At 69.1% G+C, this 57,013-nt stretch carries 54 protein-coding genes (2 of these 54 only partly in view); 24 read left to right on the forward strand and 30 right to left on the reverse strand.

Annotated elements, in window-relative coordinates; translation table 11 throughout:
• The 7 genes from K329_RS32110 to K329_RS0115600 all read right to left on the reverse strand — a co-directional run.
• Positions 1-349, reverse strand: the start of a protein-coding gene (locus tag K329_RS32110; RefSeq protein WP_169721604.1) for a recombinase family protein. It extends 1,409 nt beyond the left edge of the window; the window shows 349 of its 1,758 coding nt (coding positions 1-349); it begins with the start codon at positions 347-349; the stop codon falls past the left edge of the window.
• Positions 350-431: 82 nt separating this feature from the next.
• Positions 432-734, reverse strand: a complete 303-nt coding sequence (locus tag K329_RS31305) for a hypothetical protein (RefSeq protein ID WP_052336973.1) — start codon at positions 732-734, stop codon at positions 432-434.
• A 495-nt stretch (positions 735-1,229) separates the two neighbouring features.
• Positions 1,230-1,889: a LuxR C-terminal-related transcriptional regulator gene (locus tag K329_RS0115570; RefSeq protein ID WP_245596577.1), complete on the reverse strand. Its 660-nt coding sequence runs from the start codon at positions 1,887-1,889 to the stop codon at positions 1,230-1,232.
• A 1,195-nt stretch (positions 1,890-3,084) separates the two neighbouring features.
• Positions 3,085-3,978 (reverse strand): hypothetical protein, encoded by an 894-nt coding sequence (locus K329_RS0115585; RefSeq protein ID WP_157571769.1) that lies wholly within the window; start codon positions 3,976-3,978, stop codon positions 3,085-3,087.
• Positions 3,975-4,514 (reverse strand): SigE family RNA polymerase sigma factor, encoded by a 540-nt coding sequence (locus tag K329_RS0115590; RefSeq protein WP_028473779.1) that lies wholly within the window; start codon positions 4,512-4,514, stop codon positions 3,975-3,977. Before K329_RS0115590 ends, K329_RS0115585 begins: the two co-directional genes overlap by 4 nt.
• Positions 4,515-4,901: 387 nt before the next feature.
• Entirely contained in the window at positions 4,902-5,441 is a 540-nt protein-coding gene (locus K329_RS0115595; protein WP_157571770.1) for a hypothetical protein, read from the reverse strand.
• Between the two features lie 112 nt (positions 5,442-5,553).
• Positions 5,554-5,880 (reverse strand): hypothetical protein, encoded by a 327-nt coding sequence (locus K329_RS0115600; protein WP_157571771.1) that lies wholly within the window; start codon positions 5,878-5,880, stop codon positions 5,554-5,556.
• A gap of 47 nt (positions 5,881-5,927) precedes the next feature.
• Between K329_RS0115600 and K329_RS0115605 the strand changes: the two genes are divergently transcribed.
• Entirely contained in the window at positions 5,928-6,146 is a 219-nt protein-coding gene (locus K329_RS0115605) for a hypothetical protein (RefSeq protein ID WP_157571772.1), read from the forward strand.
• A 35-nt stretch (positions 6,147-6,181) separates the two neighbouring features.
• Positions 6,182-6,469: a hypothetical protein gene (locus K329_RS0115610; protein WP_028473783.1), complete on the forward strand. Its 288-nt coding sequence runs from the start codon at positions 6,182-6,184 to the stop codon at positions 6,467-6,469.
• A gap of 461 nt (positions 6,470-6,930) precedes the next feature.
• Here K329_RS0115610 and K329_RS31500 read toward each other — a convergent pair whose 3' ends face one another.
• The 15 genes from K329_RS31500 to K329_RS0115690 all read right to left on the reverse strand — a co-directional run bounded on the left by K329_RS31500 (position 6,931) and on the right by K329_RS0115690 (position 25,822).
• A complete protein-coding gene (locus K329_RS31500; protein WP_028473784.1) occupies positions 6,931-8,043 on the reverse strand; it encodes a hypothetical protein in 1,113 nt (370 codons plus the stop codon).
• Between the two features lie 475 nt (positions 8,044-8,518).
• A complete protein-coding gene (locus tag K329_RS0115620) occupies positions 8,519-8,758 on the reverse strand; it encodes a hypothetical protein (protein ID WP_028473785.1) in 240 nt (79 codons plus the stop codon).
• Between the two features lie 133 nt (positions 8,759-8,891).
• Positions 8,892-9,332 (reverse strand): single-stranded DNA-binding protein, encoded by a 441-nt coding sequence (ssb, locus tag K329_RS27220; RefSeq protein WP_052336975.1) that lies wholly within the window; start codon positions 9,330-9,332, stop codon positions 8,892-8,894.
• Positions 9,333-9,965: 633 nt separating this feature from the next.
• Complete coding sequence (locus tag K329_RS0115635; RefSeq protein ID WP_028473787.1) at positions 9,966-11,162, reverse strand: DUF4192 domain-containing protein; 1,197 nt, start codon at positions 11,160-11,162, stop codon at positions 9,966-9,968.
• Positions 11,163-11,519: 357 nt separating this feature from the next.
• Positions 11,520-11,948 carry a hypothetical protein gene (locus K329_RS0115640; protein ID WP_028473788.1) on the reverse strand — a complete coding sequence of 143 codons (429 nt, stop codon included), beginning with the start codon at positions 11,946-11,948 and terminating at the stop codon, positions 11,520-11,522.
• A 356-nt stretch (positions 11,949-12,304) separates the two neighbouring features.
• Complete coding sequence (locus K329_RS0115645; protein WP_028473789.1) at positions 12,305-12,643, reverse strand: histone-like nucleoid-structuring protein Lsr2; 339 nt, start codon at positions 12,641-12,643, stop codon at positions 12,305-12,307.
• Positions 12,644-13,100: 457 nt separating this feature from the next.
• A complete protein-coding gene (locus tag K329_RS0115650; RefSeq protein WP_028473790.1) occupies positions 13,101-13,835 on the reverse strand; it encodes a hypothetical protein in 735 nt (244 codons plus the stop codon).
• On the reverse strand, positions 13,832-14,746 hold the full coding sequence (locus tag K329_RS0115655; RefSeq protein WP_052336976.1) for a ParA family protein: 915 nt from the start codon (positions 14,744-14,746) through the stop codon (positions 13,832-13,834). Before K329_RS0115655 ends, K329_RS0115650 begins: the two co-directional genes overlap by 4 nt.
• A gap of 937 nt (positions 14,747-15,683) precedes the next feature.
• Positions 15,684-17,627, reverse strand: coding sequence for a ParB/RepB/Spo0J family partition protein (locus tag K329_RS27225; protein ID WP_052336977.1), 1,944 nt, complete (start codon positions 17,625-17,627; stop codon positions 15,684-15,686).
• A 404-nt stretch (positions 17,628-18,031) separates the two neighbouring features.
• The gene (locus K329_RS0115665) at positions 18,032-20,623 is read right to left on the reverse strand and encodes a hypothetical protein (protein WP_028473792.1); all 2,592 of its coding nucleotides are present in this window, start codon (positions 20,621-20,623) and stop codon (positions 18,032-18,034) included.
• 693 nt (positions 20,624-21,316) lie between these two features.
• Positions 21,317-21,559 (reverse strand): hypothetical protein, encoded by a 243-nt coding sequence (locus tag K329_RS0115670; RefSeq protein ID WP_028473793.1) that lies wholly within the window; start codon positions 21,557-21,559, stop codon positions 21,317-21,319.
• Positions 21,560-22,234: 675 nt separating this feature from the next.
• Positions 22,235-22,492, reverse strand: coding sequence for a hypothetical protein (locus K329_RS0115675; RefSeq protein ID WP_157571773.1), 258 nt, complete (start codon positions 22,490-22,492; stop codon positions 22,235-22,237).
• Positions 22,493-23,179: 687 nt separating this feature from the next.
• The gene (locus K329_RS0115680; protein WP_211225880.1) at positions 23,180-24,553 is read right to left on the reverse strand and encodes an LLM class flavin-dependent oxidoreductase; all 1,374 of its coding nucleotides are present in this window, start codon (positions 24,551-24,553) and stop codon (positions 23,180-23,182) included.
• A gap of 194 nt (positions 24,554-24,747) precedes the next feature.
• Positions 24,748-25,263: a flavin reductase family protein gene (locus tag K329_RS27230; RefSeq protein WP_211225881.1), complete on the reverse strand. Its 516-nt coding sequence runs from the start codon at positions 25,261-25,263 to the stop codon at positions 24,748-24,750.
• A 25-nt stretch (positions 25,264-25,288) separates the two neighbouring features.
• Positions 25,289-25,822: an NADPH-dependent FMN reductase gene (locus K329_RS0115690; RefSeq protein ID WP_281169821.1), complete on the reverse strand. Its 534-nt coding sequence runs from the start codon at positions 25,820-25,822 to the stop codon at positions 25,289-25,291.
• Between the two features lie 353 nt (positions 25,823-26,175).
• Here K329_RS0115690 and K329_RS0115695 point away from each other — a divergent pair, with 353 nt between their 5' ends.
• Positions 26,176-27,054, forward strand: coding sequence for an NADP-dependent oxidoreductase (locus tag K329_RS0115695; RefSeq protein ID WP_211225883.1), 879 nt, complete (start codon positions 26,176-26,178; stop codon positions 27,052-27,054).
• A gap of 13 nt (positions 27,055-27,067) precedes the next feature.
• Here the strand turns inward: K329_RS0115695 and K329_RS0115700 are convergent, their stop codons facing one another.
• From K329_RS0115700 to K329_RS0115725, 6 genes are all read right to left on the reverse strand, one after another.
• Positions 27,068-29,275 (reverse strand): molybdopterin-containing oxidoreductase family protein, encoded by a 2,208-nt coding sequence (locus tag K329_RS0115700; RefSeq protein ID WP_084541356.1) that lies wholly within the window; start codon positions 29,273-29,275, stop codon positions 27,068-27,070.
• The gene (locus K329_RS27235; protein ID WP_052336979.1) at positions 29,272-30,630 is read right to left on the reverse strand and encodes an MmgE/PrpD family protein; all 1,359 of its coding nucleotides are present in this window, start codon (positions 30,628-30,630) and stop codon (positions 29,272-29,274) included. The genes K329_RS0115700 and K329_RS27235 overlap by 4 nt, the downstream gene beginning before the upstream one ends.
• 61 nt (positions 30,631-30,691) lie before the next feature.
• Positions 30,692-31,174 (reverse strand): MaoC family dehydratase, encoded by a 483-nt coding sequence (locus K329_RS0115710; protein WP_043643906.1) that lies wholly within the window; start codon positions 31,172-31,174, stop codon positions 30,692-30,694.
• Between the two features lie 2 nt (positions 31,175-31,176).
• Positions 31,177-32,418 (reverse strand): CaiB/BaiF CoA transferase family protein, encoded by a 1,242-nt coding sequence (locus K329_RS0115715; RefSeq protein ID WP_028473800.1) that lies wholly within the window; start codon positions 32,416-32,418, stop codon positions 31,177-31,179.
• Positions 32,415-33,338, reverse strand: coding sequence for an HpcH/HpaI aldolase/citrate lyase family protein (locus K329_RS0115720; RefSeq protein ID WP_028473801.1), 924 nt, complete (start codon positions 33,336-33,338; stop codon positions 32,415-32,417). Before K329_RS0115720 ends, K329_RS0115715 begins: the two co-directional genes overlap by 4 nt.
• A 23-nt stretch (positions 33,339-33,361) precedes the next feature.
• Positions 33,362-33,934 carry a MaoC family dehydratase gene (locus K329_RS0115725; protein WP_169721605.1) on the reverse strand — a complete coding sequence of 191 codons (573 nt, stop codon included), beginning with the start codon at positions 33,932-33,934 and terminating at the stop codon, positions 33,362-33,364.
• Positions 33,935-34,181: 247 nt separating this feature from the next.
• On the opposite strand from K329_RS0115725, the gene K329_RS0115730 reads away from it, so the two are divergent.
• The 4 genes from K329_RS0115730 to K329_RS0115745 are packed head-to-tail and all read left to right on the forward strand — an operon-like array spanning position 34,182 to position 38,722.
• Positions 34,182-35,309: an ABC transporter substrate-binding protein gene (locus K329_RS0115730; RefSeq protein WP_028473803.1), complete on the forward strand. Its 1,128-nt coding sequence runs from the start codon at positions 34,182-34,184 to the stop codon at positions 35,307-35,309.
• Between the two features lie 4 nt (positions 35,310-35,313).
• Positions 35,314-36,180 (forward strand): branched-chain amino acid ABC transporter permease, encoded by an 867-nt coding sequence (locus K329_RS0115735; protein WP_028473804.1) that lies wholly within the window; start codon positions 35,314-35,316, stop codon positions 36,178-36,180.
• The gene (locus K329_RS0115740; RefSeq protein WP_028473805.1) at positions 36,177-37,994 is read left to right on the forward strand and encodes a branched-chain amino acid ABC transporter ATP-binding protein/permease; all 1,818 of its coding nucleotides are present in this window, start codon (positions 36,177-36,179) and stop codon (positions 37,992-37,994) included. The genes K329_RS0115735 and K329_RS0115740 overlap by 4 nt, the downstream gene beginning before the upstream one ends.
• Positions 37,994-38,722, forward strand: a complete 729-nt coding sequence (locus K329_RS0115745) for an ABC transporter ATP-binding protein (RefSeq protein WP_028473806.1) — start codon at positions 37,994-37,996, stop codon at positions 38,720-38,722. Before K329_RS0115740 ends, K329_RS0115745 begins: the two co-directional genes overlap by 1 nt.
• Before the next feature lie 80 nt (positions 38,723-38,802).
• Here the strand turns inward: K329_RS0115745 and K329_RS27240 are convergent, their stop codons facing one another.
• Positions 38,803-39,822 (reverse strand): acyl-CoA dehydrogenase family protein, encoded by a 1,020-nt coding sequence (locus K329_RS27240; protein WP_052336980.1) that lies wholly within the window; start codon positions 39,820-39,822, stop codon positions 38,803-38,805.
• A 4-nt stretch (positions 39,823-39,826) separates the two neighbouring features.
• On the reverse strand, positions 39,827-41,056 hold the full coding sequence (locus K329_RS0115755; protein WP_028473807.1) for an acyl-CoA dehydrogenase family protein: 1,230 nt from the start codon (positions 41,054-41,056) through the stop codon (positions 39,827-39,829).
• A gap of 238 nt (positions 41,057-41,294) precedes the next feature.
• Here K329_RS0115755 and K329_RS0115760 point away from each other — a divergent pair, with 238 nt between their 5' ends.
• The 17 genes from K329_RS0115760 to K329_RS0115840 all read left to right on the forward strand — a co-directional run.
• A complete protein-coding gene (locus K329_RS0115760; protein WP_028473808.1) occupies positions 41,295-42,698 on the forward strand; it encodes an aldehyde dehydrogenase family protein in 1,404 nt (467 codons plus the stop codon).
• Positions 42,695-43,849 carry an acyl-CoA dehydrogenase family protein gene (locus K329_RS0115765; RefSeq protein ID WP_211225885.1) on the forward strand — a complete coding sequence of 385 codons (1,155 nt, stop codon included), beginning with the start codon at positions 42,695-42,697 and terminating at the stop codon, positions 43,847-43,849. The genes K329_RS0115760 and K329_RS0115765 overlap by 4 nt, the downstream gene beginning before the upstream one ends.
• Positions 43,846-44,649 (forward strand): amidohydrolase family protein, encoded by an 804-nt coding sequence (locus K329_RS0115770; protein ID WP_028473810.1) that lies wholly within the window; start codon positions 43,846-43,848, stop codon positions 44,647-44,649. Before K329_RS0115765 ends, K329_RS0115770 begins: the two co-directional genes overlap by 4 nt.
• A 46-nt stretch (positions 44,650-44,695) precedes the next feature.
• Positions 44,696-45,478, forward strand: a complete 783-nt coding sequence (locus K329_RS0115775) for a crotonase/enoyl-CoA hydratase family protein (RefSeq protein ID WP_028473811.1) — start codon at positions 44,696-44,698, stop codon at positions 45,476-45,478.
• Positions 45,479-45,503: 25 nt separating this feature from the next.
• Complete coding sequence (locus tag K329_RS0115780) at positions 45,504-46,259, forward strand: SDR family NAD(P)-dependent oxidoreductase (protein ID WP_028473812.1); 756 nt, start codon at positions 45,504-45,506, stop codon at positions 46,257-46,259.
• A gap of 103 nt (positions 46,260-46,362) precedes the next feature.
• Complete coding sequence (locus K329_RS0115785; RefSeq protein ID WP_028473813.1) at positions 46,363-47,493, forward strand: thiolase family protein; 1,131 nt, start codon at positions 46,363-46,365, stop codon at positions 47,491-47,493.
• Between the two features lie 118 nt (positions 47,494-47,611).
• A complete protein-coding gene (locus K329_RS0115790) occupies positions 47,612-48,376 on the forward strand; it encodes an SDR family NAD(P)-dependent oxidoreductase (RefSeq protein ID WP_028473814.1) in 765 nt (254 codons plus the stop codon).
• 5 nt (positions 48,377-48,381) lie between these two features.
• Positions 48,382-49,164: an enoyl-CoA hydratase/isomerase family protein gene (locus K329_RS0115795; protein WP_028473815.1), complete on the forward strand. Its 783-nt coding sequence runs from the start codon at positions 48,382-48,384 to the stop codon at positions 49,162-49,164.
• Positions 49,165-49,173: 9 nt separating this feature from the next.
• Positions 49,174-49,965 (forward strand): enoyl-CoA hydratase/isomerase family protein, encoded by a 792-nt coding sequence (locus K329_RS0115800; protein ID WP_028473816.1) that lies wholly within the window; start codon positions 49,174-49,176, stop codon positions 49,963-49,965.
• Entirely contained in the window at positions 49,962-51,143 is a 1,182-nt protein-coding gene (locus K329_RS0115805) for an acyl-CoA dehydrogenase family protein (protein ID WP_052336981.1), read from the forward strand. The genes K329_RS0115800 and K329_RS0115805 overlap by 4 nt, the downstream gene beginning before the upstream one ends.
• Positions 51,140-52,204 carry an acyl-CoA dehydrogenase family protein gene (locus tag K329_RS27245; RefSeq protein WP_052336982.1) on the forward strand — a complete coding sequence of 355 codons (1,065 nt, stop codon included), beginning with the start codon at positions 51,140-51,142 and terminating at the stop codon, positions 52,202-52,204. Before K329_RS0115805 ends, K329_RS27245 begins: the two co-directional genes overlap by 4 nt.
• A gap of 47 nt (positions 52,205-52,251) precedes the next feature.
• Positions 52,252-52,779: a nuclear transport factor 2 family protein gene (locus tag K329_RS27250; RefSeq protein ID WP_052336983.1), complete on the forward strand. Its 528-nt coding sequence runs from the start codon at positions 52,252-52,254 to the stop codon at positions 52,777-52,779.
• Positions 52,780-52,935: 156 nt separating this feature from the next.
• The gene (locus tag K329_RS0115820) at positions 52,936-54,168 is read left to right on the forward strand and encodes a cytochrome P450 (protein WP_169721606.1); all 1,233 of its coding nucleotides are present in this window, start codon (positions 52,936-52,938) and stop codon (positions 54,166-54,168) included.
• A gap of 14 nt (positions 54,169-54,182) precedes the next feature.
• Positions 54,183-54,485 carry a 2Fe-2S iron-sulfur cluster-binding protein gene (locus K329_RS0115825; RefSeq protein WP_028473819.1) on the forward strand — a complete coding sequence of 101 codons (303 nt, stop codon included), beginning with the start codon at positions 54,183-54,185 and terminating at the stop codon, positions 54,483-54,485.
• The gene (locus K329_RS27255; RefSeq protein WP_052336984.1) at positions 54,482-55,744 is read left to right on the forward strand and encodes an NAD(P)/FAD-dependent oxidoreductase; all 1,263 of its coding nucleotides are present in this window, start codon (positions 54,482-54,484) and stop codon (positions 55,742-55,744) included. The genes K329_RS0115825 and K329_RS27255 overlap by 4 nt, the downstream gene beginning before the upstream one ends.
• Positions 55,741-56,244 carry an HtaA domain-containing protein gene (locus K329_RS0115835; RefSeq protein ID WP_028473820.1) on the forward strand — a complete coding sequence of 168 codons (504 nt, stop codon included), beginning with the start codon at positions 55,741-55,743 and terminating at the stop codon, positions 56,242-56,244. The genes K329_RS27255 and K329_RS0115835 overlap by 4 nt, the downstream gene beginning before the upstream one ends.
• 35 nt (positions 56,245-56,279) lie before the next feature.
• A protein-coding gene (locus K329_RS0115840; RefSeq protein ID WP_211225886.1) for an NADP-dependent oxidoreductase crosses the window boundary here: on the forward strand, positions 56,280-57,013 show its 5' portion. The gene runs 145 nt beyond the window's last position; 734 of the gene's 879 nt are visible here — the first part of the coding sequence; the start codon lies at positions 56,280-56,282; the stop codon falls past the right edge of the window.

Raw genomic sequence — 57,013 nt, forward strand, 5'->3', positions numbered from 1 at the left:
CCGCGAGCTCAATCGTCTTCATCGGCACGCCGGCGTTACGCCAGGTGCCCTCAACCAGGATCGAGTAGCGGTTCTCCAGCGCGTGGTCGACCGCAAGACGCAGCCACTCCCCCACGGCCTGCGCGGTCACGTCCGGCATCACCAACGGCTCGCGGTCAAGCACGACGCGGTAGTCGGGGTGGAAACGCCGGTAGTCGTCGCCGATCAAGCGCGTCACGGGCCCGTAGCCGCCGTGCTTGACGAGCTGATCGCCGGCCTTCGTCTTGCCCGCGCCGGGCTGGCCGCCGAGGAGGATCAGCTTCGGCCCGTCGGCTGCCTCTACCGCGTCGTGGAAGACCCGTGGTTGCACCAGATCGTCCCAGCGCTTTCGGAGGTACTCGACAGGCAGCTGGGTGCGCCACCGCTCAGCTACCTCGTCGTGCGGGCGCCCCTCAGGGGCGTGGGAGAAAGGGCCCCAGAGCGGCCATCTCCTCCTGCCAGGACGGGATCGCCTCCACCTGGGCGCCACGGTCGTTGGAGTCGATCGCCGCGCGCTCACGCTGCAGCGCGAGATCTCGACGCAACCAGTAGCGAGTCCCCGCAGCGTCGCCGGCCTCGACGGCCTGGTCATACAGCGCGACGAGCGTGCCGCCGAGCTGGGTGCCGGTCTCGTGCATGACGTCGTAGAGCACGACGTCGGAGTAGTCGTCGAAGGCGGCCGCGGCCGCGTCGACGACCAGCTGCTCCTGGACCATCGCTCTCTCCTCGCGCTCGGGGCCGGTACTCGTCCCTCGATTCTACGCCGGGCGGATCAGAAACGATAGATGCGCGTTACGTGATCCGTAGATTCTGGCCATGAGTTCTGACCCGCACTTCCGGGGTGCTGAGCGGCCCGCCGGCAGGAGGGTCAAAAACCAACGATTCCGACCCTCCCGCTTTCTGGCCGCGGTTCGGGGGTGTCCGACCGCGTCACGCGTAAGGGACGTGTCAACAGCTCAACCAGGTGGCCAGATGGGTCAAGAACGTAGAGCGCTCGTTCACCGTCTTCATGGCGAATCTCGTTGTCCTCCGAGCGTCGAGGATCACCCCAGTAGTCGATTCGAGACTCGATCAGGGATGCCAGAGCGCGACTCGACGGGCCCCTCCCCGGTCGCGAACGGCCGCGGCAGCTCCACCTCTGGCCAGTGACGCAGGGTTCATGCGAGCTCGGGGCGCTCGGCGTGACGGTGCGCTAGGCGAACGCGCGTGAGCTAGCGCCGGCCGCGAGGTGACTCGGGGGTCCATCCGGCCGACCGGGCGGTGCTCACCGCGGTCAGCTGGGAGGTGACCTCCAGCTTCGACAGGATGGTCTTGACCTGGGTCCGCACGGTTGATTCCGACACCACCCGGAGAGCGGCGATCTCGCGCACCTGACGGCCAGCGATCAGGTGGCCGAGGATCTCGCGCTCACGCGGCGTGAGCCGATCCAGCCGCTCGCGTTGGCCCTGACTGACGGCCCGTTCGAGGTGCCAGCTCTTGAGAAGACTCTCGCGCTCGACGACGTCCATCACCGCCAGCCCCTGGGTCAGCCGACGCGTCACCGACAAGATCTCACTGAGGGGCTGGGACTTGTTCAGCACCTTCCTCGCGCCGTACCTGATGCACTCGCCCCACCGGGCTCGCTCGTGGGACGCGGTGACGACCACGACGGCCGCGCCGGCGTGCGCAAGGGGGCTGATGAGTCGGGCGCCGTCACCGAAAGCGCCGAGGTCGAGGTCGAGCAACACGATCTGCGGCCGGTGATGGACCACGGCCGCAACTACCCGAGCCGTGGAGACGGCCACGTCAGGGGCGGGGACCTGGCGCACGTCGTACCCCTCGAGCCGCATCGCGATCGCGAGCGCTTCGGCGAAGAGGGCGTGGTCCTCCACGATGACCGTGCGTGGCTGTAGGTGCCCCAGCCGGCTCACTGTGAAGTGTCTTGGTCTCGAGGGGAGAGCCCCTGCCATCCGGTCTCGCAGCCACGGTCCGTGCCTCGGGGTGGGCATTCCTGTGCGGCGAACTGGACTGGCAAGGTGGTTCGTTGTCGCATTCTCTGGCCTCAGACGTCGGGCCGTGCCTGGACGTGGTTGACACGCGGCGACACCCCGTAGTCGTCGTCGGACGAGGCGGCACGGTCGACGTGGCGCGAGGCCATGGGCGTTCTCGCTCGAGCGGGGCGCGAACCCCGCTCAGATGTCAGTGCACCACGGCCCGGCTCCCCCGCACAGGGCCGCCGAGCTCTCGGACTGACGAGCAAGTTCCGTCAATACCCGAGACTGGGGATGGCAGCACACCCAGGAGGATGTAGGCGCCCCACTGCACCGCCTCGACTGCTCCGGTCCTGAGGGACGTCTCCGCGGACGTTCTCCGGGGCCGGGCCAGCCGACCTTGCTTCCTGGCGTGGTCAGCGTTGGGTGCCTACTCCAGCAGCGCGTATCGCACGATGTCCGAGACGGAGTCTCTCGGTGTCCCACGGCTGGGACACCCGAGGCCAGGCATCCCCCGACATCGCCTTTGTGTCGACCGTCCCCTAGGAGGTCCTCCCGCGCCCTCTCAGAGACACAGGTGCGGCAGGCACTCAACGTCAACGATCGAGACGCCGGCAGGATTGGTCGAACGCGATTCCTGATCAGGGCAGCACGACGTGCAAACAGTCACGCACATGCAGGCCACCCGCAGGAGGGTGAGCGTTCCATGAGCTGCTCGCTACGCAATCGCCAGGCAATACCCACATAGGTCGCCCGCTCTTCTAGCGAAGTTCAGCACCGGCTCATAAACGACCGTTTTCGACCCGTATAGCCCCCGTTTGCTGGGACGCGTTCCGGACGGGTCATACGGGACGGTCGGTGGGCCTCAACCGCGCGGACGCGCGACCCAGGTCCGAACGTTCCCGGTAGGGGATCGTCTATCGGAACGTCCCTGCGGGGTCATCTCGCGGCGGTGTCACTCGTTGGGACTCAGGCGGGGCGGGCTACTGCAGGGCGGCGCGTCTGCCGTCGGGACGGTCCGGGTCGTCGTCGACCAGGGTTGAAAGAACGGAGCCCGCGGATTGGATCGATTTGGCCGCCACGCCGCGGCCGAAGATCACTCGATTGCCGAAAGCTCGTCAACCAAATTCTGGAAACTGCCCGGCGACTCATGCGTTGACGCGTTGCTGCCAGCGAGAGTGGCGGCGTTCCTGGCCCACCCAGCAACGTCTTCGACGGGGACGCGCATGGTGTCAAAACCTCCGTTCTCGGTCTCGAGAAGAGCGCCCTGCGTGCTCAGACCGATCAGCGGCTCGCCGTCGGGGAGTCCGGCGTTGACGAACTCGCCGTCGAGGGGGAAGCCAATCGCGATGATGCGGGTTCCGACGGGCGCCGCGTCCTCGAACTCCTGCACGGTGGGCGGCGCGTACTCCGGGGTCAACTCCTCGCCTACGGGCATCCACTCCATGCCGCGCTCGACCGAGAAATAGGCCACCTCGCGCTGTGAATCGTCGACGACCTTGCTCGCGTGCTCGACCTCGATGGCGAGGGTCGCATAGCGGGTCGTGACGTCGCCGTCGGAGACCACGCGGCCCTCTGACCAGCTCAGGATGCGTCCACTCACGGCGACCTGATAGCGGTCGACCTCTTCGGTCAGGGTTGGGACCGAAACATAGTCAGACAGAGAGGAGTCCTCGCTCCCCCTGAACACGGCCGCGTCAATGCTGTTGGCAGACGTCTGGTCGGCCGTCGGCCTAGCGCTCGCCTCGAGGCCTGCCTCCGAGCCCGAGTTGGAGAACTGGCTGAGCGCGATCGGGGCGGCCACGACCGCGGCTACCGTGGCTGCCACGGCCAAGACCGCCACGCGCCTGGGCGGGCGTCGGGCGGGCGCGGTCCTGCCCCGCAGGGATGGGAACGGCGCGCTGTCGTGGTGCTCGTATGCGGCGCGGACTCGCCGGTCGAGATCGTCGCCTAGCGACGGTCGCTTCGTCTGCTTTGTCGGCTGTGTCATGGCCGGGCTCCTTCGATAAGAGTGGGTCGCGTCATGGGTTGTTCGAGTGCCTGACGCAGGTTCGCGAGGCCTGCGGATGTGCTGCGCTTGACCGTGCCGGGGGTGCAGCGCAGCAACCTGGCCACATCGGCGACGGACATGTCCTCGAGGTAGCGAAGCGTTACGACCTGGCGTTGCCGTGGGGGCATCCGCGCCAATGCGCTGACCAGCACCAAACGGTCGAGCGCCACACCTTCGAGGTGCCCCAGATCCCCGCCAACCTCTCCTCTCAGGTCGTCGTGGGATGACCCGTCGCCCAGGCGCTCGCGCGAGTGCCAGGCGCGGCGCATCTCGGTGGCGTGGCAGCGCACCAGGGTCGTTCGCGCATAGGCGAAGGGAGCGTCGGGCGAACCGCGGCGCCACGCCCTCAGCAGCTTTTCGAACGTCACCTGGATCAGGTCGTCGGCCTCGGCCGCGTTGCCGGTCAAGCCGAGCGCGAGACTGCGAAGACGGCCGTGGTTCGCTCGCGCGAACTCGACGAAGTTCTCGTCGCTCATGGGAGTGACTCCTTGCTGCCGTCGATGTCTCCGATAGAGACGCGGTGGGCATCGCAATCGGTTGACTCGCACACGCGTTGATCTTCCGGAGGTCAAAGGCTCAACTCTGAGAGGGGTTCCGATAGGCGTCGGGGTCAAGTGGTGGAGGGAGCGGTTCTGCCACGATCTCAGTGACACCGACGATGAGGTCTTCTGCCGCTCACCGAACCAACGACGCCAACTGCGCCCCAGTGGATCGCAGGCACCCCCATGAGCGCACAGCTCTCGGTCCGTCGAGCGGCGGTCCCAGGGCGGCGGCCCGGAACGCGCGGGCGCTCAACACCTGCCGGACATGGTCGAGCGGAACCAGCGCGGCCCGGCCTCCTGCGAGGGCCAAGTTGGCCGCGATCAATCGAGTGGCGGCCTCAGGGCTGCGGCCCGGAAGGCCCTTGCGCTGAGGACCTGCAGCACGTGGTCGGAGCGGAACCAGCGCCGCCCGGCGTGCTCGGTCGAGGGCAGGGACTCGCGCGCGACGAGCTGATGGATCCGGCTCGTGCTCAGCCCCAGCACGTCTGCGACCGCGGCCTGGGTCCACCACTCGTGCTCGTCGTCGGGCGGGTCACCTCGACGCGGGCGCGACGCCTCCTGCTCGCGATCGAGCCTGCGCTGTTCCTCGCCGCGGCGCTCGGCCGCGACCAGCGGCCGGAGCCCCTCGAGGTCGGCTCGGCGGATCGTGGGCGCGCGCAGCACCGCGCGCTGCTCGACCATCCCGTCCGCCACCGCGCGGCGTATCCGGGTCGTCGTGCACCCCACCAGCACGGCAGCCTCGTCGACCGTGACCCATGCGGCGCGAGCGGCCACCAGTTGCTCGAGGCTGGCCTCGTCGACCTGGTAAACGCCCTTCACCAAGGCGGCGTCCAGAGTGCCGTCGTAGATCAGCTGGTGCACGCGTGCAATCCCCAGACCCAGCGCCTCGGCCGCCTGGCGTGTCCTGACCCCCACGGTCGGCATTTTCCACGCGACCCGATGACCCGTCACGCCCCGGGCGAACTCACGGGGATCAGCGAGGGTTGGTGTGCCCGCCGATCAGCCGGGCCCGGACGCCCTCGGCGCCCTCCCGGACGGCTTCAGGATCCGCGCCAGTGGCCAGGAGAGCGGCCGCGGCGTCGATCATCGCCGGGTCGCTGGTCCCCGGCGAGGCCAGGTAGGCGCCCAGCAGGAACCCCGCCGCGTTGCCGACCAGGTCACGCCGCCCGCCGCCGGCGAGGCGCCGCAGCTGCTCGACGACTTCGGCCCTGGTCTGGTGATCGCGCACCAGGCGCAGCGCGGTGGCGTGAAGCGAGATCACTGCCGCTGTGTCGGGGTCGAGTCCGCTTCGCGCGCCCATGGCCGGTAGTAGAACACGTGTTCGAAGGATGTGGGATGCTCGGATCCGTGACCACCCTGATCGGTACGACCCGCGCCGCCGGCGACGTCCCCAGCATCGTCGACGACCCCGCGACCACCATCGTCGTGGCCTGCAACAGCGAGCCCGACGGCCCCGTGGGCGACTACCAACGCGCCTACGACGCGATCATCGCCCGCGTGCCCGACGGGCGACGCCTGCTCCACGTCCGCCGCGACGACGACGCCACCCCAGACCACACCCTCTAAGGCACGCACGACCGACCGCGAGGAGGTCTTGAGGGGTGTCGGCGAACCCGCCGAAGGACGACCGGTGGAAGCCCTACGACGACGTGCGCCTGGTGCTGGTCCGCAACCCCGGCCGGCTCAAGCCGTCACGGGGGCTGATCTTGGACTGGCGCCGGTCCACGACCGTTGGCGGCGGCCGCCGCGGCTCCTGGGAGGCCCTGGTGACGTACTGCGACGACGCCGCACTGCGGCCGGTGATCAAGACCGAGTGGCTGCCACGTGAGCGACTGATCCCGATCGCGGTTGACCCGAACTGGACCGGCGTCGGCGACCACGCCGGCTGACGGCGCCCCAGCCTTCCGAGCTCACGTCGGTTCGCTGGCACGCCTTGGTCGGCCGCGCGGGAAGGGAGACGCTCGTCTCCATTCTACCGTTCGGTAACCAAGTACGACTGGCTGTGCCACCCTCAGCAAGGGGGTGAATGCCATGGGAATGGGAGACCAGGCAGCGGGGTCCGAGACACCACGGGTGGAGGGTTCACAGATCGTGCAGGTCGCCCGTCTGCGGGCGGGCGACCGAGTGGTGCTGTCGTCCCTCGAGTACTGGGGCTGGCTCGAGCTCGTCGCCATCGACGGCTCGGCGGCCACCGGGTACGCCTACCTGCTGACCCTGCGAGCGCGATGCGCTGCCACCCGACGGCTCGTAGACGTCACGACCTGGCGCCAGGGCTGGGACACTGCGGCCAGACTTTCCCCACCCGCGCGTCTGCGTCGACCGTCCCGATGGGAGGCCCTCCCGCGGTCTCTCAGAGACGTGTGTGCGGCAGTCGGCCGGTCTCGCGCTCGATCTGCGCGATCGGGTCGGTGGCGGGGTAATTCAGCGGCGCGAGCCCGGAGCCGGGCAGCGGCGTGTGCATGCGGGCGTGGTCCAGCAGCTGGGCCTCAGGGGTCGGGTGGGTCTGGAGCTCGTCACGGTTGTCGGCGGCGTAGCGGTCCAGGTCGAGGTCGACCACGACCTCGAGGCCGGGGAACCGTCGTGCTGCTTCGGCCTCGATCTCGACCTGTAGGCGATGGGCGTACTCGGTGCGCTCGCGGTCCTGCAGGTCCTCCAGGGCCTCCAGCCGCTGGACGTACGGCGCCTCGGCCACCGTGCGGCGCGCCGCCAGGTCGACCAGGGCCGCGCGGGCGGCATCGTCACGCGAGACGAACACCGCGAACATGAACGAGTTCGGGTCATCCCGCTGCGCCGCGACTGACGCGATTCCCTCGGCCGTCACGCCGAGCGCGACCAGGTCCTGGCGCCACCGCGCCTCGTCGAACGCCGGAGCGCCCTCGGTGACCGGCACCATCGTGTTCACGCCCTCGCGGGCCTCGATGCGGTACTGCCACACGAACGGACGATCGTCGAACTCGCCGTCCATGACGGTCATGGCGTCGTCGAACTCCCCAGACAGGATCTGGTGGGACTCGTCGTAGAGACCCGAGACGTCCATCAGGTCCTCCAAGATGCCGGCGGCCGGCACTCGCACCCGCACCGGCTCCCTGCGGTGCTGAAGCAGGCCCTGGGGGTCCTCCCCCACGGTCGAGCGCACCATGGCGCGCACGCTCTCGGCCTCCCACGACCCCGGACGACCAGCAAGCGCGGCCTCGACGTCACCGAGATTCGCCACCGCGCCGGTGACCGCGAGCGTCACGAACTCCGCCCAGTCGGTCTGGTCGGTCTGCTCGGTCTGGGCGGTGGTCGGGTGCGGTCGGCGCAGACGTGCGCCCGCGGTCAGGGCCGCGATCGCCGCCTCTAGGTGCTCGTAGTAGTCGCGGAGCCACGCCGTGTCCGGGTCGAGCTGGACAGGCGCATCGGCCCGGTCATCGCCCCCGTCACCCGTGGCGTTGTCGCCGGGTCCGGTCGCAAAGTCGCTCATGGTTCCTGCCAATCAGGTCCGTGCCTCCAGGGTGGGTGCCCCCTTGCCCCGGAGGCGTCTGGTTGTCATCAGTCTCGTGGAGCCGTAGCCGCGGGGCTACCGCTTCTCCACAGGCACCTACCTCGCTCATTTGGACCCATCATCCGGCGCGACACTGACAACGCACCCGCAGATTCCGAACGCCTACCCGTTGCGCCCCCCTGCTGCCAGGCGTCCGCCTGGCCAGCGGGAGCGCGACAGGGGGCTGGTGACGAGGGGGTGGGGACGTCGCGCTGCGCATCAGGCCCCACCCCGCGCTACTCGCAGTGCCTGGGCACGGTGGGAGACGGGCGCCTGCGGCGCGCTTCACCGGCACCCTGGGCGTCGCCCCTGGTTGGGCATCCGGGCTCTCGGCCCCAGGGTGCCCCGGGCAGTGGACGACTGAGGTTCCCTCACGCAGGTCCGTCGGTGAGCGCACCCCGGGCCTGCGCGGTCTTCACTGCTCGACGATCCATCCTCTCTTGCCAGCCCGCCAGGTGATGACGACGAACACAAGGGCGTTGATGGCGAGGACCACGCCCAGCACGAGCAGCGTCCAGTCGACCCAGAGCGGCAACCTTCCACTGTCCGAGCTCACGTTGCTCGAGGAAACGGCCGCGAGCATGAGGCCGACGAACGCCTGCAGCGCCCACCACGTCGCGCCCACGGCCTTCTTCGAGTCCCTCGTCTCGCCCATGCTTGGAACCTAGGCGACCCACGCCGTCGGCTGCGCGTCCTCTGCGAGAGCTTCCGCGCTACCGGCGCACAAGGGGAGGGTGCTCCGCGGGGCGCAGATCCCCGCGAAGCACCCTCCCTGCCCATCCGGGACCTCAGCGGTCGGCGCCGCTGCCGTCGTCGGTGCCGTTGGTGTCGGTGCTGGTGCGGCGCGGGTTCTTCTCCAGCTTGGCGCTGGCGTACGACAGCGAGGCGCCGATCTCGCCGTCGCGTTCGTTGACCACGACGACGTCGCGGGTGCGCTTCTCCCCGGACTCGCGGTCCGCCCAGGTCTCGGTCTCGACGTGGCCGTGGACCACGACCCGGTCGCCGCGGCGGATGGTCTCCGCGACGTTCTCGGCCGGCTGGCCCCACACGGTGACGTTGTGGGCGGTGGGCTCGGCGTCTTCCCACTCCCCCGCCCGCTCACCCGCACTGATGCGGACACGGCGGTTGACCAGGACCCGCAGGTTGGCCACGGCCTTGCCCTGCGGGGTGTAGCGCAGCTCGGGGTCGGCTACGGCGTTGCCGGCGAAGGTGATGACGGTGATGCTCATGGTGGTGTTCCTTTCCGAGAGTCCCGCCCTCGTGGTGGGCGAGATGGGGGCGCGCTGCCCACGGACGCGGGCAGTCGAACGCGCCGATTTCTTGCTGGTGCTGGGGCTGGTGGACCGGTCTGTCCCCTTGCTCCCAACAACTGCCGCGAATCGCGGCCGCGGCTGCTGGTGAAGGGCCGGCCAGGAGCGCAGCGGCGCCGGCATGTCTTGCCCTTCGCCCGCGGGTGCGGCCGTAGAACGATTGCGGCGTTGGGAGCAAGGAAGACCCCGTCTGTCACGGCTCAGTCGTTCACGCCGGTCTGCATCGGTCTGCGCTGTCTGATCCGTCTGAGCCGGATCGGGCTGTCTCCCGGACCCGCGGTGGGGTCCGGGTGTCGCAGCGGGCCGGGTGAGCTGGCGAGCCCGGTCCGCCGGCCCGGGCGGTGTGCCCGGGCTGTCTGCGGTGAGCGGGCACGTGGGTGGGTCGCGAGCTCGTGAGGGGGACAGCGGGGAGGCGTCGCCGGTCGGGGCGGGTCGATCCCGACCCGGCCGGCATCCCGCGCCGCTCGAGGCCGACCGGCCTGCTCGGCTCGCTGACGGTTAGGGACCGGCCCCGGCCCGCCGCGATGGTGCCGACGGGCCGGGGCATGGGGATCAGCCGCGATGTGGACTCTTGGCACCCGCAGCGTCGGGGCGTTTGGAGGTGCCTGCGGCCGCGGACGGGTCGTCGCAGAAGACGCTCGCGAGGTCGTCCCACGCGCTCGGCGGCATCCCGGCGGCCAGGACGTCGTGCAGGATCCCGGCGAGCCCGAACTCGTCCACACGGGCACTCGCCTCGCCGGGCGCGTGGTGGCGGACCTGGTCGCACGCGATCCACGCGAGGGCGCCGTGGCCGTAGAGCCAGGCGGTGAGCCCGGCCAGGATGAGCGGAATCGTGGCGTGCTCGGCCGGGACTCGTCGGGCGATGTCGGCCCACAGGTCGTGGTCGATGCTGGCGGTGGACCTGCTCAGGTCGCCGGTGACGACGTCGCGCAGCACACCGATCCCGACGTCGGCCGCGATCCGAGCCACGGCCTGGTCGTCGACCCGCACCCGGTCGGTGCGCCACTGCGCGACCTGGGCCCGCAGCCACCGGGCCTCCTCGCGCTGCCACTCCCCCGACCCACCCTCGCGTGTCACCTGGGTGTTCAGCCCGGAGTAGAGGCGGGCGCGGTCGGTGCGGACGGAGGCGATGAGGTCGGCCATGGCGTGGTGGCCTGCCCGGTCGCGAGCGGTGGGCTGCAGGTGCGCACCAGCGTCCTCACGGCTGGGGGCGGGGGCACGGCGACCGGCGGCGACCACCGGGGCGGTGACGCGGTCGTGGTCGGCCTGCGTGATGGGGCCGCTGGGTCGGGTGAGGATCCCGGCGGCGTGCAGGCCCCGGACCATCTGGGCATCGGTCTCGGGGTCGAGGAGGTCGCCGTGGTCGATCCACCTACCCACCTGGGTCCCGTCGTTGTTCTCACCTGGGTCGTCGGTGGTGCGGGTGATCTGCAGGACGGGTCCGATGGTGCCGGTGGTGAGCACGGCCGCAACGCCCAGCAGGGCGTCGCGGGCGTCGTTCTGGTCCTCGGTGTAGGAGACCAGCACCCACACGGTCTCAGCAGTGCCATGCCGTGCCGCGGTCTCGCCGATCACGGTCGCGACCTCGAGCACGCTGGACGCGTCGTGCGGGTGGTCGACCCGCAGGTGCGGACCACTCCCCCGCTCGCCCCCGACAGCGAGCACCACAAGGGAGTCGGTCGGCTCGAAGCCGAGCAGGACGGGCACGGTCGCCGCGACGTCGGCGGGGGTCTTGATGGTGAGCCTCATGAGCGGGCTCCTCTCTGCGCCGGGGCCGGGTGGTGGCTTGTGCGTTGCCGACCGTTTTTCGCCCTCCCCGGGCAGGTTCTGATGACGGGGGCCGGTGGAGTGCCTGCAGGCAAGGGGCCGCCCAGCGCGGCACAACGGAGCGCAGCGTCAGCGGAGTGCAGTGGAGCCGGGCGTCTCGGGGCGGGTACATCTCCCCCTTGCCGGAGGGCACGCGGCCCCCAGAATCAGTGGCCCGGGGAGGGGAAAAAGCTCCCCGGAGCGAAGCGGAGGGACGAACACCGTGCGGCCCGCAGGGGCGGCCCATTTCGAGAGCGCAGCTCGGGGCCGTGCAGCTGGCCGCGGGGATACCGACTTGCTTTAACTAGCGGAGCTCGCTGGGTCCTTCGGCGAGATGAGCCGGGCGAGGAGGAGCACGAGGAGGAGATGGCCTGCCAGGACCTCGAGCACGAGGAGCGTGGCGGAGCCCGGCGTTCCGGCGGGTAGCGGCGAGGTGTCGCTGGCGTACCCGATACCGAAGGGGAGGCCGATCAACCAGCCCTGCAGGGGCGCTGAAAGAACCGTCGTGATGATGGCGACCGTCAGGAACGCGCCCGATGAGCGACGCGAGACGAGCCAGACTGCCTGTGACACCGCGGCCAGCCCGCCGAATCCGATGACGAAGGCGATGAAGACCAGACTGCGATGCGGGTCGATAGTCGACTCGCCCGGCTCGGTTCCCCCATTCACGATTGCCGGCACTAGTAGCGCGGTGACGACGATGGCCAGGACGCTGCCGTGCAGGAGCACCGCGGCCAGGAGACGGCTCCACGGGAAAGGCGAGGCACGAGGCGTCGTTTCCATGTCGACACACTCGCCGCGGCGAGACCACCGGCGCACGAGCCCGGGTGCTCAGACACCCCACCACCCGCGCCTACCTCCCGCCTCGCCGCCCGGAAGGGACGGGGCACGACAGGGGCCCGTGGCGGGCGCCCTGGGACGCGCAGAACGTCGCGGGCGCCCGCCACAACAGCTTGCTTCCGCACGTGGGTCGGATCATCCCGGCCAAGCCGTGAACCGATGTCGCCCGTCGCGTGGCGGCGCCTAAGGGACGGGACTCGTCTCGCGGGAGCCACGAGCGGGGCACCGGCGCTACGCAGGGCGGCCTAGTGAGCGGTGTCGTAGGCCTCGCGGACCTCGGCCGAAACGCGACCGCGGTCGGGGACGTCCCAGCCGTTCTCGCGTGCCCAGTCGCGGATCTCCTTGGCACTGGGTCCCGTGGCGGCCGGCGCGGGCGTGCTGGCGTTGCGGCGGCCCCCGCGGCGGCTGCCGCCGGCCTTCCGGCCGGCGTTCACGTACGGCTCGAGCGCGGTGCGCAGCTCTTGCGCGTGCTCGTCGGTGAGGTCGATCTCGTAGGTGGCCCCATCGAGTCCGAAGGTGACGGTCTCGTTCGCCTCGCTGCCGTCAATGTCGTCGACAAGAATGATGTTGACCTTCTGCGCCACGGGGGATTTCCTTCCGAGAACAACTGAGTGGTGGGTGAGCGTTCACCCAAGCATCCCAGTCGTCATTTCCCAGACGCAAGTGCATAGCACTGTGAGCGATTAGGGCCGGCCCCCAGACGCGCCTTCGACCTCAGAGCGGGAGTTCAAAAAATTGCGCGTCGATGAGCACTTCTTGGGATTTCTTCGACGCCCGGGAAGGTCGTCGCGCTCCAGGGTTCGTGGGGTGACCCTGGACGCTGTAATCCACTCCCCCGTTGGGTCGGTAGACGCAATAGCCGATAGGAGCGGATCTACGGTCCAGAGTGCTTTCTTCGACCGTTCTGTGTCCGCCGAACGCCCGAAGGCCCCAGCACCCAATCTGATGACGCCTCCCGATCACCGCCGCTCGCGCCAACGCCCGTCAGGGGCAGCATTGCCGGAAAATGAGTGACGGCGCCCCCACGTCTGGCCGGCGTGCCTACTGCGTGCGCAGGAACAGGCTGGCGTTGATGAGCTCGGTGCGGTCGTTGGCGCCGAGCTCGAGCACCAGCTGGTCGAGGACTTCCAGGTCACGCTGTCGGAGCCGGATCTCGATTGCGACCTTGGGCTCGGCCGCCGAGCGCGGGGGCTCGGCGGTGAAGAGCCCGGTCCGCTGGGGGACCTCAGCCCTGCGCAGCTCGGCGATCCGGTCGGCGAGGCTCCCGTCGGTGTAGCCGGCCTCGACGGCCTCGAGCAGCACCGCGGCGTGTGTGAGGCCGGCCTCACGAGCGTGGCCGGTCAGGTAGCGGTGCGCGCTCTCAGGCATCCGGACCCCGACGCGCACCCTTGTCGCGATGGTGGCGTCGATCCTGACCGGGGCGACGGGATGCGCAGCGCGGGCCGCCGAGTCACTTGGAGCGACCTCTGAGGTCGTCTGGCTCGTGCCGGCGACGCCCACCGACGCGCCGGCAGGGGCGACCTGGTCGGACGCCGCGCTCAGCGCCGCGTCGGAAGCGTCGTCGACCACGCCGGCGGAGGGACCGGCGGAGGGACCGGCGGAGGGACCGGTGGAGGGACCGGTCTCGACCCGGTCGGCCGGGGGCTGCTCGCTCGGGTCCCCCGGCTTGGCCGGGGCTGGGTCGGCGGGCGCCTCCGGGGCAACGGAGGCGAGTCGACGCCGTGGCGGGGAGTCGAGGATGCCGCGGAGGCTCCCGATGCGGTTGTCGGCGCTCATGCCACTCCGATCGTGTCGTGCTCGAGTTCGTCGATGCGCAGCAGAAGCTGCTCGGTGACGCGTACGTAGTCGTCGGCCAGCGCCGGTGCGCTGCCGGGCAGTCGTTGCGGCGCCACCGACGGGTCGCGCAGCGACTTCCAGAACGGCTCGGCGCCTTCGACCTTCTCGGCGAGCTCGTGGACGAGGATGCCCTGATTGCGGGTCTCGCGGGCGACGGCGGCGCTGTCGCGGATGCCGTGGTCGAACAGCGGGGCGACGTCGCCGAGCAGCCGCGTGATGTCGTCCGCAGCGGAGGCGCGCACTCGGGTGGCGGCGGTGGGGACACCGATGAGGACCACACCGAGGATGTCGAGGGCGTGGGCCTCGGAGCGTGCTTCGGCGACGCGGGCGGCGATGCGCTGGATGGCGCGGATCGAGCTGGTGTCGGCCTTGGTGGGGATCAGCAGCCACCGCGAGGCGCTCAGTGCGAGCAGCTGCAGGGTGTCGTCGGTGGGTGGGGTGTCGATGAACACCAGGTCGTACTCCCCCGCCAGCGGCGCCAGACATTCGGCGAGCAGGTCGAAGGTGGCGCGGCCCCGTGCCTGTCGGGCCAGCAGGGCTCCGCCGACGTCGGAGAGGTGTTCGCCACCGGGGATGACGTCGAGGTTGGGTCGGACGTCGGTGAGCACGGCCTGCAGCGGGCCGCCCCCGAGCATGGCGTTCGCGAGGTGGCGTCCGTCGTCGAGCCCGGGATGGTTGAAGTAGCCGAGGTCGTCCGACAGGTCGCCCTGGGGGTCGAGGTCGATGAGGAGCGTTCGATGGCCGGCTGCGGCCGCGAGGCCGGCCGCGTTGGCGGTGAGAGACGTCTTGGACACTCCGCCCTTGCCGGTGGCGACGCACACGACGCGTGCGAGCCGCGTGTAGTCGGTCATGGGCACTCCCCCGCTGGCTCGGTCATCTGGAACGACACCCCTCACCCACGGCGGTCACCAACCGGAAGGCACGTGCGGCGTCGTCATTCATAGGACCACGCCGACAGCCATCACAGGTGGAGCGACACGCCGCAACCGCTGGCCGTGCACCTCCGACGCCCTGCACCTGCCGTACGACACCGCGGCCCAAGGCGGTGCGTCTGACCACCGGGTGCGCCCGATGCCATCAATGATTGGGGTCCATCACTGACTACAACCATTGTTGCGCCCAACCGCAACAAACATCGACGCTTATCGTTGTGCCGTCCAGCCGCCATTGCCAATGCTGTTGCCAGTTGGCCACCCGTCAGGGATCTACCGTAGTCGCGCCGGTCGAGGCTCCCATTGGTGTAGTCGTACGACACTGCATACGCGGCGTCATACATTCCGCCGGACATTCCGCCGGACGGCGAGCCAGACGGTGCGTCATACGCCAACTCGTACGCGAGACCGGCCACATGGTCATACGTTCTGTCATACGCTTTGACCTGCAACGATGTATGTCCAACCCGGTGCGCCATGCAGTCTGAGCTGCTGAGCAATGAACCACACCGGGTGTATGCGTCATCGAGGTCGGACTGCACATCGAGCAGACTAGCCGTGTCCGTGGGGGAGGGGTCGAGAGTTTCTGCCCAGCATTGTCCGCACCGATTCACAACGCGACATCCCGCTTGCTCCCGTCAACGGATGGGCGGGGCTCGATGCCCCCAGGCCCATCCGCATGCCGGGCCGATCCGCCGGGGATACCGACGGCAAGAAATCTCCGGGCGTCAAGCGATCTATATGTCGACATGTAGCCTTCCCGCCGCCCCGTCGGGAGCAGTGGACGTCCTCGGTTGTCCACGACGGGATGGCCCGCCCGGGTGGGCGGACCATCCTCTGCGGGGAGCGGCGTGGTTCAGGCGGTACGGCTGGTGATGGTGAACTCCTCGACGTCGGAGAGGGTGTAGCCCCAGTCCTTGAGCGCTCGCAGGTAGCGGCCTGCGGTGTTGTTCTCGCCATCCTGGCGCCAGGTGTGGCGCCCGGTGCTGGCCTCGATGAGCGCGAGGACCTGGACGAGCGCGATCACGATGCCACGGTTCTCGCTCGCGTCGGCGACGAGCCGGACAGGGGTGGTGTCGACGCCGTAGGTGGGGGAGTCGTCGGTGCTGGCTCCGAGCCAGGCGGCGGCGAGGTGGTTGCCTTCGATGTCACCGAACAGGTGGCGGTCGAGGCAGATGGCGGAGGCAACGAAGGCGGCGGCGCCCTTGGGTGGGGTCTTGCGGGCGGCCAGGTGGGTGGCGATCCAGTCGCGTCGCACGGTCTGGGCGGCGTACCACGCCTTGTTGTTCTCGATGACCAGGCGGCGCTGGGCGCGCTTGGTCTCGGCCTCGGCTTCAGCGGCCTCGGCGCGCTTACGGGCTGCGCCGGCCGCGTCTTCCTCGGTGGGGGAGAGGCCCGACCCCGACGGGTCGCTGCTCCCGGTGTCGTCGGGGTCGGTGACGCGGTCCCAGAGACGCACGTGGCCGTTGATGTGCCAGTCGGTGCAGCCGTAGGTCACGTCCCACCGCGCGACCTGCTCCGCGTCGTCCCACGCGGCGACGTGGGCGGCGATCTTGGCGGGCTCCTCGGTGCCGTCGTCCTCGATCTCGGGGGCTTCCTCGTCCAGCTCGTTGCCGGCGGCGTCGACCCAGACGTAGGTCTCCTCGGCCCAGGCGACGTGGCCGGGGCACGAGCCGTGCACGCCTGCGTATTCGGCCGGGTCGGTGAGCGTCCCTGGCTCGGTGTGGGGGTCGAGCCGTAGCCCGCTGAGCGCCTTGGTGATGTTGTCGTGCCAAACGGGCGCGTCGATGACGGTGACGCCCGCCTCGGCGATGGGGGTGAGGACCGCCTCGCGGGCGGCCTCGCGGGCGCGGTCGTCGCGCAACCGCTGGGCGACGTGCTCGAACCTCCCTGTCCGGACGGCGCCGCGCAACGCGGTGACGGCATCGGTGTCGTCCTCGAACTCCGCGACGACAGCCAGCTGGTCGAGGTTCATGTCGTCCCACCGGGCGGCGGCACCGCTGGCGAGCGCCGACTTGCTGACGGTGAGGGCGGCATCGACGTCGCCGCGCTTGATCCGCGCGCGCTTGGCGATCTGGTTCGCGGACAACCCGAACGCGGCCAGTTGCCCGACGGCGGCGAGGTCGTCGGCGACGCTGAGCCCGGCGCGGTGGGTGTTCTCGTCGCGCTGCTCGATGACTCGGCTGATGCCGTCGGCGGCTTCCTCGTCGCCGGTGACGTTGTCGGTGGTTCCAACCAGGTACACCGGAACGGTGTCGCGCCCGGCCTCGACGGCCGCGAGGGTGCGGCGGTGCCCGAAGCGCACCACGAGGGCCTCGCCACCGGCGCCGTCCGAGCCGTCCGAGCCGTCCGAGCCGTCCGAGCCGTCCGAGCCGTCCGAGGCTTCGCCGGTGCCGTCGACGGTGCCGTCGGTGAGGGTCTGCTCGATCTTCGCGCCCACGTAGACGAGAGCAGTGATCGGCTCAAGGACACCGAGGTCGCGGATGGAGTCGATGAGGCCCTGGTCGGGCTGTGCATCGCGCACGTTGCGAACCAGGTGCAGGAGATGCGGGTCGACGTGCACGATGGTCCCGACCTGCTCGGCCCATTCACCGGTGCCGGTGGCGATGGGGGAGTGGTGCTCACCGCCGTCGGTTCCGTGGCCTCCATGGATGGTGTCGTCGCGGTGACGCGTGTCCGGCTCGCCGTCGATGGACCCCGCGACGTTCACCTCGTGGATGGGCTCGTGGATGGGCTCGTGGGTGAGCTCGTCGTCCGTGACGGTGTTCCGGGTGCTGGTGTTCCTGCTGCTGGTGGGCATCGCTGGCCTCTTCCTGCGCGGGGTGTGGGTGGCGGCTTCTGCGTTGCCGACCGTTCTTCGCCCTCCCCGGGCATGGGAGATCACGGGCCGGTGGAGCCGGCCGGAGGCAGGGAGCGGCCCAGCTGGCGGAGCTCGCGGAGCCGGCGTCTCGGGGCGGGTGCTACTTCCCCTTGCCGGAGGTCGGCGCCGGCCCACGATCGGGTGACCGGGGAGGGGCTTGAACTCCCCCGTAGCGCCAGCGGAGGGACGACACCGTCCGGGCGCGAGCCCGTGCCTGATCGCCTGCTCGCCGGCCGGCCCGGTCGGCCAGCTCGTTCGACGGGGAGTCACCGCATCGATCCTTGAGTCGGCCGCGGGCTGACCTGCCTGAGCCTCGATTGCGCCTCGACCACCCATCAACGGGGTCAGCCCGCGAGGTTCTCCATTCCGGGGAGGGCCTCGGCGCTGTGCTGCCCGTGGTGAGTGCGCTGTCGGGTCGCTGCGTTCGACACAGCGTCGACGGGGTGCCGGGCCGTGGTCGAGCGGCCAGGGTCGGGCCACCCCTGGGGCACGTTCCATCGCGTGCGGTGGTCGCTCCATGCCATAACTGCGGCTGCTTTCTCGGGTCCTGAGAGGGCAGCGAACGCCGCGGCGCGCTCGGCGCTGCGTTGGGCGTAGTCGCGGCGGCCGAGCTCGAGGCACCAGGTGTCGTGTCGGGTGCGTTCGTCGATGCCGAGGTGGTGTCGGTGCTGGGCCCAGCGTTCCTTGAGGCGTCGCTGGTCGTCGATGGAGTGGCCGGCGTACGCAGCGGCGTGGTGCTGGGAGCGTTCGCGTCGCTGTTCGGGGGTGTGGTGCGCGCACCAGCGTTCGTAGCGGTCGCGGGCTCGCGCGCGTTCTCGTGCGACCGCGGCGGTATGGGCTCGTCGCCAGCTGGTGCCGGATCCGGTGCGGTATGCGGCGCGTTCGATCGCGACGCGTTCTTCTGCGCGCGCTCGCTTCTCAGCGGCCACGGCTCTCAGCGCCCCAGTGTCGGTGGACGTGTCGGTGAGGGCCTGGGCGTCGAGTCGTCGGTAGGTCCCGTCGGGGAGGACCTGGGCGAGGCCTGCGGTGATGAGGGAGGCCGCGTGGGTGCGAACGGTGCGTTCTTGCCGGGGCGTGAGCCGGGTAGAGCGATCTGACGTGAGGCCGGCGTGGTGGGCGGCCTCTTGGAGGTCAGCGCTGGCGTCGGTGGGGGAGGGCAGTGCCCGCCAGAGGCTGTGGGCAGCTGGGGGTAGGTGGTGCCAGAGGCCGGAGCGGTGGGGGGTGTGAGAACCAGGTGGTAAAGGAACGGACACCCCGGGCTTGTCCTGAAGGTCGTTTCTCGAAAGTCCGGGCTGTCGGTAGCGGGGCGCGAGGGCGAACTCGTGGGACGAGGTGTCGCGGCGGGTGGGGTCGAAGGTGGTGAGGAGGGCACCGAGGCGCGCCGGTCCTGGGTCGTGCTGGGCGGCGGGTCCGAGCCGAGGCGTGGCCCCGTGGCCCGCACGATCGGCTCGGTGATCGCCGTCGTCGCGATCGGTGGGGCCGGCGGGGTCGGTGCGGTGGCCGAGGAGGGCGAGGGCCGCGGCGATGGTGGGTCGCGAGAGACCCGTGTCGAGGTGCAGGTCGCGCTGGGGGCAGGGGACCTGGAGCTGGCCGGTGCGGGCCATGCGGTCGAGGAGGGTGTGGGCGACGAGCAGGGTGCTGTGCCGCTGTCGGGGTCCCCATGCCCACTGCAGGTCGATGAGGCTGCGGCGTGCGGCCTCGACGGCGTGCAGCACCTGAGGGCTGGGCTCGGCGACCCGCCCGACGTGGCTGGGCTGGCTGGCCTCCCTGGCCTGGCTGGGCTGGCTGGCGCCTGCACGCGCGGTGGTCTGGTGCTGGCGCTCCGCCTCGCGCCCGCCGGTGGCCGCGTCAGTGCCCGCACCGTTGGTCGCGCTGGGGTCCTCGGTCTGCTTGCGCCAGGTGGTGTCGGTGGCGGCGGCGGCGTTCCAGTGGAACTTGATCCACCATGCGCGGCCGCGGCGCCGGGCGTGGGTCATGGCGTCGGGGTGGGCGGCCTCGATGGTGTCCCAGGCGTCGTCGAGGCCGTAGCCGGCGCGCAGGAGCTCGGCGGTGGCGACGAGGTCGACGGCGGAGGCGGACTGGTCGCCGCCGCCGATGCGGGGGCGGACGCCATGGGCGAGGTAGGCACGCCAGATGGGTGGCAGGTCGCGGCGGCGGCGTTCGAGGGGCATGAGCGCGGTGACCGATGCGCGCCGGGTGCGGCGCCTGGGGGTCGCCGTCGGCTCGGACGCGACTCCGTCGGCGCGGCTCTCGCCAGCGCCGGCACCGGGACTGCTCTTACGGGTCGTCGCGTCGCGCCCCGCGGCCGGCACGGTCAGGCGGACGGCGATCTGCTGGAGGTGGCGTAGCCGCTGGACGAGGGGGCCTTCGGGCTTGGTGGTGCGGCCGTTGCGGTGGGGGGCGGTGAGGGGACGGATCGCGGTGCGGGCCTCCAGGGCCTTGGCGGGGAGCCCGTGCTCGGTGCGCAGGTCCTCGATGAACGCGGGGAGCTCGTCGACGAGGTGGTCGAGCTGGTCGGGCGCGGCGTGCAGGTAGAGGTGGCTGCGGCCGGTGGCGCCGCCGGAGGGGCGGGTGAGGTGCCAGATGCCGCGGGCGGTGGCCCAGCCGGTGAGCTGGTCGAGCAGGAGGTAGCCGTGGGCTCCGGGAACGTCGATGTCGACGGCGCGGGCGGCGTCGACGAGTCGGCCGACGACGGTGGCGGGCCGGTGGCCGCTGTCGCGGGCGGCGTCGACGATGTCGAGGCCGTTCTCGAGGGTGGTGACGACGATGCCGGGAACGGCGCGGTTGGTGGCGTCGATGACGAACCAGCCACCGGGTCGGAAGAGGATCTCGTCGATGGCGAGGGTGGCGGCGGCCCACGTGGGCCGGCGGAGCGCGGCCGCGCCATTCTCGGCGTCGGCGACGTCGGCGTGGTCGCTTCCGGTGGTGGTGGACATCAGACCTCCACCTCGCGCGACGTCTGGTGGGCCGGTCGCCGCAGCCCGACGGCACCATCGCCGGCACCGACACCCGCACCCGCACCGACACCTGCATCGGGACCGGCGGGGGTGTCAGACGACCTGTCATACGCGGTGTCAGGCGTCCTGCCAGGCGCAGTGTCAAACGTGCTGCCAAGCGCACTGCCGGGCGTGCTGTCAGACGGAGCGGAACCAGCGCGGGCGGTGCGAGCGACGCGCTGGGGCGGGCGCGCGGGGGAGAAGACGACGCCGGCGCAGACGCCGGTGAGTCCCCAGGGGTCGTCGCCGCGGCGGTAGGCAGCGTCGATGCGCAGCGCGTCGAGGAGGCAGGCGGTGGCGAGAGGGCAGCGTTCGCAGACCTCGGCTGCCTGGGCAGCGAGGTTGAGATCGGTGAACTTCTCGGGTGTCGCTCGACAGGGTCGGGCGACACGCGACACGCGCGGCGGGTCGGTCAATACCGTTTCCGCGCGCGAGCATGCTGCTAGCATCGCGCTTGCCTCACTCAGTGGTTGGTCCCGTTGATCTGAAGGCGTAACTGAGCCCCTCCTTGGCGGGAGAGCTCATACATCACCGTCTAGGCGGTGGCGGTCAGGAAGAGTTGGCGCTCTTGCCTAGCCGAATAACTAAGACTTCCGAGGTCACCGTGTTGGCGCACGGTGGCCTCGAGTCATTTCAGGATGCGCTCTGCAGCGGCAGCTCCTCGTCGTCGTTGGGGCGAGCCGGTCCGTCGAACCACGTGGGGCGACCGTTGGCGTCGATCGCGGTGTGTTCGAGGATCAGTTCCAGGGCGTGAGCCTGGCTCACGCCGAGGTAGTCGGCGATCGAGTCCACCTTCTTCTTCAGCGGTGAGTCGACCTTGGCGAAGAGGTTCACCTTGTCTTGCACGGTGCCGCGCTGGCGGTACGGACGAGCCATGCTGTTCTCACCCCTAGAGTCCCGTGGACTTTCGATTGCGAAATTGGTTCCGGGGTAACTCTGTCGGCGCGCACCGGTGTTGTCGCGCTCATCGGTGGCGTGTCGCGCCGATTCGATTGCGAAATCGGATCCCCGGGCGCCGGCACCCGTGTCACCCCAGACGGCGTGCGACGACTCAGCTACTCGAGCTGGCGCCGAGCATCGAAGACGGGCGACGCGGCGCGTGGTCGCACCGCCTTCACGGGTCCCTGCCGCGTCGGGACCGGGCCGCCTCGAGCGGTGGGCCTCACTGACCCGGGGCAGAGCGCCGGCCCCGGATCGAGGACGTGCGCCCTCGATGCCGGCCGCCTCGCAGATCTTCCCGCCATCCCGCCTGCCGGAGAGCAGCACCACGGCACGCGCGCTCAGTCGTGTGGGCAGGTCGCGCGGCCCGGTCGGCACCGAGGTGCGGACGGACGGGGCGACACGCCGACAACTGTTTTCAGGCGCGGTCGGGAAAAGGCGCGGTGCTAACATCAACTCGTCCTTGTGCTAGGGGACGCGAAAAGCCCGGCAAGGCTTTCCGGAGGAGTGAGATCACCGTCGAGGCGGTGGCGGTCAGGCGAGCTACGAACTCGAACTGCCGAACTAAGAGTGACTACGAGGCCCGCCCGGCAAGGCGGGCCTCAAGTCATTTCAGGAGGCGCTTGCCAGCGGCAGCTCCCTCTGGGCCGTGTCGCTACTGGTGGCCGGCAGGGGCGTCTCGACGCCGACCGCGTTGCTCACCAGGTACGCGATGTAGTCGCTGTAGCTGAGACCGAGACGGTGCGCGTCATCTCGGACTTTGTCCGCCGCCTGACGCGGGATCCGCGTCATGAAGGCGTGTCGGTCACCCTTGCTCGGTCGTCCAGCCATGCGTCCATCAAAGACGGCTATTTCTGAAATGCGCTGCATTTATCGCCTGGGCGGCGTGTCGGGCCCAGGGCCCCAGGAGCGGGACTCCCCGGCCCGCTTGGTGGCGTTCGCATGAACCTGCTCAGCCCCGGAGACGGCATGCTCCAGGGTCGATCCTCGTCACTGCCGTGTCCGTCCGACCCGGCGACCCCGCAAACGCCCGCGAGCCGTGAGGACTTGTCGTCTCATGGGTGCCCTCGCCGCAAGCGGAATCACGAGACGCCGCACGCTCAGCGCGCGGCGTCGACAAACCCGTAGGACTGGCCCGCCAGGAGGGCACTGATCCGAGCACGGCGATCGAGCTGGGGATCCTGGGCTGATGAGCAGACCCACCTTCGAGGTGCCGTGCTGCGTCCGTTCCCTACGGGTCGGCTCGGGTCGCGCGAGGGGGGCAGCGCACTTCTCCCTCGGCTGTGCGCCTCCTCGGGGGCCCGCACGCCGGTGATCCAAACCGGTCATCGCCACGCTGGCACCCAGGGGCCAACTGGCAGGCGGCGGGCTGAACGTCCTTGCATGCAATCGACACCCCGCGAACGAGAAAGGTCGCACCCGTCCCCATCGCGACCTCGAGGACTCACAGCCCCCTGTTTAAGACGTACGAATATTCTTCCGGTCTGCGAGGAGCAGCCAGCCGGTCGAGACGTCTCGACCGGCCGACTCCCACGTGTGCAGCCCGCAGCGGAGACGTCACACGCCGACGTACTCGTCGTTCTCTCGATAGCCACTTGCCGGGTGAGTCTCTCCGAGGAGCGGACCGGCTCCGGGGAACAGCTTCTCGCGAAGAGTGCCGTCGCGGTACTCGCGCTGCATGAGCCCGCGCTCCTTCAGGACGGGGGTGACGTGCTCCGCGAAGTCGGTGAACGAACCAGGCACGGTGATTGACATGACGTTGAAACCGGTGACCCCGGCACTGGCATAGCGCTCGATCTGATCGGCGATCGTCTCCGGGGTGCCAGTGATCCGCCACTGGCGGACCTGGTCGCGACCGAAGTCGGCAAGGGTCGGGGTGGTGCCCGCGGGAGCGTTCTCGATCGCCATCTTGATGAATCCGGCGCGGATCCCCTGAATCTGTTCGGCGACGTTGACGAGCGGCTCGTCGGGCGCGAACTTCGTCAGGTCCACACCGGCCGCCCCGCTGGCCACAGCCATCTGGGCAGTCACGTCGGTCCACTCGTCCAGCTCATCGGCCTTGCGCTGCGCCTCCTCCTCGGTGGACCCGACCACGAAGGTGAGCCCCTCCATGAAGTGGATGCGCTCAGCGTCACGACCGTACGAGGTGGCGAGCGCCTTGACCTTCGAGACCTGCGAGGCGGAGGCCTCCGGACTGCCGGAGATCAAGAAGAGGCCCTCGGCGTTGCGTGCGGCGAAGTCCATACCGGCCGGGGATGCGCCCGCCTGGAACAGCACCGGGGTGCGCTGAGGCGACGGCTCAGCAAGGTGTGGACCCTCGACCCGATACCTGGCGCCGACGTGATTGATGCGGCGGACCTGGCGCGGGTTGCTGTAGATGCCTGCTTCCTTGTCCTTCAGGACGGCGCCGTCGGCCCAGGAGCCCTCCCACAGCTTGTAGACGACCTCGGCGTACTCAGCGAGCCACCGGTAGCGCTCGTCGTGATCGACGAGCCCGTCCAGGCCCATGCTGCGGAAGCCGTTCTCGGAGAAGCTGGAGACCATGTTCCACCCGATCCGTCCCTTCGTCAGATGGTCGAGTGTCGACATCTGACGAGCAAACGGGAACGGGTGCTGCTGGAGGACCGAGCTGGTGTACACGAAACCCAGGTTCCGTGTCGCCGCCGCCATCGCGGAGAGGAGCATGGAGGGCTCGCTGTTCGGGATCTGCAGCGCCTTCTCGAGGAAGACGTCAGTCGAGCCGTTGATGGGGGAGTACATCCCGAAGTTGTCGGCGATGAAGATCGAGTCGAAGTGGTGCCGCTCGGCCAGCTGCGCCAGCTCGATCCAGAATTCGAGGTCGTTGTACTCAACGGCCCGCGACTCCGGGTGCCGCCACATCCCGTGCGAGATGTGCGACGGAGTGTCCATGATGAAGAAGTTGTAGGCCAAGGGTCGGGAGTGAGCGGGCATGTGATCGGGCCTTTCGACGGCTCCTGCGACTGGGCAGGTTGTGGAGGATGATGGAACTGCTCGACGGCGGACCGTCGACCGCAAGTCCCGACACGGCGGATTGCGGATTGGTCCCGGACGCTTGGCCGACGCGCTCGACGGCACGACCCGGGCCGAGTCCGGCACTCAGGCGCTCAGGCGCTCTGATCAAGCTCCCGCAGGCTGCGGTACCGACCTTCGAAGTAGAGCAGTGGTTCACCGGATCGCCAGTCAGACGGGCACAGCTCAACCACTTCGCCGATGACGATCGAGTGGTCGCCGGCGTCGTACTCGGTCCAGATCGCGCAGTCGACCCACATCAGGGAGCCGGCGATGACCGGGTTGCCGGACTCGGCAGGATGCCACTGGATGCTGGACCACTTGTCCGTGCCGCGCCGAGCGAACTGCGCCGACACCTCGGCTTGCTCCGACGCCAGCACGTTGACCGCGAACCGGCCTGCCTTGCGGATGCGCGGGTAGGTAGTCGACGTCTTCATGACACTGAAGGAGACGAGCATCGGGTCGGCGGACACGCTGGAGAACGACTGGCAGGTGAAACCGATCGGTCCGGTCTCGTCGACGCCGCTGATGATGGTGATCCCCGAAGCGAACTTGCTCATTACGTCGCGGAAGGCGCGAGCGTCGCCATCACGGAGGGGGGCAGTGGTCACGGGGCAACTCCTTGATTCGGAAAGTTCATGCTCGGGGGAGCGCGGTCGCGGCGGCAACGCGCGCGAGTCGGTCGAGGTTGCGGGAGTACTCGGCAGCAGCTGCCTCGACGACCTCTTCCAGCTTGTCGAGCTGGCTCAGCGCGATGTAGAGGCCCCGTCCGGGGATGACGGCGCCGAGCTCGCTCAGCAGCGGCGCCAGTGTGAATGTCGGACCCATCTGGTGCCCGAGGTCTGCGCCGGTGTGCAGCGGTATGGCGGTCACACCGGCGAGGCCGTTGGCGGGGTACCGGTCGAGGAACGCCTTGAGGAGGCCGGTGTAGGTGGCCTTGTACGTGGGGGAGGCCACCACGACGAGATCCGACTCGGCCACCGACTGGTTGATCGCCTGAAGCTTCTCGGATGGCCACACCAGCACCTCGTCCGCGTAGTCAGCCAGGTCGACGACGTCGACGGTGTAAGCGCCTGGCGCCAGGAGCTTGCTAACCAGCAGTTCGGCGAAGCGAAGTGTGCGGGACTGGGGCTTGGGATTGCCCACGACGATCGAAACTCTCAGAGACACGTTGCTGCTCTCATCCTTGCCGATGAACGGGGATAGGAGAGCAGTCGGACCGCATGCACGCCACGCGTCGCGGGGAGATGCGGAGCTACTGCTCCTCCATACTCCACCGGGATCTTGTGGCTCGGTGGGCCTGCGACGTCTTACGTCGCAGGCCCATTATGTCGAATGTGACCGGGAGCACAAGTGGTTCGACCTGATGGAGCCACTTCTGGTGGGCCCGTGGGTGAGAGCGCGCCAGCCGGAGGAGAAAGGCGGTTGTTGGTTGACTAACATGTCACACTCTTGCCATGAGGCTGTCAAGATTTGTGCGCGCTGCGGGCCTCGAGCAGTTCGGAGGGCCGGAGGTGCTCACCATGGTCGAGGTGCCCGCGCAGCTGCTAGGCCCGGGTGACGTGCGATTGCGCGTCCGCGCCGCCACCGTCAACCCCACGGACACCATGCTGCGCGCAGGCGATTACCTGCAGTACTACCCCGATGACCCACTGCCTTGGGTCCCTGGCATGGACGTTGCGGGGGAGGTGACCGAGGTGGGCGAGCGCGTCAGCCACCTCCGGGTCGGAGAGCTCGCCATGGGAGTGGTCGCGCCCCACGGCGCCTACCGCGAGGACATCGTGTTGCCCGGCGACTCCGTGGTACCCGCACCGCAAGGCGTCGGTGCCGCGGCCGCAGCGACGGTGCCGATGAACGGGATGACGGCGTGGGCTGCTCTGCGCGCCTTGGCGCTGCAGCCGGGACAAGTGCTCGGAGTGACGGGGGCCGCGGGATGCTTCGGTGGATACGTGGTGCAGCTGGCCAAGGCGGCTGGGCTGACCGTGGTGGCCGATGCCTCGCCCAGCGACGAGGAGCTGGTCCGCGGGCTGGGGGCTGACATCGTCGTGCAGCGTGGCGATGACGTCGCCCGCCGGATGCGCGAGCAGGTCCCTGACGGCGTCGACGGGCTAGCCGATGGTGCTGTGCAAGGCCAGCTGACACTGGGCGCGGTCAAGGACGGAGGCGGGATCGCCACGGTTCGCAACTACGTCGGTCCCGACGAGCGAGGTCTGCGCTACTTCCCGATTCTCGTGGGAGATGTCGCTGAGGAACGCGAGGCGTTGGACGGGTTGCGCCGCCAGGTGGAGGCCGGGGTCCTCACTCCGCGGGTGGCACGGACCTTCCCTGCCGAGGAGGCCGCGCAGGCGCACCGCATGTTGGAGGGTGGGGGCGTCCGCGGAAGGATCGTGCTGAGGTTCTGACCCAGTCGATCGGCTACGAATCAGCCGCCCTCTCCATACGGATCGGCACACCGTTGAGGATCGACATGCCGGCGACGGCCTCGACGTCGCAGGGGTCGACGAGGTCGTTCGTGTTCACTCCGCCGATGGCGTTGGCACGCTGCCACGAACCGCCCCGATGACCCCACCCATTGGGCACGCTCACCACGCCCGGACGGATGTCTTCCGTGATGGCTGCGGGCACCACGACTGACCCAACGCGGGACGTCAGCCGCACCTCCTCGCCGTCCGACACCCCGCACGCCACCGCGTCGTCAGGATGGATCAGGGCGGCGAATTGATAGTCGTCGGGGTAGATGCGGCTCGCATTGTGCATCCAGGTGTTTTGCGAACCCTTCTCCCGTCGGCCGATGAGTCGTAGCGGCCACTCGGCGTCCGGCTCGGCGTGAGCGAAGAGCCGTCCGACCTCGGATCGAAGCTGTTCTGAGTACAGCTGGACGCAACCGTCGGGCGTCGGGAGGTCGTGCGTCAGGCGACCCGGGGGGAGCGTTGCTCGCAGTGCCACGCCGTTCGGGTGCCGATCGACGAGGTCGGCGAAGGTCAGGTCATCCACCGGTCCCTGAGCGAGCAGTCGGTCGATGAGCTCGACGGGGGTCGGCCTTGCTCCTCGAGCCGCGGCGGTAGCCGCGAGCTCAGGATCCGGGCACGATCCGCCGAGGCCCATCCGCCGCGAGATCTCGTCGAAGATCCACCAGCTGTCGCGCGCCTCCCCCCGCGGCTCGATCACCGCCGCCGTCGCGTACGCCGACGGGCGGAGCTGGGTGTCGGCAGTCGTCAGCGGATAGTCGCTGCGCTCGAACATCGTGGTCACGGGAAGCAGCACGTGGGCGAAGCGATTGGTCTCGTTGACGTACAGGTCCATGCCCACCGCGAAGTCGACGCGGGACAGGGCCTCCTCCAAGCGCTCTCCGCCCCCTCCGCTGGAGAGCACCGAGTTGTTGCCGTAGATGACGAGGCCACGCACACGATCGTCGCCGGGCTCGAGGATGTCGGCAGCGAGACCAGCGCTTGGCAGGCTGCCTCCGACTTCAGGCCGGCCCTCGGCTCGGGTGCGGCGGGTCCCGGAGGGGGCTGCGGCGCGTCCCCCGGTGAGGTCGATTGCTGCCCAGCCGGCGAGCATCCCGCCAACTCGGTCGATGTTGCCAGTCAGCGCCAGGACAGTGTCGAGCAGGATGTTCGTGAGGGTGCCGAAGCGTTGGGCGCAGGTCCCGGTCCCGCCGTAGGTGACAGCCGAAGAGGCTGTCAGGAACGCTCGGCCGACGTCGACGAGGGTGGCGGGATCGACGCCGCACCCAGCCGCACACTCGACCAGGTCGAGGCCGGCGACGAGGTGCGCGAACTCCGACCAGCCGGCGAGCGGAGTCCCGTGGTCGGGCGCGCCCGAGAGCTCCGCGCAAATGACGTGGCAGACGCCGAGAAGAAACCACGGATCGGTCCCCGGACGAAGGCTGATGTGTTCGTACCGCTCGGCGGTGACGGTGCGGCGCGGGTCGACGACGAGGACGCGCCCGCCCCGGGCGACGATCGCGTCGAAGGCCTCTCGCGTCTGAGGTTCGCTGAGGCGGGTGCTGCGCGCGTGCAGCGGGTTCCCGCCGATGATGAGGGCCAGGTCGGTGTGCCACAGGTCGGGGCGGGGAAAACGATTGATCGCGCCGTAGAGCGCCTCGTTGGCGGTCAGTCGCGCTGCGGCGTCCTCAGCATTGACGGTGTAGGTGCGCTCGATGCCGAGCGCGGTTGCGAAGCCGCGCCCCCACAGCACGCCACCGGAATCGAAGAACGGTGGATTGCCCCGCAGGACGGCCAGCGCAGCCGGCCCTGACTCGTCACGGACGTCGGCCAACCCGGCCGCGCACCGGTCCAGCGCCTCCTCCCAGGTGACGGGTGAGAACGCCCCCGGGCCGCCGGTGCGGACCATCGGCGTGGTGATCCGGTCCGGATCGTAGGTGAGGTCGACCATTGCCTGCGGCTTGTTGCAGGCGAAGCCGCGGGAATGGGCGTGGCTCGCATTGGGACGCACGCGATGCAAGCGTCCGTTGTCGTCCAGTTCGGCGATGAGACCGCAGGCCGCCTCGCAGATGCGACAGTACGTCGAGACCGACGACGTGGCATCACGCAACAGCGGGTTCCGAGCTGGCGGCAGTGAGGACGGTCGCCACTCGCCGGATGGGCCCTCGACGCTCAACTCGCCGTCTCCTCGTTCGGGCTGGTGAGGGCGTCGAGGAGCGGTTCGACGCTGGGCGCGGTCGGCAGCTGCGACACCTCCTCGATGATGCGGCTGGCAGCACGCTGGCCCAGGACGGGCTCGACGAGCGAGCGGAACTTGCGGACGAGCGACTCCCAGCGGAGCGTGAGATCGTCAGCTGGGGTGGGTCGGTTCACGTCGACCTCCACCTGGATGGTGCCTTTGTCGCGCCGGTTGACGGTGACCACCGACGATCGGATGGTCGAGTCTCGGCGCGGCTCCACCGTCACTCGGTCACGGAGCGCCACCACCCGCGGATCAGTGAGGTGCTCCAACGCGAACGCGCTCTCGGTGAGGTCACCTTCAACCAGGGCCATGGCCGCCGTGAAGCGTAGACTGAACTTGCCCTCGAGCGGAGTGGCCGGCTCTGAGATGTTGCAGACGCTCAGGTGCCCGGGCGGAACCGCAAGCTCGATGGACTCAACGTCGTCGGGTGTCAGGCCGGATCTGCGCAGGCTCAGCATGCCCTCGATGGCCGAATGGGTCAGGTAGCAGGCGGCGTGGTGCTTGAAGAGCACCTTGGTGACGGCTGGGGCCGACCACGCCCACTCTGGAGTGACACCCAGAGCATCGGACTGGGTGGCCCTGAAACCTTGTGGTGAGGCCAGGACATCGCGATCGGCGGTCACCCCGCGTCGCGCGAGGAGCACCGCACGCATACCGCTCTCTGCGGCTGCGCCGACCTGCAACGGCTTGGACATGGTGCCGAACATCGACTTGAGACCCGACGCTCGTGACCCGACGATCCCGAAGGTGTCGAGCCAGGCCTCGTCGGAGAGGCCCAAGAGGCGGGCGCCTGCGGCGGCCGCGCCGAACGCGCCCACAGTTGCCGTCGTGTGGAAACCCGTGGCGTAGTGCGACGGCGACATCAGCCGGCCGACCAGCGCCTGGGTCTCGAACCCGGTGACGAAAGCAGCGATCAGGTCGTCGCCTGTCACGGCCTCGCCCTCGGCGAGGGCAAGCAGTGCTGGCAGGACCGGCGCCGAGGGGTGGCCCTCCATGAGGGCGCTGACGTCATCGAAGTCAAGCGCGTGGGCGGCGGTGCCGTTCACCAGTGCAGCCTGGGCTCGAGTCACCGCCTCCCCGGTGCCCCACAACGTCGCGCGTGGCGTCCCGCCTTCCTCCAGCACCTCGGCGCGCACGAGACTGGTGACGGGCTCGTGCGCGCCCGCGATCGCCACTCCCAGGGTGTCGAGCAGGCAGTGAAGTGCGCCTTGGACGACATCGTCGCTGCGGTGGTCGATGCTGCGGGCGCGGGCGATGGCCTGGCTGGTCAGAGTGGGTTCGTCGGTCACGGGGCCGCTCCTCCGCGGCATCGAGTGGCACGCAGGGCCGCCATCGAGCTCACCAGGTGGCTCACAACGGACGCCGTCGCATCAAGGTCGAACGCTCACCCTCGAACACCACGGTCCCGTCCTGGCGGCGGCCCCAGTGTCGGAAGGTCACCCGTCCGGACTGCTCGTCGCCGGACGGCTCGACCGCTACGACCTGGGTGAACGCTTCGATCGTGTCGCCGTGGTGAACGGGGGCGCGGAAGCGCAAGTACGACCACCCGAGCTCGGCCACGGCGTGCTCCGCGGTGTCCTGGGATGCCAGCCCGTAGACCAAGGACGCCGTGGCCAGACCGAAGACGAGGCGGTCATCGCCTAGCGGGGAGCCCTTCATGATGTGATCGTTGAAGTGGGCCTGGGCAGTGTTCATGACCTGCTTCGCAGGACCGCTGCCCTCCACCTCGCCGACGGTCGCTGCCCGCGCGTGGCGCATCTGCTGGCCCGGGTAGTAGTCCTCGAACCATCCCCAGGGGCCAAGGACGGAGTCGTGGCTCACGGTCGTCGTCATCTTCACCGCTCGTTGTCGTTGGAACCTGGCTGGGAACACGAGGAGGCAGTTGCCCACTCCGCCAGGATGGAGGCGGGGTTGTCCTCGCCGAGCTTGGGTCCGCGCCGAGCTACCCGGGAGGGCGTCGTGCTGAACTTGATGGGTGAGCCAGCGATGGTCACGGGTAGGTCCGAGCCTGGCTCCTCGACCTCGACGAGCATCTCTCGTACTCGGACATGGGGGTCGTCGAAGATGTCAGCCGCAGTGTTTACCGGCCCGATCGGAACCCGGCCGCCGAGTGCCGTCACCACGGAGTCGTTGGTCTGGCTCAGCAGCCACGCTCCCACGAGCTTCTGCACCTCGTCGTTGTGAGTGACACGGGCTGCGTTGTCCACGAATCGCGGATCCTCGGCGAGGTCCGGACGTCCCATCGTCTCCACGAGGATGCGCCAGTGGTTGTTGCTCGGGGCCGCCACGGCCATCCAGCCATCCGACGTCGGCATGATGTCGAAAGGCGCGAGCAGCGGGTGGCCGTTGCCCATGGGCCGGGGCACGATGTCCAGGTAGGAGTGCTGGTAGACGATTCGTTCGCACATCGCGAGGACGGCGTCGTACATGGCGACGTCGACGAACTGTCCCTCGCCCGTCCGCTCCGCGTGGCGAACCGCTGCCGCGACCCCCAGCGCGAGCAGCGTTCCCGGGAAGATGTCCCCGATGCCGGGGCCAGACTTCAGGGGAGCCCCGCCGAGCTCGCCGGTGATGCCGGCGAACCCTCCCATCGCTTGGGCGACGACGTCGAAGGCGGGCCACGCCTCGTAGGGGCTCGTCCCCGACCGGGAGTCGCCGAACCCGCGTAGAGCGGCGTAAACGATGCGCGGATTGACCTCCGCCAGCCGCTCGTAGGACAGCCCCAGGCGGTCCATCACTCCGGCAGAGAAGTTCTCGACCACGACGTCGGCAACCTCGACCAGCGCCAGGAACGCGGCTGCGCCGTCGTCGCTCTTCAGGTCGAGGACGATGCTGCGCTTCCCGCGATTGACCGATTGGAAGTAGCCGCCGAGAGCCTGGTCACGGTCGTCGCCAGCACGGTAAGGGCCGAGACCTCTCGTGCGATCTCCGGTCGCCGGCTCGACCTTCACGACGTCTGCGCCCATGTCGGACAGCAGCATGGTCGTGAAGGGGCCGGCAAGCATTGCCGTTAGGTCGAGGATCCGGACGCCTTTGAGGGGTCCGGTCGCGGAGCCGCCAGGCGCCTGGGAACTCACGAAACCCCACAGAGGCGAGCGCGGTCCAGTACCGCCTCGAAGATCCGAGCGGTCGCCGCGTCGATCATCATGCCCTGGAACGCGGCCGCGCCGAGCCCGGCAGCCTCGGCTTCCTTGACGGCCTCCACCGCTGCGGCCGCGCGTTCGATCTCGCCGGGGGTCGGGGCGAAGACCTCGTTCGCGATGGCGATCTGGCTGGGGTGGATGGCCCACTTGCCCACGGCACCGAGTGTCGCCGCCCAGTTGGCCTCACGCTCGTAGCCCTTGGGGTTCGCGATGCCACCGAACGGGCCGTCGACCGCGTCCAGGCCGTTGGCACGGGCCGCGACGGTGACGCGGTTGCGGGCGTAGTGCCACACGTCGCCAGGGTAACCGTTATCGCCTTCGGATGCGGCGCCGATGTGTCCGAGACGAATGCCCTGACTGGCTGACAGATCGCCGACGCCCAGGATGAGTGCCTCCAGCCGCGACGAGGAGGACGCGATGTCCTCGACGCACGCCAGAGCCTGCGTCTCCTCGATGAGCACCTCCAACCCGATCCGGCCGACCTCCAGGCCCAGCTGCGTCTCCAGCTGGGTGAGCAGGTCATCGACGAACCACACGTCGCGGGGCGCGAACACCTTGGGAATGATGATGACGTCGAGGTTCTCCCCCGCCGCGGTGACGATGTCGATCACGTCTCCGTGACACCACTGAGTGCTGACCGGGTTGATGCGGACCGCGCGGGTCTTCTTGCCCCAATCGAGCGTGTTCAGACCCTCGATGATGTTCGCGCGTGCCGGCACCTTCTCGTTGGCGACCACGGAGTCCTCGAGGTCGAGGAAGACGAGATCCGCCTCGCTGGCTGCGGCCTTCGCGATCATCTTGGGACTGATGCCAGGGGTCGACAGCTCGCTCCTGCGGAGGCGGTTGGTAGGCATGGGTGTTCCTTTGCTTTGAAGATTCAGGACTGATCGCCGCGCTTGGCGACGAGATTCGTGCGAACGAACTCGAGGACCAGCTCTCGACGCTGGTTGTGGGCGGCGGTGTGCCACGTGACGATGCCGACGCCGGGCCTGGAGGCGGATGTCCGCATGTCAACGACGCGTGACGAGGCAGAGATGGTGTCTCCTGCGTAGACCGGACGCAGGAACTTGCAGTCGTCGATCCCCAGGAACGGCCCGCCGCTCTCGCTCAGGTCCTCGACCGAGAGTCCGACGGCCGTGCACAGCACGAGCATCGGGTTGAGCACCTCTTCAGGGTGCCCCTGCGACCGGGCGTACTCGCCGTTCAGGTGCAGTGGCAGCCATGCGCATGTGGCCGTCGAAAAGGCGAGGTTGTCGGACTGGCCGAGCGTGCGTCCCCAGTGGTGGTCCATCGCCTGACCGACCGCGAAGTCCTCGTACTTGTTGCCCTTCCCCATGAGGGGGAACGAGTCGAGGTCCGGGATGCCGTCGGCGTCGCTACCGGGGGTGAGGGTCGCGGTGCGTGGCCCTCGATCGGCAGTGACAGACGGTCCCTGGCCAGCTGAAGTCATGGCCACCATGATGGATCAAATTTGATGTTTGTCAACGAACAAATTTTCTTCGCGCGCCGATTCGGGGAGAGCGAGAGGCTTCCTTGACAAAAGGTTAGTTGGCTGGTCACCTAATAAACATGTGGCCTCGGTCACTAAGCCGTGTGCGCCATCCTTCAGAAACGAGAGAGCGTTGAGAATGAACGGGAACCGTCGATCGAGTCGGCAACGCCGACTGGCAATCGCGTCCGGTCTGCTGGCCACTGCGATGCTGACCAGCGCATGCGCTGAGTCGGGAGACGATGCCGGTGACGACGGTGCGTTCGTCGTCTACGCCAGTGTCGGCCTCTCCGGTGGCGATTCGGGCTTTGCTCCGTCCATCGAGGCGGGCATCGAGGCTGCGATCGCGGAGATCAACGAGAACGGCGGGCTGCTCGGCCGCGAGGTGAGGCTGGAGACCGACAACAACGAGAGCGACCCGACCAAGGCCGTGTCCCTCCTCCAGGACCGCATCCGCGACAGCGCCCCGGACCTGGTCTGGGCAGGCACGGCGAGCTCGGAGAGCCTTGCTCTCCAGAGCCTCACGACGCGCGAGGAGATCATGGCGCTCAACAACGGCTCAGCGCCCGAGCTCGGTGATGCGTCGCTGTTCCCGTACGCCTTCAGTGCCGGGGTACGGCTGCAGTCCGCGGCGGAGTACCTCGCAACGACGGTCGTCGACGAGGGTTACCAGAACATCGGGATCATCGCAGGTGACGACCCTGCCGGCGAGGCAGCGATGTCGCTCTACGAGGACGCATTCGAAGATGCTGGGTTGGATGTCGCCACCGAGTCCTACGAGGCCGAGGCGGTAGAGGTCGACGGTCCGCTGGCGCGCTTGGCGGAGAGTGACCCGGATGTCGTCATCTTCAACTCGACGTACCAGGCGGAGCCGGTACTCAAGAGCCGCATCAAGGTCGGGATGGAGGACGTGCCGTTCATCGGCGATGTCTCGACCACGATCCGGTCGCTCGACGAGACCCTGAACGACGCTGAGAAGTCCGGGGTCGAGCTGATGTCCTACAACGTCAATGCCAGCACTGCTGACAGTCCCGGCGTGACGAACCTGCTGGCGTCGCTCGACGCTGCCGGTGAGACGCCCGAGACCGCCTTGTACCTCTACGCGCTCGGCTACGACCCGATCCTGGCCTACGCCAACGCCGTCGAGTCCGTGGGCTCGACGGACGTGACGGAAGTTCGCGCAGCCATGGAGGCCGGCGAGGGGGACACCTACGAGCTGTCCCTCTCCGACGATCCGGGATGGAGCGAGACCGACCACCTGGCCTCGGGGGAGGGGCGCTTCACAATCATCCCGGTAGCGCCGCTCGTGGCTGGTCAGTTCCAGATCGCGGAGTGAGGCGGTGGCAACCGCACTCCTGACGGGTCTCGTGCTCGGGTCGATCTACATCCTCGTCGGCTCAGGCATCAATCTCGTCCGGATCGCCACTGGTGCCTTCAACTTCGCACAGGCTGCCGTCGTCATGGTGGGCGCGTTCATCGCGTACGAGTTCGGTGTGGAACGCGGCCACTCCACCCTGATCGTCATCCTTGTCGCCGCCGCGGTGGGTGCGGTCATCGGCGTCGTCACCGAGTTCGTCGCGATCCGACCCGTGGCTGGCAAGGGACTGCACGGGGAGCTCGTGACAACGGTCGGTGCCTCCACGATCCTCACCGGCCTGGTCGTCGTCATCTGGGGAACCGAAGTCCGACCCGTGGCCCCGTTCGTCTCGGACGACGTGGTCTCGATCGCCGGCGGGCGAGTGACCGTCGACGGGTTGGTCATCATCGGCGTCGCGATCGCCACCTGCCTGGGCCTGTGGGCCTGGTCGCGTCTCACGATGACGGGGCTGGCCGCGTTGGCGCTGTCCGAGGACCGGGACGCCGCGACCCTCCGCGGCGTCAACGTCCGCTACTTGTCCATCCTGGCGATGGCAGCTGCTGGCGCCATCGGTGGCGCCGCCGGTCCCATCATCGGGACCCAGACGCTCGCCGTGTCCACCGTGGCTGCCGTCGTGATCCTGAAGTCGTTCCTGGTGCTGATCGTCGGCGGGATGGGCTCCTTCCCGGGCCTCCTCGTGGGTGGACTGGCCATCGGATCGATCGAGGCAGGAACCGTGCGCTACCTGGGCAGCGAGTACTCCACCTTCATGTTGTTCGCACTGCTCCTGGTCGTCCTGATGGTGCGACCACAGGGCATCTTCGGGCAGACTCACGAGAGGACGGTATGAACATCCTTCGCCGGCTGGGACTCAACGGCGAACGCCTGTGGGTCCTGCCGCTCTTCCTCGGCGTCCTCGCCATCGTCGCGCCCTGGCTCGGCGTCGGCGCGGGCGACCTCCGCCAGCTCATGCTGGTCGCGATCCTCGCCCTCACCGTCAGCGGGCTGAACCTGGCCTGGGGCTACGGCGGTGAACTGGCCATCGGGCAGCTCGCCATGTATGCCCTCGGCGCCTACGTCACCGGCTACCTGGTGATCGAGGGCCACGACCTCGCGGTGGCGCTCCTGGCCTCGGCGGTCGCGTCCGCCGCACTCGGCCTCGTGACGTCGTTGCCCGCTCTGCGCATCAGCGGCTGGGGGGTCGCGATGGCGTCGTTCTTCCTCATCATCATGATCCCGCAGGTCGTGAAGCTGTTTCCCGACCAGACCGGCGGAGGCATCGGCCTCATCGGCATTCCTGCCCCGGTCTTCCTAGGTCGCGAGCTGGACGACAACCAGTTCTACGCGCTCGTCATGGTGGTTCTCGTCCTGTGGCTGCTCGTCATGCGCAACCTGGTGACCTCGCGCCACGGATCGGCGTTGCGGGTGATGCGCGAGAGTCCCGTCCTGGCCGCCAGCCTCGGGATCGACGTCCGACGTATCAAGATCACTTCCTACGTCCTCGGAGCGGTGCCTGCTGGCATCGCCGGCAGCCTGTTTGTGTTCGTCGACCGGTTCGTCGCCCCCGACTACTTCGACTTCGCTGCCGCGATCCTGATCATCGCCGCCGCGGTGCTCGGGGGAGCGGAGACCGTGTACGGCGCGGTGGTGGGGGCAGCGATCTTGACAGTGCTCCCCGCGAGGTTCGGGGTGTTCGACGAGTACTCGGAGATCGTCTTCGGTGCCTTCCTCGTCGGCGGCGGGATCCTCCTCACCAACGACAAGCTGAAGATCCGGATGGACGGACTCAAGCTGCGCGTCCGCAACTGGGGCGCTGCCGAGCCGCAACGTGGACCGGCCGCAGCGGGCACCCCGAACGAACTCCCGGCTCTGCCCCCACGGACCGTGGTCGTGGAGGAGGTCTCCAAGTCCTTCGGCGGCAACCGGGCACTGAACGGCGTCTCGCTCGAGGCGCGGCCCGGAGAGATCACAGCTCTCATCGGAGCGAACGGATCCGGCAAGACCACCTTGCTGAACATCATCTCGGGGTTCTACGCAGCGGACTCCGGTGCTGTCAGGCTGGATGGACGGGCACTCCCGCTGGGGCATGCGGTGCGGACTGCGCGTAGAGGTGTCGCGCGGACGTTCCAGACACCCATTGTCCCCGCGTCCATGACCACCGCCGAAGCAGTCGCGGTGGGCCGGTACATCGCCGACTACGTCAGTATGCCGTCGTCCATGGTCCGTGCGCCCCGGTATCGGAAGGTGGCCGCTCGCGATGCGGAGCAAGGTGCCGTCTGGTTGCGTGCGACCGGCCTGGCGGACCAGTCGCGCTCCTTAGCGCGCGGTCTGTCCCTGGGAGACCGGCGGATGCTGGAGGTGGCGCGAGCCCTTGCCACCGGCGCATCGGTTTTGTTGCTCGACGAAGTGGCCTCCGGACTCGACCTTGAGGACCTGGAGCGCCTCGGTGCACTCCTGCGCGCGGTGCGCGACGCAGGCGGCACCGTCATCCTGGTCGAGCACAACTTCCGTCTGGTCACCGATCTTGCCGACTCGATCTACGTCCTGGAGCGCGGAGACCTCATCGCTCACGGCGACGCGGCGCACATCCGGCAAAACGAAGCGGTCGCACGCAGCTACCTGGGTGACGCCGTCGCCCCGGGCCTCGCGAAAGGACAGGCATGATGGCTGACGAGATCCTGACCGTCTCCGGCCTCAGCGTCGGCTACGGCGACATCGGGGTGCTGCAGGACGTCGGCATCCGAGCGTGGAGCGGACGGGTCACTGCGATCTTCGGTGCCAACGGTGCTGGAAAGACAACGCTGATGTCGGCGATCGCCGGGCTCATCCCGGCACGGTCGGGCAGCGTTGTCCTCGCTGGCCGCGACCTGGTCGCGGCCTCGGCGAACCGGCGATTCGTCGCCGGCATCAGCCTCGTGCAGGAAGGCAAGCGAGTCTTCCACCAGCGCACGGTCGAGGAGAATCTGCGCCTCGGCGGCTACCGGATGGGGCGACGCGAGCGCGCCGCCGGCCTGGACGGGGCGTACGACCGATTCCCCGTGCTGGCCGACCGCAGGGCGGCCAGGGCGGGATCTCTGTCGGGAGGTCAACAGCAGATGCTGGCCATTGCCCAGGCGCTGGTGTCGCAGCCCAAGGTTCTGCTGCTCGATGAACCGTCGGCGGGGCTGGCACCCATCATCGTCGCGGAGCTCCTTGGCACGATCTCGACGCTGTCGAGTGAGGGGATGGCGGTCGTCCTGGTCGAGCAACTCGTCGGCCAGGCCATGACGGTCGCTGATCACGTCATCGCGCTCCAGCAAGGCCGGGTCGTCATCGACTCCCCAGCCGCTGGGGTCGATGGAGACCAGCTGCACGCGGCCTACCTCGGCGAGCAGGACCACACGGTGGTCTGACACGCCGACGAGTCTCGACAAGAGAGCCGCCGACCCGGGAGTCCCGGGTCGGCGGCTCTTCACTCATGCGTGACGATGCGTCAGATCGGCTGCAGCTCACCTGTCGCTGCGGCGTCGGCGGCATGCAAGGTGCACGTCGCCACCGCTGCGAGGTGCTCGCTCTCGTCGCCCAGCAGAAGTCGGTCGACCTTGGCGCGACGCCAGTAGAGATGGGCGTCGTGCTCCCAGGTGAACCCGATGCCACCCAGCACGTGGATCAGTGTCTCGCACGCGGTCTCGAAGGTGCCCGCACAGTAGGCCTTCGCGGCCGATGCCGCGATCGGGAGCTGATCGGGGGCGTGGTCTGCCGCCCACGCGGCCCACCACACGAGCGAACGGAGCTGGTTGACGGCCACCCAGTCGTCGACCAGCCGGTGCTTGACCGCCTGGTAGGCGCCGATCTGACGACCGAACGTCTCGCGGGTCTTCGCGTACTCCAGGCCGATCTCGACCGCACGGTCCGCAGCGCCGAGACCCTCGGCCGCCAGGATCACGCATGCGACCTGACGAGCCCGGGCCCACCGTGCCTGCGCGTCCTGGGCTACGACCTCGGACGAGGTCAGCTCGACATATCCGAGGCCGCGTGTGGCGTCGATGGGCTCCCCCAGCGTCACGCGGCCCTCCCCGATGACCAGGTCATCACCGTCGAGCGCGAGGAAGTGCGTCGCTCCGACGACGTCCATCGACGGCCGCGATCCGCTCGGCGGGCCGTCGAGCACAGCCAGCGACAGCCGACCCTCGCTGAATGCCGCCAACCGGTCGGCGTCGTCCGCCAGCAGCACGGCAACCCGTGCTGCAGTGGTCAGCGACGGACCCGCGAGCTGCCGCCCCGCCTGCTCGGCAACGAGCGCCATGTTCAGCAGCTCGGCTCCCACTCCGCCGAAATCCTCTGGGATCGTCAGCGACGAGAATCCGAGCTCGGCAAGGACCCGTCGGCCCGGTGCGGCTTCCCCAGGCGCTGCCAGGAGGGTGCGAGCGTGCTCTGGTCCTGCCTGCTCGGAGAAGAAGTCCCGTGCATGCTGAGCGAAGTTCCGCTGCTCGTCATCGATGTCGAAGTCCATGCTCTTACCTGCTCTCGGCGATCGGGGTGGCGGTTGCTGCAGCCGGCGTTCGCGGACGATCCGGCGGCAGACCGAGGACTCGTTCGCCGACGATGTTGCGCAAGATCTCGTCCGTCCCGCCGGCCAAGGCGATGCCCGGGGTGGACGCCGCGGCGGAAGCCCACCGCCAGTCGCCGTCGCGTGAGCGCGCCAGCACCGCATCCTCGCCCAGCAGGCGTAGGCCGAGGTCGGCCGTGGCATGCGCCACGCGAACGGCCGTCAGCTTGCCGGCGCTGGACTCCGGGCCGGGATGCTCGCCCTTCTCAAGGGTCGTCTGGAGGCGGTAACCGGAGTAACGCGCCGCCAGGGACTCGACCAGGACGCGTCCCAGCGCCTCGACGGCCAGCACTCGGCGCTCCTCGCTGAGGCGAGGCAGCAAGCGGTTGGCGTGCGACACCAGGACATCGCTGCGCACCCCGAGTTCACCGCCACCGCCGCCCACAGCCATCCGCTCGTTCATCAGGGTGGTCAGGGCAACTCTCCAGCCGTCGTCCACGTCGCCGAGGCGCTCGGAGTCCGCGATGACGACATCGTCGAGGAACACCTCGTTGAAGCTGTGGTGACCGTTCATCTGGCGCAGCGGTCGTACGGTGACGCCGGGGGCTTCCATGTCGATGACGAACATCGTGAGCCCACGGTGGCGTGCTGCCTCGGGGTTGGTGCGCGCAAGGAGGATCCCGAATCGGCAATGCTGGGCCAGCGTCGTCCAGACCTTCTGACCCTGGACGTGCCAGCCGTCGTCGTGACGGGTGGCTTTGGTCCGCAGCGCGGCCAGGTCGCTGCCGCCACCGGGTTCGCTGAACAGCTGGCACCACATGTCGTCGGCACGCAGGAGGCGCCGGATGTAGCGCTGCTTCTGGTCTTCGCTGCCGTGACGCAGAATCGTGGGGCCGCACATTCCGAGACCGACGTGACCGACCGGTCCGGCGACCCGCGCGCGGTGCAGCTCCTCGTTGATCACCGCCTGCTGGGCGTTGGTGCCACCACCGCCGCCGTACTCCTCGGGCCAGGTGAGACCCATGTAACCCGCATCGAAGAGCACGGCCTGGGTGCGACGCAGCTCGTCGACCCGTTCGTGCCCCGGCTCCTCGAGGTAGGCGCCATCGCCGTGAGCCAGCTCGTCATGGTGCGCCGCCAGGAACTGGCGCACCTCGGCGCGCAGCCGAGCCTGCTCGGGGGTGTCGTCGAAGTTCACAAACTCATCCTCTGCTGATCGTTCGCGAGCTGACGGCGCGCCTGCACCGAAGGGGGGTCGCCGTCAGCACCCGCACTCGTCGGACGGTGACGGCGTCGACGACGGGGTGAGGGACCAGTCTTACGGAGGGCGCGATGAGATGGAAGAGGAAACTTGTTGGTTGACAAAAGAAATATGTACGGCATGCTGGCGGCATGTATCGGACATGTGACGTGACGTCGATGGGCAGGAGCGCACAGTGAAGAGCTACGGCCACTGGATCGACGGCGCCGAGGTGTCCACGACGGCGGTCGAGCAGATCGCCTCGACCTCCCCGTGGACAGGGGAAACCGTGGCGCAGATCGCTTCCGGAACCCGTGAGGACACCGACTCCGCCGTCGCCGCCGCCGCTGCGGCATTCCGGGGCTGGCGCGAGCGCAAGCCGGGCGCGCGTGGCCGGCTGCTGACCGCGATCGCCGACGCCCTCCGCGCTGAGAAGCACATGCTCGCCGAGCTCGAGGGAGCCGAGGCCGGCAAGCCCGGGCCCCAGTCACTACGCGAGATCGAGGCCGCCGCCAACTACTTCGACTTCTACGCCGGTCTGGCCAACCTGCCGGCCGGCGAGGTCATCGACCTCGGTCCCGGCCTGCACGGTTACACGACCTACGAGCCCTACGGGGTCATCGGCGTCATCACGCCGTGGAACGCGCCGCTCAACCAAGCGGCGCGCGCGATCGCCCCAGCGCTCCTCGCCGGGAACACGGTCGTGGTCAAGCCGTCGGAGTTCACCTCGACGACCACCCTCGAGCTGGCGCGCATCGCCTCGAGCGCCGGTCTGCCTTCCGGCGTCCTCAACGTCGTCACCGGAACCGGCTTGGCCGTCGGGCAACCGCTCGTCGAGCATCCCGATGTGCGCAAGCTCGCCTTCACCGGCTCGCTGCGCGCCGGACGCGAGATCGGCAAGGTCGCGGCCGAACGGGTGCTGCCCCTGACGCTCGAGCTCGGCGGCAAGTCCGCCAACATCGTCTTTGCCGACGCCGATCTCGAGGCAGCGGCCGCCGGTGCGGTGCGCGCCTTCACCGCGAATGCCGGTCAGGTGTGCAGCGCGGGTACTCGACTGCTCGTCGCGAACGAGATCCACGAGGAGTTCGTCGCCCTGCTGCTCGATCAGGTCGGTCGGGTCCGCCCTGGTGAGTCCTACGGGCAGATGACCACTGAGGACCAGTTCACGAAGGTGCAGTCTTATTTCGAGGTCGCCCGCAACGACGGCGCCACTCTCGCTGCGGGCGGCGCGTCCGTGGGGGACGGCTGGCTCATCGAGCCCACGGTCTACACCGATGTCGTCAACACGATGTCGATCGCCCGTGAAGAGGTCTTCGGACCAGTGTTGGCGGTGCTGCGCTTCGACACCGAGGACGAGGCGGTGGCCATCGCCAACGACTCCGAGTTCGGCCTGGCCGCCGGCATCTGGACCGGCGACGTCGCTCGCGCGCACCGCGTGGCGGCGCAGCTGGAGGCAGGGCAGGTCTACGTCAACGACTGGCTCACCGGCCTGGTGGAAGGTCCGTTCGGGGGCGTCAAGAACAGCGGCTACGGCCGCGAGAAGGGCATGGAGGCCTTGAAGCACTACACCCAGACCAAGTTCGTGGCGGTGCGCCTGTGAGGCCGCGGTTCCCGGCGCTGAGCGACGCGCACCTCGACCTGCAGGAGCGAGCCCGCAAGCTGGCCGACCTGTGCGATCCCCTCGCGGATCGTGCCGACGAGAGCGACACCACCGATCCTGACGTCCGTCGCCTGCTGCAGGCGAGTGGCCTGGCTACCGTCCAGGTCCCGGCGGAGTACGGCGGACTGCTCCCCGCTCCGGATTCCCTGGCGGTGACCGTCATCCGCGAGCAGCTGGCGGCGTCGTCCAGCCACCTCGACTCCATGTTCGCGATGCAGGGCATCGGCAGCTACGCCATCTCGGTGGGTGGCACCGAAGAGCTGAAGCAGCGATGGCTCCCGCAGGTCGCCTCGGTCGAGGCGATCGCTGCCTTGGCGCTGACCGAGCCCGACGTCGGCTCGGACCTCAAGGCGCTGGCCACCACGGTCGTGACCGACGGCGACGAAGTCGTCGTCAACGGCGTGAAGAGCTTCATCACGAACGGTGGTGACGCCAGCTTCTACTGCGTGCTGGGCAAGGAGCAGGACGGCGGCTCCGAGGGCTACTCCCTCGTGCTCGTGCCCGCTGAGACCCCCGGCGTGACCACGACCCGCCCGTACCAGATCATCGCGCCGCACGTGCTTGGCGACATCACCTTCGATGAGGTCCGAGTCCCCGCGTCCCACCGGATCGGGGTCCCTGGCAAGGGCTTCTCACTGGTCCTGGCCACGCTGGCAACATTCCGAGTCTCGGTGGCCGGCGCGGCCCTCGGCACGGCGCAGGCCGCCCTCGACGACGCGATCAGGCACGCGGACGGCCGTGAGCTGTTCGGCACGACACTGTCGCGGCTGGGCCCCGTGCCGCAGCAGCTGGCGCTGTCGTGGACCGAGATCGAGATGGCCCGCAGCTTCACCTACCAAGTCGCTGAGGCGGCCTCCAAGGATCCGCTGGGAAGCCTGCACCTGTCGTCGATGGCCAAGCTCGCGGCGACCGAGATGGCCGGGCGCGTGGTCGATCGCAGCGTGCAGGTCATGGGTCGTTTCGGGTTGGTCCGCGGCTCGCGTATCGAGCGCCTCTACCGCGCCGCCCGACCTATGCGTGTCTACGAGGGCGCCACCGAGGTTCTTCTCGACTCGCTCTCGAAGCAGCTGTTGAAGGAGTACCGCGCGTGATCGTCGACGCCCACTGCCACGTCTGGCCTGACGCCATCGCCCGGCAGGTGCTCGCCCAGAGACCCGTCGGACTCGACTCCGTCCACGACGGCACTCTCGACGGCCTCCGGCGCACCATGGACGCCGCTGGCATCGACATGGCCCTGACGCTCGCGGTCGCCAACACCGGCAAGACCGTCGCCCGCACGAACGAGTTCATCGGGCGCGTCGACCGGTCCCGCTTCGTGCCGTTCGGCACCGTGCACCCCGACCTGACCGTCGACCAGAACCTGGCCGCGCTGCACGAGAACGGAGTGGTGGGGGTCAAGCTCCACACGCTGTTCCAGTCCGTCGCCTTCGCCGACGAGCGCACCCGCGAGATCCTCACCGCGCTTGCCGAGCACGACATTCCCGTGCTCGCCCACGTCGGTTCCGGCGGCGAGGCGCAACAGAACGAACGGGGCGCGCCCCGAAGCCTCAACGCGATGATGCACGCCATCCCTGACCTGCGCCTGATCGCCGCCCACTATGGCGGCTACGAGGTGCTCGACGAGGCCGAGAAGTGGTCGGTCGGCATCAACGTCCACCTCGAGACCTCCTGGCCGCCGAGCATGGGCGTCCTCGAACCCGACCGCGTTCGGAGCATCATCCGCCGACACGGAGCCGACCGCGTCGTGTACGGCTCGGACTGGCCGATGACGGACCCGGCCAGCGAGATCGCTGCCATTCGCGCCCTCGGTCTCGAGCCCGACGAGGAAGCCGGAATCCTCGGCGACAACTTGGTGCGCCTCCTCCGGCTCGACATGCCGACCGGTTCGTGACCCGGTTCGGCTCCTGTCCACGACACTTCCACGATCAGGAACAACGATGAACTCCACGGACTCCACGGACACCCCGCTGCTCATCTCAGATGAGGATGGGATCCGCACGATGACCCTCAACCGCCCCGCCGCACGCAACGCCGTGAACCTGGCGCTCGCCACGGCCATCGACGCTGCGGTGACCGAGCTCGACGAGCGCGACGACCTGGTGGTCGGCATCATTGCGGCGAACGGCCCCACGTTCAGCGCGGGCATGGACCTCAAGGCCTTCCTCCGCGGCGAGCGGCCGGTCACGCCCGGGCGCGGCTTCGCGGGCCTCGTCGAGGCTCCTCCGCGCACGCCCCTCATCGCCGCGGTCGATGGCCCGGCTGTGGCGGGCGGCTTCGAGATCGTGCTGGCGTGCGACCTGATCGTGGCTGCCGAGAACGCCTTCTTCGCGTTGCCCGAGGTCAAGCGCGGGCTCGTCGCCGCTGGCGGCGGCCTGCTGAGGCTCCCCGGTCGGCTGCCCTACCACCTGGCGATGGAGCTGGCGCTCACCGGCAAGCAGATCTCTGCAGCCGACGCTGCGAACCTGGGCCTGATCAACCAGGTGGTGGAGCCCGGCACCGCGCTCCAGGCAGCGAAGGCGCTCGCCGCCGAGATCGCCGTCTGTGGACCGCTGGCCGTGGCGACCACGAAGCAGATCCTGCAGGACAGCCCGAGCTGGACCGCCGAGGAGGCCTTCAGCCGCCAGTCCGACCTGTGCGACCCCGTGCGGTCCTCGGTCGACGCGGTCGAGGGCGCTCGGGCATTCACCGAAAAGCGATCGCCCGTCTGGACGGGCCGCTGACCACCACCAACGAAGGAGCGCGACCATGGACTTGAGCCTCGAGGGCCTCGGAGTGATCGTGACCGGGGCGAGCAAGGGCCTGGGTCGCTCCGCGGCCCGAGCCCTCGCCTCCGAGGGTGCGCACGTCCTGGCGGTGGCCCGCACCGCCAGCAGCCTGGAGGACCTGGCCGGCGAGAGCTTCGCCGGAAGCATCCAGTCGTACGTGTGCGACATGCGGGACCGCGCGGCGGTGGCCGGACTGGCCCAGGTGGCGGTCGAGCGGCTCGGCCGGCTCGATGTCGTCATCAACAACGCCGGGATCGCACCGGCCGCTGACTTCCTCGAGATGGACATGGCGGTCTTGGATGAGGCGATGGAGGTGAACGTGGCGTCGATCGCTGTTCTGTCGCAAGCCGCCGGCCGGCACTTCGTGGCGACGGGCTCGGGAGGACGGATCGTCAATGTCGTCTCGACGACGGGCATCTTGGGCAAGGCGCAGCTCGTCGCCTATTCCGCCTCGAAGGGTGCGGCGATCCAGCTCACCAAGGCGCTGGCCGCTGAGTGGGCTCGTCATGACATCCAGGTCAACGCCATCGCCCCAGGTGCGTTCGCGACCGAGGCGCAGGCCTACGTGACCGGCAACCCGGACGTCCTCGCCAAGCGTGTTCGGAAGATCCCCGCCCGTCGGATGGCGGAGGCGGACGAGATCGGACCGCTGGTCTGCTACCTCTCCTCGCCTGCGTCCCGGTTCGTCACCGGTGCGGTCTACGTGATCGACGGCGGCGAGACCGCCAAGCAGTAGGTCCCGACCAGACCCACGCCTACGGCCCTTGCGCCGGACGTGCGATCGTGGTCTCATCAGGACTTGTTAGCCAACAAACAACAATGTGTGGCAGGAGATGTTCATGAGAGACGCAGTCATCGTCGATGCGGTTCGCACCCCCATCGGCAAGCGCAATGGCGCCTACGCCGACGTCCACCCGGCTGTGCTCTCGGCCGCCGTCCTGGAAGCCCTCCAGGAGCGGACCGGCTTCGACCCCGTCGGCATCGACGACGTGGTGTGGGGGTGCGTCAGCCAGGTCTCGGAGCAGGCCGGGAACATCGGCCGGAACGCCGTGCTCGCCGCGGGCTGGCCCGAGAGCGTTCCGGCTACTTCGGTCAACCGCGCCTGCGGCTCGAGCCAGCAGGCCGTCAGCTTCGCCGCCGCAGGTGTCATCGCCGGTCACTACGACTTCGCCGTCGCCGGTGGGGTCGAGTCGATGACCCGCGTGCCGATGGGCAGCTCGGCCCAGGGTGCCCAGCCGGTCCCCGAGTCGGTCCTCGAGCACTACGGGGTCAACGGCTTCAACCAGGGCGTCGGCGCTGAGATGATCGCGGAGCGTTGGGGTCTCTCCCGCACCCGCCTCGACGAGTACGCCCTGCGCTCGCACGAGCTGTCCGCGAAGGCCGTCGACGGTGGTGCCTTCGACTCGCAGCTCGTGCCGCTCGCCGGGCTGGACAGCGACGAGGGCATCCGTCGCGGCGGCACGCCCGAGAAGCTGGCAACGCTCCCCACCCCGTTCAAGGAGAACGGGGTCGTCTCCGCCGGCAACGCCTCCCAGATCTCCGACGGCGCCGGCGCGCTGCTGCTGACGACCTCCGACCTCGCCCGGTCGCGCGGCCTGACCCCCATCGCTCGGATCCACACCTCCGTGGTGGCCGGCGACGATCCGGTCATCATGCTGACCGCCCCGATCCGCGCCACCGAGCTGGCGCTGAAGAAGGCCGGCCTCTCCATCGACGACATCGGCGCGTTCGAGGTCAACGAGGCGTTCGCGCCGGTGCCGCTGGCGTGGCTGGAGGAGACGGGGGCCAAGGAGGACCGGCTCAACCCGCTGGGCGGCGCGATCTCGGTCGGCCACCCCTTGGGCGGCTCCGGCGCGATCCTGATGACCCGGCTGGCCAACCACATGCGCGACAACGGCATTCGTTACGGCCTGCAGACCATGTGTGAGGCCGGTGGTCTCGCCAACGCCACGATCCTCGAGCTGATCTGACCGGTTCGAGCTGAGCTGCGGGGTACTCGGCCCCGCCGAACGCGTCGGTGAACTCACCCACGCAACGACGTACTACTCCGGCGCAACGTTCGTCGGCGACCACAGACAGGAGAACAGCATGCAGGTAGAGGGATCCGTCTTCGCGGTGACGGGTGGTGCCTCGGGTCTCGGGCTGGCGACGGCGCGACGGCTCATCGACGGCGGCGCAACGGTCGCCCTGATCGACCTGCCCGGGTCGGACGGCGAGGCCGCGGCGTCCGACCTCGGCGAGCGGGCGCTCTTCACCCCCGGCGACGTCACGGACGAGGTCGGTTTCGCCGCCGCGCTGGCGACCGCGGCCACCCGTGGCCCCCTCCGGGGCGTCGTGCACTGTGCCGGTGCCGGCCGCCGGCTGCGGCTGCTGGACAAGGAGGGCAACCCCGGGTCCCTCGAGGACTTCGAGTTCGTCATCCGACTCAACCTGATCGGCAGCTTCAACGCCCTGCGGCTCGGCGCTGCTGAGATGGCGAAGCACGAGCCGGTCGCCGGCGAGCGCGGTGCGGTCGTCCTCACGGCCTCGGTCGCGGCGTACGAGGGCCAGATCGGCCAGATCCCCTACACCGCGTCCAAGGCCGGCATCGTGGGCATGACCATCACTGCCGCCCGCGACCTGGCGAGCAAGGGGATCAGGGTCTGCACCATCGCCCCCGGCATCATGGACACCCCGCTCCTCGCGCGGCTGCGCGACGACGTGCGTGAGGGTCTCGCGGCGAGCGTCCCCAACCCTCAGCGTCTCGGCACGCCGGACGAGTACGGCCAGCTGGCCGTGCACATCCTCGAGAACGCCTACCTCAACGGAGAGACGATCCGTCTCGACGGCGCGCTGCGCATGGCACCGCGCTGACGCCGATGGCTGACCTCGAATACACCGTCCAGGACGGCGTCGGCACCATCCTCCTGAACCGTCCCGACGTCAAGAACGCGTTCACGCTCCAGATGATCGATGACTGGGCGGCCGCACTTCACTCGGCGCGCACCGACCCGGATGTCCGTGTGGTCGTCCTGACCGGTGCCGGTGACGCCTTCTGCTCGGGGGTCGACCTCTCAGTTCTGCGGGAGGTCGGCGACGAACCCCTGGCCCTGAAGTCGATGCTGACCGAGCGCGTGCATCAAGTCGCGCTCGCCGTCGAAGCTCTTCACAAGCCGATCATCGCCGCGGTCAACGGCGTGGCCGTGGGTGCCGGCATGGACATGGCGCTCATGTGCGACATCCGCATACTCTCGCGGTCGGCTCGGATGTCCGAGGGTTACATCACGGTCGGCTTGGTGCCCGGCGACGGAGGCTGTTACTACCTCCCGCGTCTGGTCGGCATGGAGAAGGCCCTGGAGCTGCTCTGGACCGGTGATTTCGTCGATGCCGACGAGGCGGTGCGGATCGGTCTGGCGACCCAAGTCCACGACGACGCCGACTTCGTCGCCGCCTATCGGGCGTTCGCCGACCGGCTCGCCGGGCAACCGCCCCTCAACGTCGCCATGATCAAGCGCGCTGCGCTGCAGTCCGCCGGAACCGATCTGCGGACCTCGCTCGACCTCATTTCGTCGCACTTTGCTGTCATCCATGGCACCCGAGACTCCAAAGAGGCCCGCGCGGCCTTCGCCGAGCGTCGGCAACCGCAGTACGAGGGTCGGTGAAGGAAACCTATGAACCCGCAGGAACCCGTGGTCCTCACGTCTTCGGACGGGATCGCCACACTCACGCTCAACCGCCCGGAGCGCAAGAACGCCGTCGACGGCGCCATGTGGGGCACGTTGACCGAGCTGCTCCAGCAGCTGCGCAACGACCCGGACGCCCGCGTCCTGGTGCTCCAAGGAGCCGGCGGCGACTTCTGTGCCGGTGCTGACGTCGCGAAGAGCTCACAAGCCGAGCATCCGGTCTCACGGCTGCGTCGCATCGGCGACGTGGCCCTGGCGCTGTTCGACCTTCCTCTGCCCACCATCGCTAAGGTGGACGGCGTGGCGGCCGGAGCCGGCTGCAACATGGCGATCGCCTGCGACCTGGTCGTCGCGTCCGACCGCGCTCGCTTCTCGGAGATCTTCACCCGTCGCGGTCTCTCCATCGACTTCGGTGGATCGTGGCTGCTACCCCGGATCGTGGGCCTTCAGCAGGCCAAGCGGCTCGCTTTCCTGGCGGAGGTCATCGGCGCGGAGGAGGCGGAGCGTATCGGCTTGGTGACGTGGGTGAAGCCCGCGGCCGAGCTCGACGCGTTCGTCGACGGCCTCGCCAGCCAGCTCGCCGCTTCTCCGCCGATCGCGCTGGAGCAGACGAAGAGCCTGCTCAACCAAGGCGTCGGTCTGGACCTCGCGGCTGCGATCCGCAACGAGTCCACGGTGCAGGCGGTCAACTTCGCGACCGAGGACGCGCCCGCAGCTTTTCGTGCGTTCCTCGACAAGACCGACCCGCCCGCCTACACGGGTCGCTGGGTGCTGTCATGAGCGGCCCTTCGGCTGTGCGGGCCGCCAAGAACTTCCTCGACCTCGACCCCGTCGAGCTGCCGGCGGAGCTCGAGGAGCTGCGCCGCGAGGTGCGCGCGTTTTTGCACGACGAGATCGAGAGCGGCCGGGTGACACCGCATGTCGACCAGTGGCTGGCCGGATGGGATCCGGCATTCAGTCGCCGGCTCGGCGAGCGCGGTTGGCTCGGCATGACCTACCCCCGCCAGTACGGCGGGTCGGATGCTGGTGCGCTCGCTCGGTTCGTCGTGACCGAGGAGCTGTTGGCGGCGGGTGCGCCCGTCGCGGCGCACTGGATCGCTGATCGGCAATCCGGACAGGCGCTGCTCAACTTCGGTACGGAGGAGCAGCGTGAGGCCTTCCTGCCACGCATCGCCCGCGGCGAGGTCTTCTTCGCCATCGGCATGAGCGAGCCCGACACCGGTTCGGACCTGGCGTCCGTGCGCACCCGGGGAACTCGCGTGGACGGCGGCTGGCAGATCCGCGGAACGAAGATCTGGACGAGTGGTGCGCATCACGCCGACGCGATGATCGCTCTGATCCGCACCGAGGCCCCCACCGAGAACCGCCACGCGGGGCTCACCCAGGTCATCGTCGAGCTGCCGGACCCGACCGTCGAGGTCCGGGGCGTGCGACTGCTCACCGGAGAGCACCACTTCAACGAGGTCGTCTTCAAGGACACCTTCGTGCCCGACGCACGCGTCTTGGGCAAGCCCGGTGCGGGATGGAGCCAGGTGACCAGCGAGCTGGGCAACGAACGCAGCGGGCCGGAACGGATCTTGTCGACGCTCCCGCTGCTCGTCGAGGCCATGCGGTGGATCGCCGAGAGCGGCACCCAGGTCTCACCGGCACGCCTGGGCGAGCTGTACGCCCGGCTCTGGGCGCTGCGGCAGATGTCCCTGGCCGTCGCCGGTCGGCTCCAGCTCGGCGAGGACCCCGCAGTCAGCGCGTCGATCGTGAAGGATCTCGGGACCCAGTTCGAGGGGAGCCTGATCGATGCTGTCCGCGAGATGGTCGATGTGGAGCCCGACTACGCGTCGGCGCACGCGCTGCCTCGAATGCTCGCAGAGGCAGTCCTCCACAGCCCCGGCTTCACCCTGCGTGGTGGCACCAACGAGATCCTGCGCGGGATCGTCACGAAAGCAGTGGGTTCGGCATGAACGAGATCATCGAGGCCCTGACGAAGGCGGTCTCCGACGCCTGCCGCCGACACCCGTCGGTTCCCACCGGTCCGGGCGGACCGGGCGAAGGGCCAGCCTGGAACGCCGAGCTGTGGTCGGCGCTCGACGACATCGGCGTCCTGCTGCTCCCGGTCCCCGAGGATCGTGGGGGTGCGGGGGGCGACCTGGCCACGACCGTCGGTGTCCTCGAGGTTCTCGGCGCGGAGTCGGCAGCAGTCCCGTTCGGCGAGAACGCGTTGCTGGCGGGCTGGCTGCTGTCGGAGTGCGGAGCGGAGATCCCCGGCGGGGTCATGACCGCCGCCGTGGCAGGAGCCGAGCTCGGCATCTCGCGTGCGGGCGATGACCTCGTGCTGGACGGCCGCATAGCCCGCGTTCCGTGGGGCCGTTGTGCGGACCATCTCGTGGTGCTCGCTGGTCGCAACGTGATGCTTCTCCATCCCGGCCAGTACGAGATCCACCACGGCGCCAACCTCGCCGGCGAGCCACGTGACGACGTCGTGTTCGAGACCGCGTCGATCGGCGACGCGCAGATTCGCCCGTTGCGGGACGACTCGCCCGTCGACGACGAGTCGTTCGCGGCCAGGACCGCGCTCGTCCGCGCGGCTCTCATGGCCGGCGCGGCGCGGCGCGCGTTCGAGCTGTCCACCGCGTACGCCTCGGAGCGCCAGCAGTTCGGTCGCTCGATCAACCGGTTCCAGACGGTGCAGCAGTACCTCGCTGCCATGGCGGGCGAAGTGCTGCTGTGCAAGGTGTCCGCCGAGGCGGCAGCCGCAGCTCTGGACCGCGACGCGGAGCACGGAGGGTCGGCCGCCACTGCGGCGATGGTCGCGGTCAGCGCGGCTGCCAGCACCGTCGCGCGTACTGCTCACCAGGTCCACGGTGCCATCGGGTTCACCGAGGAGCACAGCCTCCGGTCGAGCACGACCAGGATCTGGAGCTGGCGTGACGAGGGCGGGGGAGCCGGGACACGGGCAGCGCAGCTGGGCGCTCGTGTGGTCGGCACTGGGGCCGATGGACTTTGGCCTTCCTTGACCGTCTAGCCGGCACGCGCCGGCTGGACGGACGTAACGGAACGGAGAAGGACGACATGACCATTGACGAGCTCCTCGATCGCGAGGCGATCCGTGAGGCGATGGCGCAGTACGCACGCGGCATCGACCGTCAGGACGCCGACCTGGTTCGAGACGCCTACTGGCCCGAGGGGTGGGACGCCCACGGGTCGCACGAGGGAACGCCGGCGCAGTTCGTCGAGTTCGTCCAGGCGAACTGGCCCCTCTTCCGGATGCAGCACGTCTTCGGGCAGCACCACATCGAGCTAGCCGGTACCCGGGCGAACGTCGAGACTCAATTCGTCGCCCACCACCGACTTCTCGAGCAGGGCATCGAGTACGTGCTCGGCGGCCGCTACAACGATCGCTTCGAGAAGCGAGGGAACGTGTGGAGGGTCCTCCACCGCGTCGTCGTGTTCGACTGGCGTCGGCAGTGGAGCTCCGCGGAGGGCGACGAGGAGAAGATGTCGGCACTCCCGGACCGCAATCGCGGCGGGACGGCCAACGACTACTCCTGGGAGCTGTTCCGTTCGGCACCCGACGCCTCCACGGGGCCCTGGGCGTAACGTCGCAAGCGGTGAACCTGCGACACCAAGATCGGCGCGAAGTTTGCGAGTTGACAAGCAAACTTCGCCCGGTGACACTAGTTGTGCTCTGGATCACCATCCCGTTGGTGGTCGTCGAGCGTGCGAGGAGCTGAGATGACGACCAACGCCACGAGCGTGGACGACCTGCTGATGGATCCCGCGTGGTACGCCCGCAACGATTGGCACCCGACCTTTCGAACGCTGCGCCACGAGGACCCGGTGCACTGGGTGGAGGACCGACGATACGGTCACCCGTACTGGGGGGTCTTCTCCTACGAGGCGATCCGCGAGGTCTGGGAGCGCTGGGACCTCTTCAGCAGTCGCCTCGGCACCGTCCCGCCGCGTGCGGCCAAGCGGCACCCTCCCGAAGAGCTGCACGCGATGGGTCTCGACGTCACCCCTCCCTACCTCGACCCGCCGGTGCACGGGCTCTACCGCCGCCCCATGAACAAGCACTTCTCGGTGCCGGCGATCGCTCGGCTGACGGCGATGATCGACGAGAACGTCGATGACCTGATCGCCGAGGTGGCCGAGAAGGAGCAGTTCGACTTCGTCACCGACGTCGCTGCCCAGCTCCCGATGCGCATCATCTTCGCTCTGCTCGGGGTCCCGCGCGAGGACTGGGACGAGCTGCAGCTCTCCGTCAACCGTTACACCATGCCCGCGAACCCCGCGTTCACGATCGACGGTGACCCGGTCAAGACCGCCAAGGTCGGACGCCGCGTGGTCGACAACTACTCCGCCCGACTTGCTCAGGCGCGCCGTGACGAGCCGCGGGACGACATGGCGACCGTCATCGGGTCGGTGAAGATCGACGGCGAGCGGCTCAGCCTGCACGAGGTCCGCAGCTGGTTCAGCACCCTGATCGCCGGTTCCCTGCAGACGACACGCAACGGTCTCGGAACTGGGATCTGGCAATTCCTCGAGAACCCCGACCAGCGCGACCTCCTCGTGGCGGACGAGAGTCGAGCGGCCGACGCGGTCGAGGAAGTTCTCCGATGGGGTAGTCCTTCCCGGATGATCCTGCGCGTCGCCAACGAAGACCTGGAGTTTCGCGGCAAGGAGATGCGAGCCGGCGACTGGGTCATGTTGTTCATCGCCTCGGGCAACCGCGACGAGTCCGTGTGGCCCGACGCGGATCGCTTCGACATCGCCCGCGAGCGGACCGAGCACCTCGGGCTCGGGCACGGCATCCATAAGTGCCTCGGGCGCAACCTCCTCCGCTTGGAGATGGCACGCTTCTTCCCGCGGTTCCTGAATGCCTTCCCCGAGCTGGCGATCGCGGGCGCGCCGTCCTTCCTCGCCGACTACAACGGCAACGGTCTGCACACCCTGCCCTTGACTCACCACGGCGTCGTCCGCCGCTAACCCGGAGTTCACCCATGACCAAGATCACGTTCCGCCTGCCCGCCGAGGACCGCATCGTTTCCGGTGAGCCGGGCGAGAGCATCATGCAAGTCGCCGTACAGGCGAACATCCCCGGGATCGTGGGGGAGTGCGGCGGCGACATGTCCTGCGCGACCTGCCATGTCTACTGCGAGGACCAGAGCGGGTTCAAGCGGATCTCTGCGGACGAGGAAGACCTGCTCGAGCTCGCTGACGCGGTCCGGGACACGAGTCGGTTGAGCTGCCAGCTGAAGCTGACCCAGTCGACGGCAGAGGTGACCGTCGAGGTTCCGCAGTGACGTCTTCTGCCGAAGACGCCCCGGCCCGGTTCGATGTCCTGATCGTCGGTGGGGGCCATGCCGCGGTGCAGGTCGCGGCGGGATTGGCCGGAAAGTACGAGGGCAGTGTCGGCGTGCTCTCGGCCGAGCTGCACCACCCGTACCAGCGCCCGCCCCTCACGAAGGGCTACCTGTCGGGCGAGGTCGACGAGCACGAGCTCCTCCTGCGGCCTGCGTCGTTCTGGGAGGCGCCCGGGGTCAGCCTCCTCCTCGGGCACCGCGTCACGGCGGTCGATGCTGAGGCACACGTCGTCTCCACGCAGCACGGCGTCCGTTACAGCTACGGCACCCTCGTCTGGGCTGCCGGGGCCGAGCCGCTGCGGATCGGGCTCACAGGCGCCGATCTGCCGGGAGTGCACGAGCTACGCACGCTTGCCGACACTGCCCAGTTCAAGCGGGAGATCGGTCCGGGCGCACGGGTCGTCGTCATCGGTGGCGGGTACGTCGGGCTCGAGGCTGCCAGTGCGAGCGTCCATGCTGGCGCTGAGGTCAGCGTGGTGGAGGCGCAGTCGCGGCTCCTGTCGAGGGTGACCGGCGCCGACGTCGCCGAACACGTTCGCCAGCACCATCTCGCCAGCGGCGTCACGATCGAACTGGACGCCACCGTCGTCGGTGTGATGGACCGCGGTGGCCGGGCCGGTGGGGTGGTGCTCGGCGACGGCCGTGAGCTCGCGGCGGACGTCGTCCTCATCTCCGTCGGAATCCGACCGGCCAGCTCCGTGCTGGCTGACGCCGGGGCACGCTGCAGCAACGGCGTCGAGATCGACCTGCGAGGTCGCACCAGCCTGCCTGACGTCTACGCCGCCGGGGACTGCACCTGCTTCCCGACAGAAGACGGGGCGCGGATGCGGCTGGAGTCGCTCCAGAACGCCGTCGAGCAAGGTGACGTGGTCGCCCAGACCATCCTGGGCGAAGAGGCGACCTACTCGGTGGTCCCTTACTTCTGGTCCAACCAGGTGAACCTCAAGATCAAGACCATCGGGCTGGTCTCGGGTCACGACGAAACCCTGGTCCGCCGCGGACCGGCACCGGGATCCCTGACGGTCGTCTACCTGCGCGGGGGGCGGGTCTGCGCCGTCGATGCCGTCAACGCCATGAAGGACTACGTCGACGCACGCCATGTCCTCGGGGCGCGGGTGGACCCGAACCTGGTGACCGACCCGACGACGCGGTTGCGCGACGCCTTCAGGCCTGAGGTCGCCGGCCACGGAGCTGCATGAACTCCCCGACGGGCGTCGTGCTGTCCTGGGCGGTGCGCCCGAGCTTCCGGCAGTACGTGGCCGATCTGCCCGACGGCCGTGAGGAGTGGAGCGGTGTCACGTTGTCATCCGGGGGAGCGGTGGAGTTCCCTGCCGACCCCGGGGCCCCTATCGCGCCGGCTGCTGGAAGGACCAGCGTGACCTATGCCTTCACGGGGGCCATCAGCTGGTGGGGACATGGCGGTGCTCTCCGCGTTCAGGTGCGCGACCCGCATCTCCACCTGGTCGGTGAAGGGCGCAGCACGTTGTCCGTGCGACAAGCTGGGAACGGCGCTGACGGACGACCGGTGATCGCGGCATTCGTCGAGCACCACGTCGACGCCGGCATCCTCCACGTACCCCTTCCGCGGTTGACGTGGGACGGGGTCAGTCTGTTCGGCGACGTGTACGAGGTGGGTGCGCCCCTCGCCCCGCTGCAGGTCGCCCTCGGTCACCAGGAGGTGAGCACATGCGGGCCGTGAGAGTGCATGGCAGTGGCGGACCCGAGGTACTGCGCATGACGGAGGTGCCCGACCCGGAGCCCGGGCCGGGAGAGGTGGTGCTGAGGGTCGCGGCGAGAACCGTCAACCCCACCGACACCATGCGCCGATCGGGCGCCGCCGCCTGGCGCGTGCCGCCCGACGGCCCGTACGGAGTGGGAATGGACGCCTCGGGAACGATCGAGCAGGTGGGTGCCGGGGTCGACCTGCACGTGGGTGACCGCGTCGTCGCTCTCGTCCTGCCCTCCCAGGACAGAGGAGCGTACGACGAGCTGGTCGCGGTGCCCGCGACCCAGGTCGCGCGAGCCCCCGTCTCGATCGACCTGGTCTCATCCGCGACGTTGCCGATGAACGGCCTCACGGCCATCCTCGCGTTGGACGCCCTCGCGTTGCGGCCTGGGGCGGTCCTCGCCGTCACCGGTGCGGCAGGCGCTGTCGGCGGGTACGCGATCCAGCTGGCCAAGGCGCGGGGACTCCGGGTGGTCGCCGACGCCTCCAAGGCCGACGAGGAGCTCGTCCGCAGTTTCGGAGCCGATCGGATAGTGCCGCGCGGCTCGAGTTTCGCCGAGTCCGTGAGGGACCTGGAGCCAGACGGCGTACCAGGTCTCCTCGACGGCTCCGTCCAGGGACCCGAGGTCCTGCCAGCCGTGTCGGACGGAGGCACAGTCGCCGTTCTCCGGCCTCCTGACTTCGAGGAGAGCCGCGTGGACGTGCGCTTCGTGAGGGTCTCCACAGCCGTCGAGCGGCCGGG

Source organism: Nocardioides alkalitolerans DSM 16699, assembly GCF_000426525.1.
Lineage (GTDB): Bacteria > Actinomycetota > Actinomycetes > Propionibacteriales > Nocardioidaceae > Nocardioides > Nocardioides alkalitolerans.

Excerpts from the sequence above, each read along its gene's own strand:
- K329_RS27240 (WP_052336980.1), bottom strand. The coding sequence starts at position 39,822 with ATGGACTTCGACATCGATGACGAGCAGCGGAACTTCGCTCAGCATGCA.
- K329_RS0115790 (WP_028473814.1), top strand. The coding sequence starts at position 47,612 with ATGCAGGTAGAGGGATCCGTCTTCGCGGTGACGGGTGGTGCCTCGGGT.
- K329_RS27225 (WP_052336977.1), bottom strand. The coding sequence starts at position 17,627 with ATGCCCACCAGCAGCAGGAACACCAGCACCCGGAACACCGTCACGGAC.
- K329_RS0115745 (WP_028473806.1), top strand. The coding sequence starts at position 37,994 with ATGGCTGACGAGATCCTGACCGTCTCCGGCCTCAGCGTCGGCTACGGC.
- K329_RS0115730 (WP_028473803.1), top strand. The coding sequence starts at position 34,182 with ATGCTGACCAGCGCATGCGCTGAGTCGGGAGACGATGCCGGTGACGAC.
- K329_RS0115740 (WP_028473805.1), top strand. The coding sequence starts at position 36,177 with ATGAACATCCTTCGCCGGCTGGGACTCAACGGCGAACGCCTGTGGGTC.
- K329_RS0115670 (WP_028473793.1), bottom strand. The coding sequence starts at position 21,559 with ATGGCTCGTCCGTACCGCCAGCGCGGCACCGTGCAAGACAAGGTGAAC.
- K329_RS0115635 (WP_028473787.1), bottom strand. The coding sequence starts at position 11,162 with ATGAGGCTCACCATCAAGACCCCCGCCGACGTCGCGGCGACCGTGCCC.
- K329_RS0115805 (WP_052336981.1), top strand. The coding sequence starts at position 49,962 with ATGAGCGGCCCTTCGGCTGTGCGGGCCGCCAAGAACTTCCTCGACCTC.
- K329_RS0115785 (WP_028473813.1), top strand. The coding sequence starts at position 46,363 with ATGAGAGACGCAGTCATCGTCGATGCGGTTCGCACCCCCATCGGCAAG.
- K329_RS0115620 (WP_028473785.1), bottom strand. The coding sequence starts at position 8,758 with ATGGGCGAGACGAGGGACTCGAAGAAGGCCGTGGGCGCGACGTGGTGG.
- K329_RS0115800 (WP_028473816.1), top strand. The coding sequence starts at position 49,174 with ATGAACCCGCAGGAACCCGTGGTCCTCACGTCTTCGGACGGGATCGCC.
- K329_RS0115795 (WP_028473815.1), top strand. The coding sequence starts at position 48,382 with ATGGCTGACCTCGAATACACCGTCCAGGACGGCGTCGGCACCATCCTC.
- K329_RS0115600 (WP_157571771.1), bottom strand. The coding sequence starts at position 5,880 with ATGGGCGCGCGAAGCGGACTCGACCCCGACACAGCGGCAGTGATCTCG.
- K329_RS0115590 (WP_028473779.1), bottom strand. The coding sequence starts at position 4,514 with ATGAGCGACGAGAACTTCGTCGAGTTCGCGCGAGCGAACCACGGCCGT.
- K329_RS0115675 (WP_157571773.1), bottom strand. The coding sequence starts at position 22,492 with ATGCAGCGCATTTCAGAAATAGCCGTCTTTGATGGACGCATGGCTGGA.
- ssb (WP_052336975.1), bottom strand. The coding sequence starts at position 9,332 with ATGAGCATCACCGTCATCACCTTCGCCGGCAACGCCGTAGCCGACCCC.
- K329_RS0115775 (WP_028473811.1), top strand. The coding sequence starts at position 44,696 with ATGAACTCCACGGACTCCACGGACACCCCGCTGCTCATCTCAGATGAG.
- K329_RS0115650 (WP_028473790.1), bottom strand. The coding sequence starts at position 13,835 with ATGAGCGCCGACAACCGCATCGGGAGCCTCCGCGGCATCCTCGACTCC.
- K329_RS0115655 (WP_052336976.1), bottom strand. The coding sequence starts at position 14,746 with ATGACCGACTACACGCGGCTCGCACGCGTCGTGTGCGTCGCCACCGGC.
- K329_RS0115835 (WP_028473820.1), top strand. The coding sequence starts at position 55,741 with ATGAACTCCCCGACGGGCGTCGTGCTGTCCTGGGCGGTGCGCCCGAGC.
- K329_RS27245 (WP_052336982.1), top strand. The coding sequence starts at position 51,140 with ATGAACGAGATCATCGAGGCCCTGACGAAGGCGGTCTCCGACGCCTGC.
- K329_RS0115695 (WP_211225883.1), top strand. The coding sequence starts at position 26,176 with ATGGTCGAGGTGCCCGCGCAGCTGCTAGGCCCGGGTGACGTGCGATTG.
- K329_RS31500 (WP_028473784.1), bottom strand. The coding sequence starts at position 8,043 with ATGAGCGACTTTGCGACCGGACCCGGCGACAACGCCACGGGTGACGGG.
- K329_RS0115585 (WP_157571769.1), bottom strand. The coding sequence starts at position 3,978 with ATGACACAGCCGACAAAGCAGACGAAGCGACCGTCGCTAGGCGACGAT.
- K329_RS27250 (WP_052336983.1), top strand. The coding sequence starts at position 52,252 with ATGACCATTGACGAGCTCCTCGATCGCGAGGCGATCCGTGAGGCGATG.
- K329_RS0115825 (WP_028473819.1), top strand. The coding sequence starts at position 54,183 with ATGACCAAGATCACGTTCCGCCTGCCCGCCGAGGACCGCATCGTTTCC.
- K329_RS0115725 (WP_169721605.1), bottom strand. The coding sequence starts at position 33,934 with ATGACTTCAGCTGGCCAGGGACCGTCTGTCACTGCCGATCGAGGGCCA.
- K329_RS31305 (WP_052336973.1), bottom strand. The coding sequence starts at position 734 with ATGGTCCAGGAGCAGCTGGTCGTCGACGCGGCCGCGGCCGCCTTCGAC.
- K329_RS0115720 (WP_028473801.1), bottom strand. The coding sequence starts at position 33,338 with ATGCCTACCAACCGCCTCCGCAGGAGCGAGCTGTCGACCCCTGGCATC.
- K329_RS0115665 (WP_028473792.1), bottom strand. The coding sequence starts at position 20,623 with ATGTCCACCACCACCGGAAGCGACCACGCCGACGTCGCCGACGCCGAG.
- K329_RS0115710 (WP_043643906.1), bottom strand. The coding sequence starts at position 31,174 with ATGACGACGACCGTGAGCCACGACTCCGTCCTTGGCCCCTGGGGATGG.
- K329_RS0115780 (WP_028473812.1), top strand. The coding sequence starts at position 45,504 with ATGGACTTGAGCCTCGAGGGCCTCGGAGTGATCGTGACCGGGGCGAGC.